Origin of the sequence: Aliiglaciecola lipolytica, assembly GCF_018860635.1 — a bacterium.
In the GTDB taxonomy this organism is placed as follows: Bacteria; Pseudomonadota; Gammaproteobacteria; order Enterobacterales; family Alteromonadaceae; genus Aliiglaciecola; species Aliiglaciecola lipolytica_A.
In genome coordinates this window covers 57,672-105,672 of sequence record NZ_JAHKPT010000025.1, presented here as the reverse complement: position 1 = coordinate 105,672, position 48,001 = coordinate 57,672, and the positions used below count along the sequence as shown (strand labels likewise).

38 protein-coding genes (1 of these 38 running past the window's edge) are annotated in these 48,001 nt (G+C 41.5%); 13 read left to right on the top strand and 25 right to left on the bottom strand.

Going from position 1 to position 48,001, the window contains the following annotated elements:
- Nucleotides 1-123: 123 nt before the first annotated feature.
- The 5 genes from KO530_RS12855 to KO530_RS12835 all read right to left on the bottom strand — a co-directional run bounded on the left by KO530_RS12855 (nt 124) and on the right by KO530_RS12835 (nt 6,771).
- Nucleotides 124-1,224 (bottom strand): adenylate/guanylate cyclase domain-containing protein, encoded by a 1,101-nt coding sequence (locus KO530_RS12855; RefSeq protein ID WP_216048847.1) that lies wholly within the window; start codon nt 1,222-1,224, stop codon nt 124-126.
- A 67-nt stretch (nt 1,225-1,291) separates the two neighbouring features.
- Complete coding sequence (gene hemL, locus KO530_RS12850) at nt 1,292-2,578, bottom strand: glutamate-1-semialdehyde 2,1-aminomutase (protein WP_216048846.1); 1,287 nt, start codon at nt 2,576-2,578, stop codon at nt 1,292-1,294.
- 8 nt (nt 2,579-2,586) lie between these two features.
- On the bottom strand, nt 2,587-3,594 hold the full coding sequence (locus KO530_RS12845) for an aspartate carbamoyltransferase (protein WP_216048845.1): 1,008 nt from the start codon (nt 3,592-3,594) through the stop codon (nt 2,587-2,589).
- 103 nt (nt 3,595-3,697) lie between these two features.
- On the bottom strand, nt 3,698-4,123 hold the full coding sequence (locus KO530_RS12840) for a hypothetical protein (protein ID WP_216048844.1): 426 nt from the start codon (nt 4,121-4,123) through the stop codon (nt 3,698-3,700).
- Nucleotides 4,120-6,771, bottom strand: coding sequence for a reprolysin-like metallopeptidase (locus tag KO530_RS12835; protein ID WP_216048843.1), 2,652 nt, complete (start codon nt 6,769-6,771; stop codon nt 4,120-4,122). The genes KO530_RS12840 and KO530_RS12835 overlap by 4 nt, the downstream gene beginning before the upstream one ends.
- Nucleotides 6,772-7,177: 406 nt before the next feature.
- Here KO530_RS12835 and KO530_RS12830 point away from each other — a divergent pair, with 406 nt between their 5' ends.
- Entirely contained in the window at nt 7,178-7,615 is a 438-nt protein-coding gene (locus KO530_RS12830; RefSeq protein WP_216048842.1) for a RidA family protein, read from the top strand.
- On the opposite strand, the gene KO530_RS12825 is transcribed toward KO530_RS12830, so the two are convergent.
- Nucleotides 7,612-8,238 (bottom strand): TetR/AcrR family transcriptional regulator, encoded by a 627-nt coding sequence (locus KO530_RS12825; RefSeq protein ID WP_216048841.1) that lies wholly within the window; start codon nt 8,236-8,238, stop codon nt 7,612-7,614. The two genes, KO530_RS12830 and KO530_RS12825, sit on opposite strands and share 4 nt — an antisense overlap.
- A 160-nt stretch (nt 8,239-8,398) precedes the next feature.
- On the opposite strand from KO530_RS12825, the gene KO530_RS12820 reads away from it, so the two are divergent.
- The 3 genes from KO530_RS12820 (at nt 8,399) to KO530_RS12810 (ending at nt 13,720) form a co-directional block, all read left to right on the top strand.
- Entirely contained in the window at nt 8,399-9,562 is a 1,164-nt protein-coding gene (locus KO530_RS12820) for an efflux RND transporter periplasmic adaptor subunit (protein WP_216048840.1), read from the top strand.
- A 2-nt stretch (nt 9,563-9,564) separates the two neighbouring features.
- Nucleotides 9,565-12,723 (top strand): efflux RND transporter permease subunit, encoded by a 3,159-nt coding sequence (locus KO530_RS12815; RefSeq protein WP_216048839.1) that lies wholly within the window; start codon nt 9,565-9,567, stop codon nt 12,721-12,723.
- A 259-nt stretch (nt 12,724-12,982) separates the two neighbouring features.
- Entirely contained in the window at nt 12,983-13,720 is a 738-nt protein-coding gene (locus tag KO530_RS12810) for a DUF2982 domain-containing protein (protein ID WP_216048838.1), read from the top strand.
- Between the two features lie 8 nt (nt 13,721-13,728).
- On the opposite strand, the gene KO530_RS12805 is transcribed toward KO530_RS12810, so the two are convergent.
- A complete protein-coding gene (locus KO530_RS12805; protein ID WP_216048837.1) occupies nt 13,729-16,836 on the bottom strand; it encodes a hybrid sensor histidine kinase/response regulator in 3,108 nt (1,035 codons plus the stop codon).
- Between the two features lie 273 nt (nt 16,837-17,109).
- On the opposite strand from KO530_RS12805, the gene KO530_RS12800 reads away from it, so the two are divergent.
- The 4 genes from KO530_RS12800 (at nt 17,110) to KO530_RS12785 (ending at nt 23,262) form a co-directional block, all read left to right on the top strand.
- Entirely contained in the window at nt 17,110-18,231 is a 1,122-nt protein-coding gene (locus KO530_RS12800; RefSeq protein WP_216048836.1) for a PQQ-dependent sugar dehydrogenase, read from the top strand.
- Between the two features lie 152 nt (nt 18,232-18,383).
- Nucleotides 18,384-20,690, top strand: coding sequence for a DNA topoisomerase IV subunit A (gene parC, locus KO530_RS12795; RefSeq protein WP_216048835.1), 2,307 nt, complete (start codon nt 18,384-18,386; stop codon nt 20,688-20,690).
- 17 nt (nt 20,691-20,707) lie between these two features.
- A complete protein-coding gene (locus tag KO530_RS12790) occupies nt 20,708-21,145 on the top strand; it encodes a hypothetical protein (protein WP_216048834.1) in 438 nt (145 codons plus the stop codon).
- A 164-nt stretch (nt 21,146-21,309) separates the two neighbouring features.
- Entirely contained in the window at nt 21,310-23,262 is a 1,953-nt protein-coding gene (locus tag KO530_RS12785; protein ID WP_216048833.1) for a RecQ family ATP-dependent DNA helicase, read from the top strand.
- A 35-nt stretch (nt 23,263-23,297) separates the two neighbouring features.
- Here KO530_RS12785 and KO530_RS12780 read toward each other — a convergent pair whose 3' ends face one another.
- The 8 genes from KO530_RS12780 to rpe all read right to left on the bottom strand — a co-directional run bounded on the left by KO530_RS12780 (nt 23,298) and on the right by rpe (nt 32,040).
- Complete coding sequence (locus KO530_RS12780; RefSeq protein ID WP_216048832.1) at nt 23,298-24,110, bottom strand: DUF1338 domain-containing protein; 813 nt, start codon at nt 24,108-24,110, stop codon at nt 23,298-23,300.
- 67 nt (nt 24,111-24,177) lie between these two features.
- Nucleotides 24,178-25,650 (bottom strand): succinylglutamate-semialdehyde dehydrogenase, encoded by a 1,473-nt coding sequence (gene astD, locus KO530_RS12775; RefSeq protein WP_216048831.1) that lies wholly within the window; start codon nt 25,648-25,650, stop codon nt 24,178-24,180.
- Nucleotides 25,651-25,673: 23 nt separating this feature from the next.
- Complete coding sequence (astA, locus tag KO530_RS12770) at nt 25,674-26,705, bottom strand: arginine N-succinyltransferase (RefSeq protein ID WP_216048830.1); 1,032 nt, start codon at nt 26,703-26,705, stop codon at nt 25,674-25,676.
- 34 nt (nt 26,706-26,739) lie between these two features.
- On the bottom strand, nt 26,740-27,945 hold the full coding sequence (locus tag KO530_RS12765; RefSeq protein WP_216048829.1) for an aspartate aminotransferase family protein: 1,206 nt from the start codon (nt 27,943-27,945) through the stop codon (nt 26,740-26,742).
- 457 nt (nt 27,946-28,402) lie between these two features.
- Nucleotides 28,403-29,563 (bottom strand): HDOD domain-containing protein, encoded by a 1,161-nt coding sequence (locus tag KO530_RS12760; RefSeq protein WP_216048828.1) that lies wholly within the window; start codon nt 29,561-29,563, stop codon nt 28,403-28,405.
- A 79-nt stretch (nt 29,564-29,642) separates the two neighbouring features.
- A complete protein-coding gene (locus KO530_RS12755) occupies nt 29,643-30,251 on the bottom strand; it encodes an anthranilate synthase component II (RefSeq protein WP_216048827.1) in 609 nt (202 codons plus the stop codon).
- 70 nt (nt 30,252-30,321) lie between these two features.
- Nucleotides 30,322-31,326 (bottom strand): tryptophan--tRNA ligase, encoded by a 1,005-nt coding sequence (gene trpS, locus KO530_RS12750; RefSeq protein ID WP_216048826.1) that lies wholly within the window; start codon nt 31,324-31,326, stop codon nt 30,322-30,324.
- Nucleotides 31,327-31,362: 36 nt separating this feature from the next.
- On the bottom strand, nt 31,363-32,040 hold the full coding sequence (gene rpe, locus KO530_RS12745) for a ribulose-phosphate 3-epimerase (RefSeq protein ID WP_216048825.1): 678 nt from the start codon (nt 32,038-32,040) through the stop codon (nt 31,363-31,365).
- A 319-nt stretch (nt 32,041-32,359) separates the two neighbouring features.
- Between rpe and KO530_RS12740 the strand changes: the two genes are divergently transcribed.
- The 3 genes from KO530_RS12740 (at nt 32,360) to KO530_RS12730 (ending at nt 33,754) form a co-directional block, all read left to right on the top strand.
- Nucleotides 32,360-33,040, top strand: a complete 681-nt coding sequence (locus KO530_RS12740; protein ID WP_216048824.1) for a TorF family putative porin — start codon at nt 32,360-32,362, stop codon at nt 33,038-33,040.
- 210 nt (nt 33,041-33,250) lie between these two features.
- A complete protein-coding gene (locus tag KO530_RS12735; protein ID WP_216048823.1) occupies nt 33,251-33,553 on the top strand; it encodes a hypothetical protein in 303 nt (100 codons plus the stop codon).
- The gene (locus KO530_RS12730; protein ID WP_216048822.1) at nt 33,554-33,754 is read left to right on the top strand and encodes a DUF2970 domain-containing protein; all 201 of its coding nucleotides are present in this window, start codon (nt 33,554-33,556) and stop codon (nt 33,752-33,754) included.
- A 33-nt stretch (nt 33,755-33,787) separates the two neighbouring features.
- Here KO530_RS12730 and KO530_RS12725 read toward each other — a convergent pair whose 3' ends face one another.
- The 9 genes from KO530_RS12725 to pilM all read right to left on the bottom strand — a co-directional run bounded on the left by KO530_RS12725 (nt 33,788) and on the right by pilM (nt 42,637).
- Nucleotides 33,788-34,606: a Dam family site-specific DNA-(adenine-N6)-methyltransferase gene (locus tag KO530_RS12725; protein ID WP_216048821.1), complete on the bottom strand. Its 819-nt coding sequence runs from the start codon at nt 34,604-34,606 to the stop codon at nt 33,788-33,790.
- Between the two features lie 29 nt (nt 34,607-34,635).
- Nucleotides 34,636-35,994 (bottom strand): SPOR domain-containing protein, encoded by a 1,359-nt coding sequence (locus KO530_RS12720; RefSeq protein WP_216048820.1) that lies wholly within the window; start codon nt 35,992-35,994, stop codon nt 34,636-34,638.
- A gap of 11 nt (nt 35,995-36,005) precedes the next feature.
- Nucleotides 36,006-37,076 (bottom strand): 3-dehydroquinate synthase, encoded by a 1,071-nt coding sequence (gene aroB / locus KO530_RS12715; RefSeq protein ID WP_216048819.1) that lies wholly within the window; start codon nt 37,074-37,076, stop codon nt 36,006-36,008.
- A gap of 32 nt (nt 37,077-37,108) precedes the next feature.
- A complete protein-coding gene (gene aroK / locus KO530_RS12710; protein ID WP_216049198.1) occupies nt 37,109-37,624 on the bottom strand; it encodes a shikimate kinase AroK in 516 nt (171 codons plus the stop codon).
- A gap of 494 nt (nt 37,625-38,118) precedes the next feature.
- The gene (locus KO530_RS12705) at nt 38,119-39,879 is read right to left on the bottom strand and encodes a type IV pilus secretin PilQ (protein WP_216048818.1); all 1,761 of its coding nucleotides are present in this window, start codon (nt 39,877-39,879) and stop codon (nt 38,119-38,121) included.
- A complete protein-coding gene (locus KO530_RS12700; protein ID WP_216048817.1) occupies nt 39,872-40,408 on the bottom strand; it encodes a pilus assembly protein PilP in 537 nt (178 codons plus the stop codon). Before KO530_RS12700 ends, KO530_RS12705 begins: the two co-directional genes overlap by 8 nt.
- Nucleotides 40,405-41,004, bottom strand: coding sequence for a type 4a pilus biogenesis protein PilO (locus KO530_RS12695; protein ID WP_216048816.1), 600 nt, complete (start codon nt 41,002-41,004; stop codon nt 40,405-40,407). Before KO530_RS12695 ends, KO530_RS12700 begins: the two co-directional genes overlap by 4 nt.
- Nucleotides 41,001-41,585, bottom strand: coding sequence for a PilN domain-containing protein (locus KO530_RS12690; RefSeq protein ID WP_216048815.1), 585 nt, complete (start codon nt 41,583-41,585; stop codon nt 41,001-41,003). The genes KO530_RS12695 and KO530_RS12690 overlap by 4 nt, the downstream gene beginning before the upstream one ends.
- The gene (gene pilM / locus KO530_RS12685) at nt 41,573-42,637 is read right to left on the bottom strand and encodes a type IV pilus assembly protein PilM (protein WP_216049197.1); all 1,065 of its coding nucleotides are present in this window, start codon (nt 42,635-42,637) and stop codon (nt 41,573-41,575) included. Before pilM ends, KO530_RS12690 begins: the two co-directional genes overlap by 13 nt.
- Nucleotides 42,638-42,776: 139 nt before the next feature.
- Here pilM and KO530_RS12680 point away from each other — a divergent pair, with 139 nt between their 5' ends.
- Both KO530_RS12680 and KO530_RS12675 read left to right on the top strand, forming a co-directional pair.
- Nucleotides 42,777-45,464 (top strand): penicillin-binding protein 1A, encoded by a 2,688-nt coding sequence (locus KO530_RS12680; protein ID WP_216048814.1) that lies wholly within the window; start codon nt 42,777-42,779, stop codon nt 45,462-45,464.
- Between the two features lie 280 nt (nt 45,465-45,744).
- A complete protein-coding gene (locus tag KO530_RS12675; protein WP_216048813.1) occupies nt 45,745-47,433 on the top strand; it encodes an NAD-dependent malic enzyme in 1,689 nt (562 codons plus the stop codon).
- 101 nt (nt 47,434-47,534) lie between these two features.
- On the opposite strand, the gene argA is transcribed toward KO530_RS12675, so the two are convergent.
- On the bottom strand, nt 47,535-48,001 hold the 3' end of the coding sequence (argA, locus tag KO530_RS12670; RefSeq protein ID WP_216048812.1) for an amino-acid N-acetyltransferase. Its footprint extends 850 nt past the window's final position; the window shows 467 of its 1,317 coding nt (coding positions 851-1,317); its start codon lies beyond the right edge, outside the window; it ends in the stop codon at nt 47,535-47,537.

Below are 48,001 nucleotides of genomic sequence, written 5' to 3'. Positions count from 1 at the left end.
GCTTGGAGTTTCCCATGGCCTCGTGGTTGTTTGGGTTTTCCATGGCCTAACCATGCTACGGCCTCGTAGCTGTTTGGATTTTTCCATGGCCTAAAGGCCATGCTACGGGGAAATTTGTCGGCGTTAGAGTTCTGCTGCACCGTCCCAATTTGCGGGGACTAGGGTGTTTTTTAGGGCGTGACACTGTTCTATGTGATGGGCGACCAAGTGGTCATTCGGATTTAACAAACGTGCTTTTTCGAAACAACTTAATGCTTTGTTCCATTGTTGAGACTTGCGATAATTAACCCCTTTTTCGATCCAGGGCGCGGTTTTCAATTTTAATGTCACACTTTGTTCAGGAAGGTGATTGAGTATTTCATACACTTCTACAGGATTTTTACGTCCCTTGACTCGAACCCAATCAAGCAGCCTGTAGGTAAACTTCGCTTTGGCATCTGCAGTTGCAAGTAACTGTGAGCTGACTATGATATCGGCACCCAATTTCGGTGCCAGTGATTCCAAACGGTAGGCGATATTCACACTGTCACCAATCACAGTCGTATCCATTCGATCGTCTGAGCCGACTGTGCCAATAATCACGGGCCCGAAATGAATACCTACACCTATGTTGATAGGTGGATAACCACTGTTGCTTCGGTGCTGGTTATACACGTTTAACGCATAACGCAAATCTAAAGCTGCATTAAGCGCATCTATTGCTTTATCTTGATTACTACCATTGGGATGGTCAAATAATGCCATGATCGCATCGCCAATAAATTTATCAATAAAGCCACCATTTTGATGAATAGGATCATTCATCCGCAAGAAATAGGAATTAAGAAATTTCATCAATTCTTGTGGGGTCATCTTTTCTGATAGACCGGTAAAACCGCGAATATCTGAAAACAAAATGGCTACTTCATCTTCATCTGCTCGACCAAGCTCTAAGGTATCCGAACCATGTTTAGCAAAATGTTCAACAAATTGTCGAGGTACAAACTTTTGAAAGGTTTGAGTTAGGCGAAGTGCTTCATCAGCTTTTGATAAAAACCGCTGATCCGCTTCATTGGCGCGCAAGGTACTTTGCACCTGCGTTTCCATTTGCGCGTCGGTTTGATTCGAAAGGTTAACGAGGTTTCGTTGTTTTAAGATTCGATTTAGACGCAACAATGCCACTGCCATGATGACAATAATAACCAGTAAAACTAGCGGCACAGGTTGTAAAATTTGTTCCAACATTTTTGCGTCTTTTTCTTATTTTTATGAATAACGTAATCAACCTAACACAGCATCACTTTTAAACCTATTAGGCTGTTAACTCAGCGAATACTTCTTTGGTAATTTGTAAGGTTTTTTCTACGATATCCATATCATGCATTGCCGAAACGAAACCTGCCTCATAAGATGCCGGAGCCAAATAAACCCCTCTTGATAGCATGCCATGAAAAAAGCGATTGAACATCTCAGTATCACAATTAATTGCTTGTTTATAATTGGTTACCTTATCTATGTCGGTAAAGAAAATACCAAACATGCTGCCAGCATAATTAACGGTCATCGGAACCCCATGCTCTAAAGCTATAGATTTTATGCCTTCCGCTAAGGTTTTGGTTGCTAGGCTCAGTCGGTCGTATAGACCAGCCTCTTGAATTTGTGTTAGTGATGCTAACCCGGCTGCCATGGCAATAGGATTGCCGGATAAAGTACCTGCCTGATAGACAGGGCCTGTCGGTGCGATTTGTTGCATAATTTCAGCTTTACCACCAAATGCCCCTACAGGCATGCCACCACCGATAACCTTGCCTAAACAGGTCAAGTCAGGAACAATAGAATATAGCTCTTGTGCACCACCACGGCTGACTCTGAAACCGGTCATAACTTCATCAAAAATCAAAACACTTTGATATTGGTCACAAATGTCTCTCAGACCCTGTAAAAATCCATCAACGGGCGGGATACAGTTCATATTGCCCGCAACTGGTTCAACAATAATACAAGCAATATCATCACCAAATTCAGCAAACGCCTGTTTCACACTATCAATATTGTTAAATTCCATGGTCAAGGTATGTTTTGCCACATCCGCAGGTACACCTGGAGAGCTTGGAACACCCATTGTCAGTGCACCAGAGCCGGCTTTCACTAACAGCGAGTCTGCGTGTCCGTGATAACAACCTTCAAATTTAAGAATTTTATTTTTGCCAGTTACGCCTCGGGCTAAACGAATAGCACTCATGGTTGCTTCTGTGCCTGAGTTGACCATTCGTAGCATTTCCATTGACGGAACTAGTTTATTAACCAATTCAGCCATGGTCACTTCAGATTCTGTGGGCGCTCCAAAACTAAGGCCATTTTCAGCTGCATTAATAACTGCTTGACGAATTTTAGGGTTGTTGTGACCTAGCACCATTGGACCCCAAGATTGCACATAATCGATATATTGCTTGCCATCAGCATCGTAAATATAAGGACCATCGGCTTTAACGATGAATGGTGGAGTGCCACCAACGGCTTTAAATGCTCTGACTGGGGAATTGACGCCACCAGGGATATGTTTTTGTGCTTGCTCGAACAATTGTTGTGATTTTTGCATGTAATTTATTATCTCTTTGAACTATACCAATGAACGTCACGATCGTATTTTGAAACTAACTTTTCTACCCCAAGGGTCAGTGCAAAAAGCGCCATTCTAACTAATACGCCGTTATCTGCTTGTCTGAAAATGGCCAAATTGGGGTGTAAATTAAGGTCATTGTCCAACTCATTCGCGTCGGCTCGTGAGTCTCTTGGGAGTGGGTGCATTATGACTGTTTTAGATTGGAAGTGTTTAGTATAAATGGTTTGGTTTAAACGAAATTTTCCGCGATATTTATTTGCTTCTGCTTGTGTTTCAAAACGCTCTTCTTGAATGCGAGTTTGATAACAAATGTCGGCATCCACACTGCCTTCGAGTTGATCGGTTATTTTAACCTTGTGGCCTGCGCTGCGAATCACATCCAATATTGACTCTGGCATCGCCAACTCTTTAGGTGAAATAAGTGTGAAACGTACGTTATTAAATAAACTCAATAGCTTAGATAACGAATGCACAGTTCGACCATATTTTAAATCACCAATCATAGCGATATGAATACCGTCAATTTGCCCACCATGATATTGCTGTTCTTTGCTAATAGTATATAAATCTAACAGTGCTTGAGTGGGATGTTCATTCGCGCCATCACCGCCATTAATCACCGGCACGCGGCTGCCTTCAGCAAATTCAGATACTGAACCTGATTGCGGGTGACGCATGGTAATAATATCGGAATACCCGCTTAATACTCTGGCTGTGTCGAACAACGATTCACCTTTGGCTAGCGCCGAACTGCTCATACCGGTGGTTTCACGCACCTCACCACCGAGTAGATTGAATGCCGTACCAAAGCTAACACGGGTTCGCGTGCTCGCTTCAAAAAATAAGTTTCCCAAAATAGCTCCGTCCAACACTTTTGTGCGTTTTTGGCGAAGCGCGTAGGGTGTCATCTTATCAGCTACATCGAATATCGCCTGAATAGAATCACGGTCGAATTGATTGACTGAAAGAATGTGCTGACCTTCAAAATTCATCGCATACCCTTATGTTTAATGACAGGAAAAATGATTAGGTTGAGAATAGCGCTTATCCTGTTGCTGGCTCGAGAGTCTATCAAAAAATTGCTGTCGGATAATCTTATTTCTGATTATTTTTATGAAATGATTGGCAGCCTTTCAAGACAATCAAATTGTAGGTTGTGGCATAGTTTTTAAGGGCTTTCCTAGTTTCGGTACTTTCACCTATTGCTAAAGTGTCACCGCTACCAGAGAGGTACTTAATTCCACACTGCTGTTGCAAAACCTCCAGAGGATAGAGGTTCATATCTACCCCTGGGAAGCTAATAACTTTGTTAGTAAAGGCCAATAATTTGAAGTTTTGCTGAGCAACTGCTGCGTCGCCATCAATTACTGCTTGTTGTGTTGAAGTTAACGTAGCGAGTGACTCCGTTTGGGTGTCAGATTCGATAATTGGCGACTTTGTCACACTACTGACCTTTTCAGTTATGCAGCCAGATGTGCTAATCATTAGCAATGCCGCAGCGCTCATTTTTAGATTACTCATTTGGCACAACACGCGCAGCGGCGCCCTCTCAACCTTGCAGCCGCTAGTAACATTAGCAACCAACCGAAACTACCACCGCCAGAGCTATCATCCGGTGTTGGCAGTGGCGTGGGTGTAAGCACTTCTTGGTTAACGGTAATACTAATGGTTGCAGAATCAGTGGCAAAGCTAGGATCTTCAATTCGATAAATAATACTGTCACTACCAAAATAACCATTGGCAGGAGTATAACTGACTTGCCCATTATTGATACTGACCCGTCCTGAGCCTACATAAGTGACTTCAGAAATAATTAACGAATCTTGATCCGCATCTGTGTCGTTACTTAATACATCAATGTTAATCGTCCCTGAATCTTGGTCAATTGTGATACTGTCATTCACCGCTACAGGGGCGTCATTGACGGCTTCTATTTGCACCGTAAATGGGAAAACATTGCTATCACTAACACCATCATTAACCGAAATATTGACGATTAAACTTCCTGAAAAGTCAGGGTTTGGTGAGACGCTAGTTTCGTTTGCTACGTAGTTTGCCCCTGGTGACACATCCAAACTGAAGTTGGATGGATAGCTTGAATCCGGATCATCAACTAACAAGTCAGCAAAGCTAATCACAAAACTTGTATCTTCTAATTCGGTTCGCTCGATTTGTCCTGTAATCAAAGGAGCGACAGGATCACTGCCGGGCACTATTTCAAAACTGCCAGGATTCACCGCGTAAAACACATTATCAGAACACCTTACTTTTATGCGGGCGCTGCTTGTACTGGTGCTAGGAGAGGTGACATTTTGTTGACCATCGTTTGCTGTATTGGCCAATAAAGTCGACTCGAAAACGTTATCGCCATCAGCATCAAGCAATATATCCACTGCGGAACATGAAATTGGAGCGCTATTTGTGCCGGCAACCTGCCAATCAACTAGGTGGCTTTGCCCGCCAATCCAACGGGCGTCGGCAATAGGTGTTGTCACCGAAAAAGGAGTATCAGTAGGCTCTACATTGATATTCGCAAATTGCGTAATCACGCCGCCATTTCCATCTCGAACTAAAAGCTCAAATGTGAGTGCGCGCTCGGTGGTGGGGTAGGCTTCGCCAAAGCCAATTGAGTCATTCAGCACTTGACTAATTTGTGGAAAATAGCGACTCGATGCGTCAGAAGGTGGGTAGGAACGAAATAATGGGTTAAATCCATTGTCTTCAGACATTTCTTGCACTGATTCAGTGGCACCGTCAAAACCGCCTGGATTCACTTGATCCCAACTATATGTCAACAAATCATTATCGCTGTCGGTGGCTTGAGCGGTCAAAACGAAAGGGGTATTTGCTGGTATGCTGTGATTGATTTCAGAGCTACTGATAATCGGAATCACATTGCCATTGGTTTCTGTCGAACCACAATTTCTACGACTTAACAGTGATTGAATTTGTTCCACCGAAAAACTGTGAAAATAATCGTCAGAATCGTTTTGTATATTTTGGCTAGAGCATAGACCTGCATATGACATTATAGTCGAACCGCTGCCAGGTTCGACGGCAGCATTTCTGGAGCGTTGGTCTTCACTGCAGCCAGCGGCGTTGGATGCGTTAAACGTATGTTCTGCACCTAACTGGTGGCCAAATTCATGAATGACTAATTGAGTATAAAAGCTCTCGCCAAAGGGTCTGTTGCTACCAGTTTGTCCTCGGGCTTTAAAGTCCTCAATACAAATACTTTGGATAGTTGCCAAGCCACCTGAGTCGGTATTCAATACATGACCAATATCGTAGTTGTCTGGGCCAATCAGATCATCGATAACGATTTGATTGGCTTCTAAATCATCACTTGCATCATTTACGAAGGGGTCGGTACTGCTATCGGTATAGATAATTCTGTCATTGTTCGCCACAAGCTCAAATTGGATTGCCAAGTCAGTTAATAGAATTTGATTAATCCGATTGATGAGTTTTGCTAATTCGGCAATGGTGCCAGCTTCGCCTCCATTTGCCGCGGTATATTCTCCGCTGGTACTAATCGCTATTCGATAAGTTGTGATAGCGTTTCCATTCGCCCGAGCAGCATCTGGGTCTAAAGATGTCGCTTTTTTTGACACAGTTTTGATGGTTGCTGGTAGGGTTAAGTAATCTTGTTGCTGAGCCAGTTGCGACTTTTGCTGTTCAGGGGTGATTTCATCTTTCACCCAGTAACTAACATAATCTAGAGTGTTACCTAGTTTATCAAACGTCAGAATTGCCCATTGTGTATCGATTTTAAACATTGCCGATAATCCGTCCGGAGAAAGATCAAATCGGCCCTTATCTTGTGGATTATTGACGTTGTAGCCAGTAAACGAGCGGACCAATGGGAATTTCTCTGCCAGAGGTTCGGCCATTACTCGAACTTGCTGTAATTTGAAGATAAGGTAATCACCCTCGGGAGTGGGGACCGAGAGTTCAAATTCAGATGTTTGATTGTTTATCAGCGAAGTGAATTCAATAGGATTGATCGTCAGCTCGTTTCCAGTTGCGACGGTTTGCCTGTATCGGGCATCAATTTTAGTTGTAGTCTTTGACTGTTGCCACAATGGGAATTCTTGAGCTTGTGCCAAAGGCAGTAAACAAATACTGGCGAAAAAGAACGCAATGTAGATACGGATATTAATTGTCATTAAAGTACCACTTTTAACCTAAATGTTAACTTAGTTAAGTGTGGCATAGCACAGTGCCACCAAACTATTTTAGTCTCAAATACTGATTAACCCTGAAAATAACTTACTTTTACATTCAGCAAAACGCCCACCCAAGGCAATCAGACGGAAAGGCAGCTTAGCCAGTTAATCTAATTAAATACGTAATCTAGCGTATTTAGATTTATCTTTCTTGAACCGATTTTTGGGTTGTGGGAGACTCGATGGTGAGCTTCGTTAAAACCAACAAAAAAGCAGCTCTTAGGCAAACGGATATATGCAAATATCAGGCTGTTTGTATCTATCACAGCTTAGCATGTCAAAGTTTCGGATTGCTTAATAATCCTCAACAATACAACTAAAAAATCGTGAAAAGGAAAACTTAGATATGTTTAAAGTGACTAAAATCGGGATATTAAGTTTACTATCGTGCACTCTTTTTAATAGTTTTGCTGAGGTTAAGTATTACCCTTCAGCAAATGAAAATATGCCTTTTTCTCAAGCTACCCAAGTTGATAATATCGTATATTTGTCCGGTCAAATTGCGAATGACGAAAATGGTAAACTGGCTGACAATATCACTGACCAATCTCACCAAGTAATGAAAAACATTGATGCCACATTGAAGGGGATCGGTTTGACTATGGATGATGTGTTTAAATGTACAGTAATGATTGAAGATATCGAAAAATGGAGTGACTTCAACAAAGTTTATGTGACTTATTTTAATCCTAAAAAATTGCCATCCCGCAGCGCTTTTGGAGCTGATGGGTTAGCCATGGGATCGATGTTAGAGTTAGAGTGCTGGGCTTATGCGAATAATTAGTTTTCAGCTCTGATCATCTGAATGATATGGGTAACCGTTCGCGTCACTAATTCAGTTTGCTTAGCTTCTGACTTAGTAAAGGGTAAACCCAACAAGCTGGATAAGTAAAAATCACCTTTTAGCATATTAAAAAATGTGTAGGCCCAATATTCAGCGTTAGCTTTGTCTAATTTTAGGTGTACATTTTGTTGAAAAAATTCGCGTAAAATTTCGATTCCGTGCTGTGGACCTGCGATATAAAACAGTTCTGCTACACGAGGATTGGTAGTGATCTCACCGATTACTACTCTATGCATGGCGATAGACTGCTCATCTTGTAACAAGTTAATTATCTGGTTGCCATAGGTTAGTAACGCTTCAGTGGGATCCTGCTCAACATCCCGCATATGTTCTTCGCCCAATTGATATTGGGCGCATTTGTATGCAATAACCGATGTGAACAATGCATCTTTATTGCTGAAATGAGAGTAGACCGTTTGCTTAGACACTTCCGCTTTTTTAGCCACTTGGTCCATTGACGTAGAAGAAAATCCCTGACTTAGAAATAAATCGCTTGCCGCCAAGAGAATATTAACGCGCTTCTCTTCGCTTTTAGGTCTGCCAACTTTTGTCTGTACTTTCATACAATTAGACTTTACTTCGGATTTCGATTGCGACACTTTTTTACTCTTGTTTAAATTAAAAGTTAATTACTAAACTGGACGGTCTAGTATTTATATATTAATCTCTATAGTAATACAAAACCGTGTTAGACAAAATAACAATCTTAAGTAGGCTTGATCAGTGAATAAACCATCGTTTAAATCATTACTAATTCCCATCGCAATTATATTGCCACTCATGGCTGTGGTGGGATTAATGATCGCTGCAGGTTCTGGGCAGGTTACTGCACCGCCCTCAGAAGCAAAAATACATCAGGTGGAAGTGGTTAAACTTTCACCCCAAGATAACTATCAACAACAGCAATTAGCTTATGGCCGGTTGGAATCTGCAAACCTATCAAATTTAGGGTTTGAACTAGCCGGAAAAGTGCAGCAAATTTGGGTGGATGAAGGTGATCACATTGTTGCTGGGCAACTGATTGCTAAGCTCGATACCAAGCGACTTGATGCGTCTATGAAAGAGCTAGAAGCGGCGTTGCAATCTGCTAAGTCAGATTTGCGCTTAGCCAAACAGTCACAACAACGGGTGACTGAACTGGTGAGTAGGAATTTAGAGTCTACCCAACGGTTGAATGAAGTTGATGAAAGCACGCAAGTGGCCAAGGCGCTGGTTGAACAAACTCAAGCACGGATTAATACGTTGTTGGTGGAACTTGAAAAGTCCGAATTAAAGGCATCTTTTGAGGGCACTATCGTATCCAGACCCATTGACCCTTCAACAGTGGTCAGTGCCGGTCAGCCAGTGGTGGTGGTACAACAATCTTCAGCTTATGATGCGCGAATCGCGTTATCCAGTGATCAAGCATTCGGATTAACGGTCGGCCAAAAACACAGGTTAATTGCTAATGGCATCAATTTGTCTGGGGTCATTAAATCTATCGCTAAAACCAGACAAATGGATACCCGCACGATAGATGTTATTTTTTCCATCGAACCTAATCAACATCCTTTGTTGCCGGGGGATTTAATTGCATTGACCTATAGTAAGCAAGTTGATGAATCTGGAGTCTGGGTGCCTAAACAAGCGCTCAGTAGCGGTATTCGCGGCTTATGGACATTGTTTACTGTACAAGGTAAAGGGCAACAAACGGTTACTTCTCGTTCTGTTGAAGTGTTATTTGCTGGTCAGACACACAGCTATGTGCGTGGCCCCCTGAGTGCGAATGATTGGATGGTTGTAAGTGGTGCGCATCGGCTCGTTCCCGGGCAAATTGTGAATGCTGTTGAAGCGCAAACATCTGCCAGTGAAGAGCGCGAATTGGCTTCTCATCAAGGTAAGCTGTAATTATGGGACATAATTCGCCTAACAATATTATTAGACCTTGGTACACCCAGTTTTTTAGTAATGGTCACTTATTAGCACTCACTATCATTATTTTATTAGTGGCTGGAATTTCCGCTATTACCTCGTTGCCACGACTTGAAGATCCTCGTATTGATACACGAAACGTGTTGGTTATTACCCCTTATCCTGGCGCATCTGCCGAGCGGGTAGAAGCCTTAGTGAGTGATGTGCTTGAAGATGAGCTGCGTCAGCTATTCGAAATTAAAGAAATTAATTCCACCTCTCGAGCCGGTATTTCAGTTATCAGTATTGAACTTCAGGCATGGGTAGATAACAGTAATAATGAACAGATATTTTCAAAAATTCGCGACAGTATAGCCGATGCCAGTCAGCTATTTCCTGCTGGAGCGGGGGAACCGGAGCTAGATGAAAAGCGCGGCGCAACATCCTTTACGTTGCTAGTTGCGTTGGGGTCGCCTGAAGGTTATCAAACGCCGATGTCAATCTTGAGTCGTATGAGCGATGAAGTTGCCGACCGACTCAGAAACGTGCCTGGAACCGAGCTTGTTAGGATATACGGTGAGTTAGACGAAGAAATTGTCGTTGAAGTTGATCCTCATAAATTGTCTGGTGTGGGATTAACGGTTCCACAAGTCAGTCAACTCATTGCAAACGCAGATCCGAAGTTGCCTGCTGGGGTTGTGCGAACCAATAGTCAAAATATTCGTATTCAAGTTGCGCAAGAATTGGCAAGCTTAGATGTGATTCGTAATATTCCATTGTCAGTATCAGCGAATGGACAGTTTTTGCGGGTGCAGGATGTCGCCAAAGTATACCGAGGATGGCAAGATCCTCCCAATGATATTGCCTTGGTTAACGGCCAGCAAAAAGTCTTTGTTGCGGCGCGAATGCAATCTACTGTGCGCGTAGATAACTGGACAAAAAGCAGTAAAGAAGCCCTCGAAGATTTTAATTCACTGTATCAAGGTAGCGTTGCAGCGGATATTATTTATGAACAGAATCAATATACTGAATCTAGGCTGTTAGATCTCACTCAAAACCTGTTGATGGGGTGTTTGGTAGTGATGGTTGTGGTGTTTCTGTTCATGGGCTTTCGCTCTGCTTGGATTGTCGGCATCTCCTTACCTCTTAGTGCCGCTTTTACACTTTTTTCGCTAAACTTTTTCAATGAACAAATTCATCAAATGTCGATATTTGGCATTATTATCGCTATTGGTTTATTGATAGATAACGCCATTGTAATTACCGACGAAATTCGGGCAAATTTATTAGATCGGCAGAATTCCCGATTAGATGCATTGGTGAAAAGTGTTCAGCACCTGTTTAGTCCGCTTTTAGCCTCCACATTGACCACAATTTTAGGCTTTATGCCAATCTTTTTGCTACCCGGCAATATTGGTGATTTCATAAGCTCTATTGCGATTAGCGTCGTGATGGCATTAATCGGTTCGTTGATTATCTCACTCACTGTTATTGCGTCATTGGCAGCTCGTTTTTTACCTAGACCAGATTCCGAAATGCGGCCGCAGGCTTGGTATCAAGGCGGGATTCAATTCAAAGAGCTTACTGATTGGTATAAAAATACTATTAGTAAAGCGATTAAACGCCCTATTCTTTGGCTATTGTTAACCACTGCATTACCTATTTCAGGATTTATTTTAGCTGGGCAGTTAGGGAATGTCTTTTTCCCCAGTGCAGATCGAGATCAATTTGAAATCCAAATGTGGTTACCTGAAGGTAGCTCGTTAAACACTACAGAAACTGTCGCTAAACAGATGGATGAGCATATTCGTTCACACCAAGGTGTGAATCAAGTTACTTGGTTAGTAGGCGCATCTACACCTTCAATTTATTACAATCAGGTGATGAAACGAGATAATACAGCTCACTTTGCGCAAGCGGTCGTGACTACTGATTCGGTTTCATCAGCAGCCGCGCTGATTTCTGAATTGCAACTGAGTTTAGATGAGGAGTTTCCTCAGGCAAGGGTTGTAGTCAAAGCGTTTGGCCAAGGACCGCCCATTTCCGCGCCTATTGGAGTTGAAATATACGGTCCAGATTTAGCTGTTATCGAAGAATTGGGCCAGCAGGTGCGATTGGTTATGTCACAAATACCGGGGATCACCAATAGTATTGCCACTATCACCCTTGGCGAACCTGAGTTTATCTTAGATGTAACCCGCAATGAGTCGGCTTTAGCCGGATTATCGTTAAATGATATTGCCAGCCAGCTTCAAGCTTCATTGGATGGCCAAGTTGGAGGTTCGATTTTAGAAGGTACCGAAGAAATACCGATTCGAATTAGACTGCCAGAATCGCAACGCAATAATATTGATAGTTTAAATGCTATTCCGTTATTAACTAACACATTAACAAATCAACAACGGTGGGTACCCGTGTCAGCGCTAGGGGAATTCAAGTTCACCTCTACGATTGCTGGAATTACCAGAAAAAATGGCGAAAGAGTTAATATCATCGAAGGGTATTTGATGCCTAATGCCACTGCTGTTGACGCGAGTAAGTTGTTACAAGTCAAACTGGCTGAGTCAGGATTTGAATTACCCAAGGGCTATCGAATCAAATTGGCTGGGGATGCTGATGAGCAGCAAGAAGCTTTAGGACTCTTAGCCGCTTATGCGCCAGTATTGTTGGTGCTGATGATAACCACCCTTATTTTAACCTTTAGAAGTGTCAAACTTGCAGCCTTAATCGCCTCTGTGGCAGTTCTATCCGTGGGGTTAGGAATGTTCAGTTTATGGTTATCAGGTTTACCCATTGGCTTTAACCCGTTGCTCGGCAGTGCTGGGCTAATTGGGGTGGCAATAAATGGTTCAATTGTAGTTATAGCCTCTATCAATGCTAATCCTGCAGCGAAACTCGGCGATATTGACGCTATTGTAAAAGAGACCATGAGCTGTAGTCGCCATATCCTTTCCACCACCTTTACAACAGTGGGTGGCTTTATCCCATTATTAATTTTTAGTGAAGGGAGCTTTTGGCCGCCGCTTGCTGTTGTGTTGGCCGGAGGTGTCGGTTTTTCGGTAATACTCTCATTAATTTATACTCCCATAGTAGCCGCTCGTTTAGCTATTCGCAGAGGAAGAAAATTTGCGCTAGAAACTGCCGCTATGGCTACCTAGTACAACCAGTGGATTCAACTGCTCGTTTTAGATGCAGGACTTACAGTTAAGGCTGAGTATCTTAAAGCGCATAGCTATAACTTGTTTATTGCTGCTTTTAATTCGTCTAAACTGCGGTATTGGTGCTGAAGTTACCGGATGTGATGGCAATGAACTATGCTTAAAACAATTAAACGATTGTTTCATACAGATTGTGTTTTCTGCCAACGGTTAAGGCTGATTATCCTATGGGGTGTAATTATGATGGTAGTGTATTTTTATGTCTGGCAGTGAAAAAACTAAACGAGATATTACTGACATCGAGGCACCTTTCGAGAGTGAGCTGCACAGTATTAAAATAAAAGGAGTGGCAAAACGAAATGGTTTAACCACTTTTTTAATTGGTTTAGTCGCCTTGTTTGTGGCGATTATGTTATTGGCTTTTCTGCCGCATTCGCTTTATTTAGTCGGCGTTTTTGCGCTAAGTGCCTCCATCGTCACTATGCTCATCGGTTGGTTTAAAGTTCGTGAGCCAGTGCACAGTATTGAGCTCACTAAAACCCATATTTTGTACCATCATCGACATGGTAAATGGTCATTAGAATGGTCAAACATTCAGCGTATCGATGTACCAAAAGTTAGCCATGGTTTAGAACAAATAAACTTAGGAATGGTGGGGATTAAGATTAAACAATATGAGCCACTTCTGAGCTCCATTTCCCCTCGTTTAGCAACTAATTTACTGCTAGAACAACGGCCTTTGCTACTGCAAAATAACCAGTGCGTTGGAGGCGGTTGTTATAGTAATACATTAATTGAAAACGATACGTTCAAAACTCCCGAAGGTAAAATCATTAAAGGCATACCAGCAATGTTAGCCAATCGAATGACCAAATTGAGAGCTGGCTTAGGTTTTGATGTGTTTATTTCAGTGGGAGAACTGGACCGCAGCAGTGAAGACTTTGTTGTTTTATTAAGAGATTGCCTGTCTAGTGTCAATAGCACTTTTCCTGACTAACACTTCTTTTATGCGAACGCTTCACTGTCGGTTATGACATTCTTTGCCTCTTGGATTAACGACGGAAGTCGCAATTTCACAATACTAAATTCATCTAGTTTTATGGCCGTTTCTAATTCATCACACAAATCCAACAGCATCGGGACACCGGTATATAAACATGCACCATGTAGTTTGTGAACAAGCTGCTTTAGGGTTTGTTTATCGGTTATCTTCCAAGCATCTTCTATTTGTGTAATTAAGTCAGGTAACTCTGCAACAAATGCACTTAGCATATCTTTTGCGGCAGCCTCGTCTTGGTTTGCAATTTTTAGTGCCATAGACCAATCGACGGAAGAACATTCAGTTGCTGAACTAGAGGTATTACACCAGCGTTTTATCAATACAATCAAATCTTCTAAATCAAGGGGCTTAGGCAGGTAATCGTCCATACCTGAGGCCAGTAATCTGTCTTGTTCTTCTTTGAGAGCATGTGCGGTAACCGCTATGATCGGAGTGCCTAAATTCAACTGGCTTTTACGAATTAAGCGAGACGCCTGCAATCCATCCATAATTGGCATTTGCACATCCATTAAAATAATATCGAAATCTTCCTGATTACATAAATTAACGGCCTCTTCACCACTGTAGGCAAGGCTTAATTCTAGGTGTGAGGGGTTTAACCAGGTGCTTAATAAACGCAGATTCATTTCCATATCATCAACCGCAAGTATTTTGACTTTTGGTAATTCAAGTAAGTTTTGCTGTATCTGATTATGGTGTGACTCGATCGGCGTTTGCGTCAAACTGGCCAGTTTATTCAGGGTTAAAGGGAGACGAAGTTGTGTGGGTTTGGTTACCTGATGAGACTCATCGAAAGAAATACCGTCGCCCGAATAGAGAATTATAAGATTGGAAATTCTAACATTCGTCAATTGAGTCAAAATGTCTACATGCGTGGTTAAGTAGCTTTCTGGAAGGCAGACGAACAGACTGTCATAATCTTGTTTTGTAGTGACAAACTCTTTGATACTGTGGGCTAGCGTGACTTTTGCTCCGGTATTTTCTAACATCTTAGACGCTGAGTTTGTAGTGAGCGCATCGGTATCTAAAAGCAATACTTTTTTCTCCGCCCAGCCAATGTTGCGAGCAAACTGCTCTGATTTGTCCAATATTTTGGTACTAATAGTGACGCGAAAACAACTGCCTTTTCCGGGATCACTGGTTAGCGTGATTTTGCCGCCCATCAAATGCACTAACTGTTGACAGATCACCAATCCTAAACCTGTGCCTTGATACGTTCGGCTGGTGGAGTCTTCAATTTGCGAAAATGCGTTAAATAGCTTTTTGCGATCGTCTTGGCTAATACCTATGCCGGTGTCTTCGACATTAAAATTTAGCTCGTACATGTTGTTAGGTAATAACTTACCGGTCACTAGAAGGCTAATATGACCACTGGGAGTAAACTTTAATGCATTGCCTAACAAGTTGGTTAAAATCTGTTTGATTCGCTGTGCATCTCCCTCGAGTTGCTCAGGCAAGGGGGTTAACTCATAAATGAATTCCAACTTCTTATTATGTGCAGATCTGGCCATTACGCTAACCATCTCTTCTAAGACATCATTTGGACAGAAGGGTTGATTATGTAATTGCAATTTACCCGCTTCTATTTTCGATACATCTAATACGTCGTTGACAATATTCAACAAGGTATCGGCAGCAGAATTAATAATCCTCACATGCTCTTGTTTATCAACGGGTAACGGTGTGTGAATCAGTTCTTTGCTGAACCCTAGAATCGCATTCAATGGGGTGCGAATTTCATGGCTCATATTAGCGAGAAACTGAGATTTTATGGTGCTGGCGTTAATCGCATCTTTTCTGGCGATATCTAGACGGGCATTTTGTTCTTCTATGAACTCCATGTTATTGCGTAAATCATTAGTAGCTTGTTGAATCTCGCGTTCCAATTGATTATGACTTTTATCCATCATCGCAATTGAAAATAACCCAGCTTGGATAAACAAACCAACATGCAGACAGTAAGTGGTGAACATATTGGTAGGCAAAAAGCCGGTTAAGCTGGTCATACTGACCAGTGCGCTTACAATGAGTACTAACCAAGCTGCTATGAAGTATCGCGCTGGATTAAATTTATTCGAATAACTTTCTATCCCCGCGACTAAAAAACTGGCGATAGCAAAAAACGTTACCAGATATACAATGGCATTTTGCCAAGCAGCAGGGAACAAACTAATTAAGGAGCAGAACCCCATGGTGACCAGCACGCCAATATTGGTTTTGATAAAAGGAGCTGTTTTGAATGCCGTTCGTTTGGCCTCTAAAAACATGTAAGTGAAGATGCCTGATGCTATCCCGACCAGCACGAATATTAAATCCATATGGCTGGTTAGCCACAATGTTGCTTCATAAGGAAACAATAAAATTGAGTGCCCACCCCAAACAAACTGCCAAGTAATCACAGCCAGAATATAACCAACAAAGGCTAATAAGCTTAGCTCTCTATTGATTAAATATAAGATTAAGTTGTATAAGGCTAAAATTAATAAACCGCCATAAAATAGGCCCCAAATCAAGTTATCCCAAAACACCATTCGCATATATTTTTCGTATGGTTGAATGTCCAATGGGGCAATAACTTGCATGCTTTTGGATTCGATTCGGACATAGAGATCGACTGGAGTCGCTAGTGGCAGATTGACTTTAAAAGCAGGAAAGCGACTAAATTGGGCGCTGGATAATTTCCCCTGTTTATTTGAAGCAATGAGTTCGTCACCTGCAAATAAATAGAAATCCGCTCGGTCCATGTGCGCAAAACCAATATCAATCACCCACTCTTGTATGTCACTAACACGATTTAAGCTGGTGCGTAACCATAGACCGCCAGTATGAATGCCGTAATTAGGATTAGATGAAGAGTGCCATATAAATTCGTTTCTGCGCTGACGTACGTCATCTATGCTTAGTTGGATATCTGTTTCTGCTAGTACTTTAACTTTATCTGATAGATGGGTGGTTTCTTCATTGTTTATTAACTGCAAAGTTGACTGCGCAAAGGCTGGTAGTCCAATGGTAATTAGAAATAGTCCCAAAACTAAGCTTTTTAGCAGATGCATGATGAGTCATTTCTTCCAAGTGATTGAAAAGCGTAAATATCATTAAACCCTTTGGCATCAGGTTTTTCAATTCTAAAATGTTCAGTTTGGCAACTAACTGACGAATTGGCGTAATAGTTTAGTAACCAGATTAAACAATTTCACTCCAGTGGATGCAGAATGCCTAGTTTATCTTCTATTTCATCGCAACACTCAGAAAATATGGACTAAAGACGGACAAAAACGCGTATAGTTAAAATGATTAATTGCATTACACCATTTAAGGATTTTCAGATGAAAAATATAAACCGCGGATTGACATTATTTTGTGCAGTTTTGTATTCAACGTGGGGATACTCTTTGCCGTTGGAAAAACTTACTCTGCCTGATGGTTTCAAAATTGAAGTGTATGCAGAAGACGTGAGTAATGCTCGCCAAATGGCATTAGGCAAAACTGGCATCGTTTATGTTGGGAGTCGCGCAGAAGGTAAAGTGCATGCTGTAGTGGATACCGATAAAGATGGTACTGCAGATAAAGTTGTCGTGGTTGCAGAAAATTTAACTATGCCTAGCGGTATTGCCTATAAAGATGGCGATTTGTACGTTGCGGCTGTTAGCGAAGTACTCAAGTTCGAAAATATCGATGAAGTCTATGCCAATTCACCAAAAGGGGAAGTGGTAATTAGTGGCTTGCCTACAGAAACCCATCACGGTTGGAAGTATATTGATTTTGGCCCTGATGGTTGGTTGTATGTGCCTGTCGGAGCGCCATGCAATATATGTCAAACGGAAGGGGACGGTAAGTTCGACGACCCTAGATTCGCTAGTATTCTCAAGTTTGATTTAGCCAGCGGTGAAATGAAATGGGTTGCTAAGGGCGTCAGAAACACAGTGGGCTTCGATTGGCAACCTGACAGCAAGGAATTGTGGTTTAGTGACAATGGACGAGATTGGATGGGCGATGATCTTCCACCATGTGAAATCAACCGAGTAAGCGCAGATGATCAGCACTTTGGTTATCCTTACATTCATGCTGGAGATATCAATGACCCAGAGTTTGGAGCCGGCAAAAACCCAGACGATTACACAAAGCCAGAACTTAAACTCGGCGCTCATGTAGCTCCTTTGGGTGTGCATTTTTATCAAGGTGGGCAATTTCCAGCGGAATACAATAAGTCACTATTTGTCGCTGAACACGGTTCTTGGAATAGAACTAAAAAGTCCGGTTATAAAGTAATGAGAGCCAATTTTAATGGTAATGAAATTGGTACCTATGAGACCTTTATTGAAGGGTTTTTAAACCCAGATGATACGGTTTGGGGTCGTCCTGTTGCTTTCTTGGTTTTGCCAGATGGTAGCATGTTAATATCGGATGATTTCGCTAACGCGATTTATAAGGTAACCTATCAGAAGTAAACAGTTTGGCGAATCTTGTGAAAACGATAACAGCTAAAGTGTTATTCATTGACAGCGTTGCCCGAAAAGGGCGCTAAAAAAACAATAATAATAACGACGAAGAATAGCCAGTTTATTCTTGTCGCATTGAAAATGGCCTGCACAAATATACTATGAGTGAAGATACAATTATCAACAAAGATGGTTCAGAGCAGCTCGCACTGAGTCGTTTTACCGAAGATGCATATTTAAATTATTCGATGTACGTGATCATGGATCGTGCTTTGCCTCACATTGGTGATGGTCTCAAGCCGGTGCAACGACGAATTGTTTACGCGATGTCTGAATTGGGGTTGAGTGCCTCAGCTAAATATAAAAAATCTGCCAGAACCGTAGGTGACGTGTTAGGTAAGTTTCATCCCCATGGTGATTCCGCATGTTACGAAGCCATGGTGTTAATGGCTCAGCCTTTTTCTTATCGTTATCCCTTGGTTGATGGGCAAGGAAATTGGGGGGCACCAGATGACCCAAAATCTTTTGCTGCGATGCGTTATACCGAGTCGCGTTTATCTAAATTCAGTGAAGTATTGCTCAGTGAGCTTGGTCAAGGCACAGTTGATTGGCAACCGAATTTTGATGGCACTATGGATGAGCCTAAGGTATTGCCCGCTCGTCTTCCTCATATTTTACTGAATGGCGTTACCGGTATCGCTGTGGGCATGGCCACTGACATCCCACCGCATAATGTGCGAGAAGTGGCCAATGCCTGTGCGCTGTTACTTGATAATAGTAAAGCCGAACTGCAAGATATAATGGAACATATTCAAGGTCCTGATTATCCAACCGAAGCGGAAATCATTACGCCTAGAGAAGATATTTCTAAGCTTTATGAAACAGGACGAGGCTCAATAAAAATGCGCGCTGTTTACCATGATGAAAGTGGTGATATCGTAATTACAGCATTGCCTCATCAAGCATCTGGCGGAAAAATTCTCGAACAAATAGCGCATCAAATGCAAGCGAAAAAGTTGCCAATGGTGAGTGATTTAAGGGATGAGTCAGATCACGAAAATCCTACTCGATTGGTGATTACACCCCGTTCTAATCGCGTAGATGTTGAACAGTTAATGCAGCACTTGTTTGCCACTACGGATCTTGAAAAGAACTATCGAGTCAATATCAATATGATTGGCTTGGATGGACGCCCAAAAGTTAAAGACCTACGTACCATTTTAAGTGAATGGCTGGTTTTCCGAAAAGACACTGTGGTCAGACGATTACAGTATCGTTTGGATAAAGTGCTCGCTAGGCTACATATTTTAGAAGGTTTGCTGATAGCATTTTTGAATATTGATGAAGTAATTCGCATTATTCGTTATGAAGAAGAGCCAAAACAGCAGCTTATCAAAACCTTCAATCTATCTGACAAACAAGCTGAAGCAATTTTAGAACTTAAGTTGCGCCATTTGGCCAAACTTGAAGAGTTTAAAATTAAATCTGAGCAAGAAGAGCTTGCAAAAGAACGAGATGAACTACAATTATTGTTAGGTTCAGATCGACGTCTAAAAACGTTAATCAAGAAAGAAATTCTATCGGATGCAGAAAAGTATGGTGACGATAGACGTTCCCCACTGGTTTTGCGCGAAGAAGCTAAAGCCTTATCCGACAAAGAATTAGTTCCTTCTGAAGCCGTAACCGTAGTGTTATCCGACAAAGGATGGGCACGTTGTGCAAAAGGCCATGATGTGGACGTCGAAGGATTAAGTTATAAAGCCGGAGACGTATATCTTGCCAGTGCCAAAGGTCGAAGTAATCAACAGGCCGTTTTCCTCGATAGTTCCGGGCGAACCTTTGCTTGTGATGCACATACATTACCTTCTGCGCGAAGTCAGGGAGAGCCGTTAACTGGGCGCTTCAGTGTCGTCGGTGGTGAGACGTTTCAGCATGTAATTATGGCCTCAGATGATCAACGATATCTAATTTCGTCCGATGCCGGTTATGGTTTTGTAGGTAAGTTCGCCGACATGGTTAGCAAGAACAAAGCAGGTAAAGCCTATATCTCGTTACCGGTTGGAGCAAAAGTGATTAAGCCGCAAACGGTTTCTAATATTGAAACTGATTGGTGTATGGCGATATCGAATGAAGGTCGAATGTTAATGTTTCCATTGCGTGATTTACCAAGTCTTGGTAAAGGTAAGGGCAATAAAATAATCAATATTCCGTCCGCAAAAGCAAAAACCAGAGAGGAATATGTCACTGTTCTGACAGTAGTGCCAGACGGTGCTAGTGTGAAAATTATCGCAGGTAAACGTGGTATGACGCTTAGCGCCGCTGACCTCGTTCACTATCAAGGCGAAAGAGGTCGAAGGGGCAACAAACTCCCTCGCGGTTTACAGAGGGTCGATAGCGTTGAGGTAGAATTTGAAGGAACTTCAGCTGACCTTGCATCAGACGAGCAAGACACAGAAGGTAACTCATAGCGTGAAAGGAGAAAGCAGTGCAAGCACCACAAATGAATCCACCACCAAAATGGTTTTGGATTGTTGTAGGGGTTTTGTTAGCTTGGAATCTGTTAGGTGTGATGGCCTTTATTCAACAGGTAACATTAAGCCCTGAGCAAATAAATTTAATGCCGCCAGCAGAGCAAAGGTTGCATTTGGAACAGCCATTTTGGGTATTGTTAGCGTTTGCCTTTGCGGTGTTTGGTGGAACGTTAGGCTGTGTAACCTTATTACTTAAAAAGTCGTTTGCGCGAGTTATTTTCTGGATGTCATTTGTGGGTGTATTGGCACAAATGGGACACTCGTTTTTTATCTCGAATGCATTAGACGTTTACGGGCCTGGCGCTGCAGTTATGCCAATTATGATACTCATAGTTTCAATCTTTTTAATTTGGTTTTCGGGTAAAGCCATTGTCAAAGGCTGGATCGTTTAATCAAGCTTTGACTGCGCTTAATTATTCGGCTTAGGTACAGATTTTTGGCCACAAATTGCATATTCTCATACCAGATCCTACTATCAATTTAGACGATATTCAGTCGCTAGAGGTTTATACCATCGGGCAATGAAAAGAATATTTAATCAACTAGGAAGTCTCAATTGAAACAGGAATTAGTCTCGTCTCTTAAACAACACTTTGGTTTTGATGATTTTAGGAACGGACAACTTCCGGTAATCGAGACCATTTTAAATAACCACTCTTGCTTGGCCATATTCCCCACCGGATCAGGTAAGTCCTTGTGCTATCAGTTTAGTGCATTACAACTACCGAATTTAACTTTGGTGGTGTCTCCTTTACTTGCCCTAATGCAAGACCAGCTAGACTTTTTATTGGCGCGAAATATTGCAGCCGCCAAAGTCGACTCAACCTTAAGTTATGCGCAAAACCAACAAGTGATGCAAGATGCTCGCAGTGGTGCTTTGAAAATATTAATGGTGTCGGTAGAGCGTTTCAAAAACGAACGATTTAGACAATTTATTGAGTCGGTGGATGTGTCATTACTTGTTGTAGATGAAGCGCATTGTATTTCCGAATGGGGACACAATTTTCGTCCGGATTATTTAAAGTTGCCGGATTACCAAAAAGCCTTGAATATTCCTCAGGTTTTACTGCTTACCGCCACGGCCACCGCAAATGTTAAACATGACATGGCAAACAAGTTTGCTATTCAGGCGCAACATATTGTACAAACTGGATTCTATCGTGCAAACCTGAACCTCAAGGTTCTGCACGCTCCTGAAGAGCAAAAAACAGCCATGTTAATGGAGCAACTAGCTAAGCTCAGCGGAGCCGGTATCGTCTATGTTACTTTGCAAAAAGAGGCTGAAGAGTTAGCTTTAGTTTTACGTCAGCAAGGACACAATGCAGTGCCATATCATGCTGGCTTAAAAGACCAGCAACGACAATCTACTCAGCAGCAATTTATGGCTGATCAAATTGATATAGTGGTCGCAACTATTGCATTCGGTATGGGAGTCGACAAATCTAATATACGATTTGTAATTCATTATGAGTTACCCAAATCGATAGAAGCATATAGTCAAGAAATTGGGCGAGCTGGTAGGGACGGCCTAACATCAGAATGTATTACGTTAGCTAATTTGAATAACCTGACTCGCCTTGAAAACTTCGTTTATGCAGATACTCCTGAACTCAACAGTATTGCTAAGGTTATTCAAAATATAAAAGATCTCTGTGCGCTTTCTTCCGCTGGCGATATTAGGTGGGAAACCCAATTAATTCCTTTATCCAACGACACCAATGTTCGCCAACTACCATTAAAGACCTTGTTAGTGCAATTGGAGTTGAGGAAAGTGATTACTCCTCTGTTTGGCTATTTTTCGGAGATCCGTTTTCGGTTTATTGAAGATATTTCGAAAATACTTGCCCGCTTTGATGGCGAACGACGTCAATTTTTAGAGGCTGTATTTGCTGCCAGTCCGATGAAAAAAGTATGGGCAACGCTAGATCAAGCGGAACTGAAAAGCGCCTATCCGCATCCCCGTAACCGTTTGGTTAGCGCGTTGGATTATTTACATGGGCAAGACCTCATTGAATTACAAAGTCAGCGACATACCGATGTTTTCAAAGTCGATGAGACTAAGCTAGCGGACCCTGATTTAACCGAGTCATTATTTGTCTATTTTAAACAAAGAGAATCGGCGGAAATTCAACGGATTGATGATTTGGTGGGGTTTTTCCAAAATAAGCAGTGTTTAAGTCAGACATTAGCCCGTTATTTTGACGACAATAGTTTAACCCAAGCATGTGGACATTGTAGTGTGTGTTTATCGGGTGGAATTAACTTACCCGAAATTATTGATTCTGCTGCGCCTGATCAAGGGCGACTCGAAAAGATATTCGCAGAATTATCCGCTAGTTATACGGCGAAATTTGATGAATCCGTCTCAAGGGTTTTATTTACACGATTTTTGGCGGGCCTTAGCAACCCATATTTGACAAAAATAAAGGCCAGAAACCTAAACGGTTTTGGCCTTTGTCAATCTATGCGTTATCAACAGTTGTTTGCTTTGGTTGAAAAGGTTTGTTAACGCTTACTTACCACCTATCCTAATAAAGATTTGGTTTAAGATTTTTTGGCGTTAGTACTTTCGAAGATCTTATCAGCCGAAGCTGCCACAAAACCTTGATAAAGTTCACCGTTAGGCAATTCGTATCGTTGGGCAAATTCATAAAAACAGCTTGGAATGACCTTGCTGGTATCTGAAAAATTCACCTCAATATGATCAGCCATTGTGGAAGACTGCGCTAGGTAAACCTCTGGGCCACCTTTGATTTCGCCACCTGATGTATTGAGTATAAAACCCGCTTGTTTTAATAGGTCATTTACATCGGTCAATAAGTCTAAATCTTGAAGATGATTGACTGAAACGGTGAAATGGTTGGCGCGATATCCCCACGCAGCCATCCAAGCTGCATATTCAGAAACCTCCAAAAGGGTTTCATATTCGTCACTGGATATTTGCCAATGGGGACCTGAATACAAAAAGTTTTCTTGGCTAGTCGCTTCTTCTGCTACTTGGCTCACCATCTTATGAATGATGTCTTGTATGGGCTTTTCGAACTCGTTCACCAATAATTCGCTAATAAATACTTTGGGTTTGGTGCTTTGTGGATGTTCAAAATGTTTTGCTTTGAGTTTCTTTTGCACAAAGTCATATTGGCCTTTTTCCACATAACCTAAGGCCAAAAAATGCGCCGCAAGTTTATCTAAATTGACAGAGTCTATATCAAAGGTGCGAAACGCGACATGGTCGTTTACTAGCTCAGATTGTCCATTGTATTGCCCTAGCAATTTATGAACTTTTTGTGCAGAAGGGGTAATGTTTATGTAATCCTGCCAAAGATTTGCAAACAAAGTGTCAATATCAGTGTGCATAGCTGCAGCCTATCTCGATTTGGTAAAAGGGCCTGCAACGCATAATGATTACAGGCGGTTAAATAACTTATATGCTTAAGCCAGGACTTAAGGTTCCAGGCAGAGTTACCTGCTCCAATTCCACAGAAGCCACAGGGAAGGCACAATAGTCAGCGGCATAATATGCGCTAGCACGGTGATTACCGCTTTCCCCAATTCCGCCAAATGGCGCGGCACTGCTTGCACCGGTAATCGGTCTATTCCAATTTACAATACCTGCACGTATGCGTTTGAAAAAGTGCTGATAGTCCGCTTCACTGTCGCCGATAAAACCTGCACTTAATCCGAATTTGGTGTTATTTGCTGACGCAATTGCTTGGTCAAAATCGTCATATCGAATTACTTTCAAAAGAGGTCCGAAATGTTCTTCATCAGGCATCTCATCAAACATAGAAGTAACATCGAGAATCCCCGGTGTGACGAAGCCTGTTGCTGTATCCATATGCTTTAGTTTGACTAATTCAGTTGCACCTAAATCAACTAATTGTTGCTGTGCTTTAACCATTCCAGCGGCCGCATTAGCAGAAATCATTGCGCCCATAAATGGCTGTATTTCGGCATCATAATGGTCAACTTTGATGTTTTTGGTAACCTCAATTAGCTTGGCTAGAATTGCGTCGCCCTGTTCACCGTTTTGAATAAACAACCGACGGGCGCAGGTACAACGTTGTCCAGACGTGACAAATGCCGATTGAACAATGTCGTGGACTACAGCGTTAATGTCTTTTGCATCTTTTACGATAAGGGGGTTATTACCACCCATCTCCAAGGCTAATATTTTACCCGGATGACCTGCAAATTGTTCATGTAAAATTTTGCCAGTACGCGAACTTCCTGTGAAAAACAGGCCATCAATATCAGCATGGCTTGCTAAAGCTTTACCGGTTTCTACTTCGCCTTGTACTAAATTCAAAACCCCTGCAGGTAAACCCGCTTGCTGCCAGAGTTTCACCATTTTCTGAGCCACCAAAGGGGTCAGATCACTAGGTTTGAATACTATGCTATTACCGGCAATGAGCGCAGGAACTATATGTCCATTAGGAAGGTGGCCTGGGAAATTATACGGACCAAAAACTGCTACTACACCATGGGGTTTGTGGCGAATAAACGCCTTGCCCACAGGCATTGGATTTTCAACTGTACCCGTGCGATCTTGATACGCTCGTTCTGATATCGCAATTTTGCCAACCATCGCACCTACCTCAGTCGCCGTTTCCCATAACGGTTTTCCCGTTTCTTGAGCAATGGTTAATGCTAAGTCTTGTTTGTTTTCAGTAAGTAGTTCTGCATACCGTTTAACAATTTCCAGACGGCCCTCAAGGGGTAAATCACTCCAGCTTAAAAACGCGTTTCGGGCAGCTTTTACTGCCGCATCTATTTGTTGCGGCGAAGCAGATTTTGCTTGCCAAATAATGGTGTTTTTAGCGGGATCAATTGATTCAATATCGTGACCTTCACCTAGGTGCCACTCACCTGCAATATAGTGGGCTTGTGTCGTCATACATAATTCCTATGGCTGGGTTATTAAATTATTTTGGTTGGCGCATATCGTATATGGTCATTTTCAACGACCATTAACGCTGCAGCGCTTTCGGGAGAGATATACGCAAAGTTGTTGTCGTTATCTACATAGACTTCCGTGGTAATTGCTCTGAAGTCTTTTACCTTAGTATTAATTACGTAGCATAAAGCGCCATCAGCGGCTTTTTGCTGGTCAATTTTAATCGGCAGCTTACGACTAGCTTGGGCGGTTCTAATGTGTTGGATATTGGCTTCTACTGTTGGGCCACCATCAAAAATGTCCACATAGCCACGGCTAATAAACCCTTCTTGTTGCAAAAGCTGTAAAGCAGGACGAGTTTTTTCATGAACTTGACCGATAACCGCTTGCGCCGCTTTGCTCAACAAACTGACATAAATTGGGTATTTGGGCATTAATTCGGCAATGAAGACTTTGTCTCCAATGCCGGTTAAATAATCCGCAGTGGGGAAGTCCATTGAAAAGAAATGTTCTTCCAGCCATTGCCAAAATGGAGAGGTGCCGTTTTCGTCACTTACTCCACGCATTTCAGCAATTACTGTTTCTGAAAACCGAGTTTGATGCTCTAACATAAATAAAAATCGAAATTTTGACAGCAATCGACCATTACTGCCTTTACGAGCATTTTCTTTGAGAAACAAAGTGCATATTTCAGACACACCTGTGTAGTCGTTACAAAGCGTTAAAATATCCACAGTGTTGTGGATTTTAAGCTCACGAGAAGCATGCACTACTTTGCCACAATGATAGTGGTAAAAAGAGTCTTCTAGGCCGACTGTCGCAGCAATGCCACTGGTACCGACTACTTCATTTGTATCGGTATCTTCCATGACGAATAAATAGCTTTGATTAGCGGGTTTATCGACTTTCTCTCGAAAAGCAATTTCAGATTGTTCTATTTTGCGTCGTAACAAAGCCTCGTTTACAGGCAGTGATGTAAAACCAATACCTGACTCAACAGCAATATCATACAAGGCATCATAATCATTTAACGCAATAGGACGGATCACTTTCATAATAGCGTGCTCACTTTACTGGTTGCGTTTTAGCTTAGCTATTTACAACATGCTCAATGGCACGTTCAAAACGCGCTAAACCTTCGGCGATATCTTCATCAGGGATGACTAATGAAGGTGCAAATCGCACAACATTTGCGCCAGCAACTAGGCACATCATATTGTTAGCAGCAGAAGCCACTAAAAAGTCTCTTGCTTTACCGTGATATTGTTCATTCAGGGCACAACCAATTAATAAACCTTGGCCGCGAATTTCACTGAATACATTGAACTTTTGATTAATTTTTTCTAAACCATCGCGGAATAGTTTTTCTTTACGCTTAACGTCTTGCAGAACCGCTGGCGTGTTAACAATGTCTAAAACTTTTTCTGCAACTGCACAAGCTAATGGGTTACCACCGTAAGTACTTCCGTGCGTGCCGACTTTCAAGCTAGCCGCTATTTCAGAGGTGGTTAGCATTGCACCGATTGGGAAACCGCCGCCTAATGATTTTGCCGTTGTGAGGATGTCAGGGACGACGTTTAAGCCCATATATGCGTATAAATGTCCTGTACGGCCAACGCCCGATTGCACTTCATCAAAAATAAGTAATGCGTTGTGTTCAGAACATAAAGCCCGCACGCCTTCTACAAATTCTTGGCTAGAACTGATTACTCCACCTTCACCTTGCAAAGGTTCCATAATCACGGCGCAGGTTTTATCCGAGATAATGTCTTTAAGTGCATCAAGGTTGTTGAAATCCACATGCTCAACAGCACCTGGTTTAGGACCAAAACCATCAGAATAAGCTGATTGACCGCCAACAGTTACGGTGAAAAATGTACGTCCGTGAAAACCCTGATTAAAAGCGATGATTTGATTTTTGTCTTCACCAAAATGCTCTAGTGCGTAGCGTCTAGCTAGTTTCAGTGCAGCCTCGTTTGCTTCTGCACCTGAATTTGCAAAGTAAACTTTATCAGCGAAGGTAGCGTGAGTTAATTTTTTACCTAAGCGAAGAGCCGGTTCATTGGTGAATACGTTACTGACATGCCACAATTTTTCGCCTTGTTCTTTCAAGGTGGCGACTAAATCAGGATGGCAATGGCCTAATACGTTCACAGCGATACCACCGGCAAAGTCTATGTATTCTTTTCCTTCCTGATCCCAAACTCGAGATCCTTGACCTTTTACAGGAACAATTGCCGCTGGGTTGTAATTGGGAACCATAACTTCGTCAAACGTTGCGCGTGTTACTTGCATTCTTTACCTCACTTAAAATTCTGGACGTCTATTTTCACTTGTGATTAATACTGGGTTGGTCACCAAAAAATACTTGCCGAACGACCAATTTGGACTGCGCATTGTGTCAGATTTTATTCAATCTGTCTCTAGGGTAAACGCCGAAAACCCTTAAATTTAAAGGGATGCGGCTAATTTTGCAGGAATAGTGAATAACTATTTAAACTAAGCAATCTGCTGTTTATGCATAAAATTGTGCTACGCCATACAATTTTATGCATCTCTAAAATTGTCTATGGATAGCCGCTTTTGAGGCTGAACTGTTTTGATTAAATTTACTTACAGCGAAATTAGATTCTAACTAGAATTGAGAGTTTATCTAATTCACAAGATCATAAAGCAATCATGATAGTTGCATGAATATGTAAAAAAAATTTTAAAAATTATGGGGATAAACGAATTTACTGAGACGTTTTGATTATTTTTCATCCAAAATTATATCAAAATCTCGCAAATTAGTTTTCTTCAATTCGCCCAAAGCACCTTTAGGAAAGCAAAATTGACGTAGATATATTTTTGCTTCGTCTAAGGAAATCAACTTATTCGATTTAAGAGTTCGATATCGATTGTAGGCTTCACCTTGGGCTAGTACTTTACCAAATGGAGACATTTCGCCTATTTCTTTGTAGTTAGCAAATTCGTTCATGGCTTCAACAAAAACCAGTCGTTTGAATGGCATCCGCGAAATGAGCTCTGTGCTTAGTGAATAACCATAGGTAGTTAACGCATTGAGTAAAAACGTTTCTGAAGGTACAACTTCCCCCAACGCAAAATGTTCATCTCTCTTGCGCTCATTTTGCGCTTCGAGTACCGCTTCTCTGTGCACCTGCTCAAATAATTTAAAAAATAGGCGCACTATTACTATTTTACCGAAGTCATGGAATAACCCCAGTAGAAAGGCATTATAACTATCTAGTTTATTCAATTGCGCTAACTTTTTACATGACATCGCTGTACCAATAGACGCATCCATCATTTGCACTTTGATTTTTGGAAAAGGATCGGTAATTTGCGGTAAACAACGTCGAAATGCTATGGAAGGGATCAGCATCTTAATATTCTCAACGCCTAGATAGCTTAACGCGGTTTTTAAACTTTCAACTACAACTACTTTGCCATTTGAGTCTACTCTACGATATTTAGGGGTATTGATAAGCCTAATCAATTCATCATAAAGCCAAGGCATTCCAGCCGCTATAGGTTCAATTTTGCTGATGGAAGTTGATTTGGCCGCCAGCGAATCAAGTAGTGCGGGCAGGTTGTGGTCAAAGCCTAACACTTCGTTGAATAGTTTATCAGTATCTTCGAGTTGAGCTTCTAAGCGCTTGATAACCTCATTATGAACCATGTTTTGGATATCTTGCACATAGTTAGTGTGAGAACGTCGATTGAGCTCTTTATCATGTCTAGCTTGTTTCTCAACTTGCAGCAGTGTGCGCTGAGCTTCACTATTCGCGGGCAATTCAACATCCTTTGTTTCTGTACCTGCTCCCATATGCTGCTGGGCTAATTTTAGGCTAATAGTCAGGTAATCAAAGCGTAGGTTGATTTCGTTTTTTAATGCCAAAAGTTCGCTCATTGATTCTTCTTATTGCCGTTGAATTAGGTTTGGGATGTACTATTGTAAATTAGCAGACTTGTAGAGTTGAAAAAACACTTTAAATAGTTTCGTTTGTAGCTAACCACCATCTATCGGCAATCTTAACAAAATTACTTAATAATTTATGCCCTACTTTAGTTAAAAGTGACTCAGGGTGGAACTGCATGCCCATTAATGGCCAAATTTTGTGCTCTATCGCCATAGGTTCGAACTGGCTAAATTCTTCACACCAAGCGGTAATATCAAACTCTTTCGGTAATGAATCGCAATTCAGTATCAAAGAATGATAACGAGTGGCAATAAATGGGTCTTCAATATTTTCGAAAAGGGGGGTTGAGTTATGGCGAATACTGGAGGTTTTACCGTGCATTATGTGTTCGGCCACTTCCACTTTTGCACCGAATATTTGTCCGATTGCTTGATGTCCTAAACAAACCCCAAGAATAGGGATCTTGCCTGCAAAAGTGCGAATAGCTTCTAGTGTGACTCCCGCTTCATTGGGCGTGCAAGGCCCAGGGGAGAAAACCAAATATTGCGGTGCAAGTTGGGCAATTTGCTCACAGGTTATCTGGTCATTTCTCACTACCTGCACTTCGACATTCAATTCTCGGAAATAACGAGCAAGGTTATGAGTAAAAGAATCATAGTTATCGATCAACAATAGCATGACAATTTACTTTCCAAAAAAGGATTACCCGCAGAACCGTAACTTTCCAAAAATGTTTTCCTAATCAGCGCTAAGGCTTTGGTATAAATCCAACTGCTTGGTAAACTTTTTGAATCATTACAGAGGCACGAGCACTGGCTTTTTCAGCTCCATCTCGCATAACCGTATTCAAATAGTCTTGGTCTGAACGTATTTCGTGGAACTTAGCTTGAATAGGTTCTAGCAACGCAACAACCGCATCGGCCACATCACCTTTTAAATGACCATACATTTTGTCTTCGTATTCAGGTACTAAGCTATCAATGCTTTTACCTGTTGCACAGGACAATAACGATAATAAATTGGAAACCCCAGGTTTTTCCTGTTTGTCGAAATAAATGCGCGCCTGCTCATCTGAATCCGTTACTGCACGCTTAATTTTCTTACTAATCTTTTTAGTATCTTCTAATAAGCCAACAAAGTTATTAGGATTCGAATCAGATTTCGACATCTTACTGCTTGGATCCTGAAGACTCATTATGCGGGCACCAAACTCAGGGATAAATGGGTCTGGGATCGTAAACACGTCGCCATATAAGTTGTTGAAACGTGTGGCCACATCGCGGGTAAGTTCTAAATGTTGCTTTTGATCATCACCTACAGGTACTTTATTTGGCTGGTACAATAAAATATCAGCAGCCATAAGAGCAGGGTAGGTCAATAAGCCAGCGTTAACGTTAGCCACATTTTTAGCTGATTTATCTTTGAATTGAGTCATCCTGTTCAATTCACCCATTTGCGTATAGCAATTAAGCACCCAAGCCAATTGGGCGTGCTCTGGCACATGGGACTGCATGAAAATGGTACTCTGACTTGGATCTATTCCACAAGCTAAGTATAAAGATAAACCGTCTAAACAAGCGTTGTAGAGGGCTTTAGGATCTTGACGCACTGTAATTGCATGCATATCGACAATCATATACAAACAATCATTATCTTGTTGCATATCGACCCATTGGCGCAATGCGCCCATATAGTTTCCTATAGTCAGTTGTCCAGACGGCTGACAACCACTTAATACAATTGGTTTACTCATATTATAAAATTATCTTCTTAAAGGTTAGAAACACGCTTAAGCCATATTCACTTTGCTTAATTCTGCGCGCATTTGGTCTATGACGTGTTTGTAATCTGGCTGATTAAATATGGCTGAGCCAGCAACAAAAGTATCGGCCCCTGCTTCAGCGATGCTGCGAATATTATCGACTTTTACGCCGCCGTCAATTTGAATTCGAATTTGTTTACCCGATGCTTGTACCCTTTGTTTAACAGATCTGATTTTATCCAGTGTTTGCGGTATGAACTGTTGTCCGCCAAATCCAGGGTTAACTGACATCATTAGAATGAAGTCTAGTTTATCTATTATATGGTCAAGACAATTTAACGGCGTCGCCGGGTTCAGCACTAATCCAACCTCACAGCCACTTTCGATAACTAATTGCACACTTCTATCTAAATGCTTTGTTGCTTCAGGGTGGAAACTGATTCGATTTGCGCCAGCTTTGGCGAAGTCTTCAATCATCTGATCAACAGGCTCTACCATTAAATGCACATCAATCGGCTTTGTTACGCCGTGTTTCACCAATGACTCACACACTAACGGACCTACCGTTAAGTTTGGAACGTAATGGTTATCCATCACATCGAAGTGGACTAGATCTGCACCAGCTTCTATCACACTATCCACTTCGTTTCCTAAACAAGCAAAATTAGCGGAAAGGATAGAAGGAGCAATTAAAAAAGGACTCATGAACTTCTCCAAAAAAATTTGACGATAGTGTAAAGAAAAATGGTTTATGAAAAAAGCGCTAGCGCTCTCAAAGTGGTGCACCAGATTGGTGCTGAAGAACTAATCTGGTGCTTCAATATCACCATAGGTTGCTTTTCAATATAAACTTTATTTATTGATAATTAAATTTTATTAATAAGAAACAATAAGTTACGTTCTTGTAAAGATTGTATAAATAAGCGGCATCAGAATTGCCTTATTGATGCCAGCGACAAAAATAAAATAATAATAATAATAAAAATTAAAACATTGAAAACAATATAAATTTCGGAGAACACATATGAAAACGTTGAAATTGGCCGCATTGGCTGTTGCTGTACTTTCTGCAACCAGTTTTAGTTCCTTAGTTCAGGCTGAGGTTTCAGCTAACTTTGGTGCAACAAGTAACTACATTTGGCGTGGTATGAGTCAAAGCTCTAACGATGTATCCGTTTCTGGCGGTATCGACTACTCAGATGAAAGTGGTTTTTATGCGGGTACTTGGGTTGGTTCAATTGACTGGGGTAACGGTGATGGCACTGAAAACGACTTCTACTTAGGTTACGGCGGTGAGTCTGGTGACTTCGGTTATGATGTTGGTTACATTTATTACATGTATCCTGCAACGGGTTTTGAAGATTCTGATTTCGGCGAAATTTATTTCAACGGTACATACAAAGCGTTTTCTTTTGGCGTAGCTTACACAGTAAACAGTCAATATGACGACGATGCACCTTATGGAACAGGTGACCTTTACTACAGCGTAGGCTATGGTATTGATCTTCCGAATGAATTTGGTCTTGGTTTAACATACGGTTATTATGACTTTGACAGTGATGACGAAGTATACGGCGATGTTGATTTTGGTCACTTCCAAATTGATCTATCTAAAGGTGATTTTACATTGAGCCTTTCAAAAGCAGATGATGAATCAGGTGATGACGATACTAAATTCGTTGTTAGCTGGGGTACATCGTTCTAATTTATTAGTTAAATTGAAACGCCTTAAGAGCCAACTTTCGAGTTGGCTTTTTTGCGTTTATGGTTAAATAAAGCTGCTTTGAAATGAATGTAGGTTGTCGTAAATTCTAAATACTTAGGACAAGCGACATAAAATTGGGATAAAAGATAGTTGTTCATTTTATCAACACACGTATAATAGGGCGTAATGGCTTTAATCTAAGGTGGTTACATGAACAGGAAGTTGAAAGCAGTTTTTTCAATTGGTACGGTTATGTTTGGCATGGTTTTTATGCTCAAAACTCAGCTTTCAAACACCGATGATTTCTGCCAAAACATTGATGTAATTGAATTTAATCAAAACCTACCTATCTCACATCCAATTAATCGATGCGCCTCAGCTAATCAGAAAAACGTGAGTTGGACGAGTTGGTTTTCTGGACGATCTGGCTATAAATTCCATTATCTAGACTTGCTAGAGCTACTTTCTAGAGCCGCAGATAACAAGTCTACTGTTCCATCGGGTGCACAGTAATTGTCAAAGCCTAAGCAAAACAACAGCCTTTGGGGCGTTTTTAAAAGCGTCGCTGCCAGTGTTTTTGGTGTGCAATCACACCAAAATTATGAGCATGACTTTCAGCAAAAGTCCTTCGTTCCATTTCTCTTGGTTGGTGTGGTCTTCGTGATTGCGTTAATTCTCGGCTTAGTTGCCGTGGTCAATATCGCGCTCAATTAACCTAACCACTAAACCTACTTGTCATCAGCAGAACTAGGTATAAAGGGCCAGTAGCTCACCCACTTTTACTCTTTTATCGCCTTTTTGACTGATAGTTCGCTTTACCATCAAACTTGTTATATCTGCTTGAGAATAAATTTCTCGGGTAAAAGGTGTATCGTGATTACTTATTAAAACACTGACCGACTTTTTCTTTGCATTATGCTTTGCTAATTTGGCTAACAATAACTGCTCATCTAACGAAAACCCATTCTTGGAATATTGGGTGAAGTTAGCGGTTAAACTAATTGGTGCGTACGGCGGATCGCTATAGATGACATTTCCCGATCTAGCGCGCGCAAAAGTATGTTGAAATGGCTCACAGGTAAAGGTGGCCTTTTGCGATTTTTCAGCAAAATAATATAGTTCTTTTTTCGGGAAATAAGGTGCTTTGTATCGACCAAAAGGCACATTAAATCCGCCAGACAAATTATATCTGCAAAGCCCGTTATAGCCGTGTCGATTTAGATATAAAAACAGAATCGATTTAAAAAATAGATCATCAGAGTGATTAAACTCTTTACGCAATTCGTAGAATCTTTTTTCCTGATTATTCGAGGGGCTAAAAAGCTTTTCAGACTCTTTAATAAAATATTCTGCCTGCGTTTTGATAATAGAGTAAAGGTTTATGAGATCAGGATTGATATCATTCAAAACGTATTGAGGGTATTCGGTGTTTAAGAAAACAGAACCGGCACCAACAAAAGGTTCGATCAACTTGTTACCTTGGGGTAAACGTTGGCAAATTTCGTCAATCAGTCCGTATTTTCCGCCTGCCCATTTCAGAAATGCCCGATTTTTGTTTTTCTTCATGTCCGCTTTTTGGTGTAACTACAACGAGGTTATTGCTGAGGTACTGCCAATTCTACCTTAATTTGTTTAACTGATTTAGCAAAAGGAACTGTTTTGTCAATGCTATCGGGTAAGGAGGCCGTATACTGCCGCGCTTGTTGAACATTGGCAAAGGTTTTTTTGAAAATTACCACATGCCAATCACCACCAAAACGTTGAGTGGTGTATATCCAGCTGGTTTCTTGTAAACCATGCTGAGTTATGAATCTCTCGGCCACGGCTGGGTCGCTCATTGAAGCCAATTGTAAAACGAAAAGGTTATCATCCAATTCAAGAATAGGGTGTTTAGCTGGTGGCAATACTAACTTAGCTTGTTCCGCTTTTGTTGCTCGCTCTTGTTGTTCTGCCTGTTTAGATTGTTTTTCTTGTTTGACCTGTAATTGCTGCTTTTCAACTTCTTGTTGCCAGCTAGTAACAAGCTCTTGAGAATGGTCAACGGGTAACTGTTGTTCGCTGTTTTCTAGCTGCAACGATTGGCTAACTTCATCCTGTTGTTGCTCTATTTGCTCGGTTTTTTCTACGTTAGGTAAGTCACTCTCTAACGGCATATTGTCGTCTAATTGAATAGATTCCAGGGACTGCATAACGTCGATTACTTGCTCTTCTGCAAGCTCGTCAACAGGCTCATCGACAACCGTGTAATGTGGGTCGACAAACTGTTTTATTTCGTTTGGATACTGCCAAAATACCAACATCGAAAAAATACCTAAAAAGACCATTCCTGCTAAAATTTTGAACAGTGGTTTAGTGATTATTGACTCGGATTCAGCGTCGACTGTCGTCTTGAATCGTTGATCAATCTCCGCTCTTTTTTGGCTGATACTTTGACTATAGCTTTGCGTAAATTGATTCGTCGTGACAATTTCAGAGCTCAGTAATATCGGCAAATGTTGATTATCTTTGGCCAAGTTTGACTTCGCCGATTCCGTCCACTCTGGACTACCGAATAACAATACATTTAGATGATGACCTTTTTGCAGGTCCTTATTTTTTAGAACTAAACTCCAAAGTTCGTTTAACAACTTTGTTGATATGTGTTGTGCCGCACAGATACAAAGCAATATTGGACCGGCGTCTTTGGATATGTGCTGAATTAGTTGCTCATCAAGTGGTACGTTGGGCGAAAGAGGGTGGCTGACCAATTGACGGTATATTTCGTTTCTATAATCTGAATCACGAAGTGTGCTCTCACCATTGATAAAAGCAACTTCAGTGTTTTCGTGCTGTTTGGCTATAAATTGCTGTAATGAGGATTGCTGTTGCGACAAACTTTCACAGCTAATAAATATGAGCTGAGACGAGTATGAAACTAAATATTCCAGTCGACTATGCAACTCGTTTATGGCCACAATCCCTTCTCTTAGCTATTCAATATATTTTGTAATATGTCGGGTTCTATATCTTTAGTAACGACGGCTTTGCCAATGGCTGTAGGAATTATGAACCTAATCGCGCCAGATAGCACTTTTTTGTCGTGTTGCATGTGTTGCATGAAAATATCGTAATTCATGTGCTCAGGGGCGTTTATGGGCAGATCAAATAACGCAATAAGCTTAATCATTCGTTCTAAATCTGATTTTGATATCCAATTCTTGTTGTAGGCGACTTCAGCCGCTAGCACCATGCCGCAACCAACGGCCTCACCGTGCAACCAATTGCCATAACCTTGCTCGGCTTCTATAGCATGACCGAAAGTATGACCTAGGTTCAACAGTGCGCGAATACCGTGCTCTTTTTCGTCGTTAGAAACGATCTCAGCTTTTATTTCGCAACAACGGTGTACTACGTATTTCAAATGCTCAGATGAGAGGTCTTTCAAGGCTTGGGCGTTTTCTTCTAACCAACTGAAAAATTCGGCATCGTAAATGATTCCATATTTGATCACTTCGGCCATTCCTGCTGCAAACTCTCTTGCTGGCAGGGTTTTTAAGGTATCGATATCAATGACAACAGATTTCGGCTGATAGAAAGCACCGATCATGTTTTTACCCAAAGGGTGATTAACGGCTGTTTTGCCGCCCACCGATGAGTCCACTTGAGATAGTAGCGTAGTAGGAACTTGAATAAAGGGGATGCCCCGTTGAAAACAGGCCGCAACAAATCCAGTTAAGTCGCCAATTACGCCGCCGCCCAATGCAATCAGCGTTGTGTCTCTTGCCGCATGCTGTTCTAAAAGTTGGGTTGTTACGGCTTCGAATTGAGTAAGGTTTTTGTGTTGTTCACCATCTGGCAAACAAACAACCTTCACGTCTACACCATCTAACGCGCTTAATAACGAATTCAAATAAAGAGGTTCGACGATCTCGTTAGTAACGACTATCGCCTTGCCACTTTGAATTTGGTCTTTAAACGAATCTTTGGAAGTCAGTAAACCTGAATCTATATTGATTGGGTAACTACGCTCACCCAACTCTACTCTAATTGTTGACATGAGCGCACAACCTCTTGTGTGAAACGGTCTTATTAAAGTCCGATTTTATCTATGATTTGGCTAGCGACTGCTCTTGCGCTTTGATCATCAGTATCGACAATATAATCTGCCACTTCCTCATAAAGAGGATTGCGAGATTCTGCAAGTTCGCGTAAAACCATTTCCGGATCATCTTTTTGCAATAAAGGACGGCGCTTGTCTCGTTGAGTACGAGCAACCTGTTTGTCTATGGTTGTTTGCAAATAAACCACAATGCCTCTGGCGGACAAACGATTACGTACATTTTTACTGACAATAGAGCCACCACCGGTCGCTAAAACAATACCTTGTTTGTCAGTCAAATCGTTAATCACGGTCTCTTCTCTAAGCCTAAAACCATCTTCGCCTTCTAAATCAAATATCCACGCGATATCCGCGCCAGTGCGGCGTTCAATTTCCTGATCGGAATCAAAAAACTCAAGATGAAGTTCGTCGGCAAGATGCCTTCCTATCGTGCTTTTGCCAGCCCCCATAGGACCAACAAGAAAAATATTACGCTTTTCTGCCATTTTTGCTTTTATCACAACTTTAGTTAACTGGGGTTTTGCAGCCCAATTTGAATTATTCCAATTACGTAAAAGTCCCATTTAATCAATTAGATAATTAAATAAAATTGACTCGATTCGTTTAAGTAATTGGTCTGAACATGACCTCGTCGAAATTTCGAGAGCGCGATTATCTCAGTTATATGCTGAAATTTGCAAGTTTTGTTGCTTTTAATTTGTTCCAAGATTAAATCTATTGCTGTAAAGATGCCTTATCTGCTTCCATTGTCGCGGTTAACAAACCCTAAAATATGTCAAAAATGGATAAATAAAACAGTAAGCAGGGACAATCTAGCGATTCATACAGAGTCTAATGTTGATTGCGTTAAACTTGAACCTAAATTTGCCAGACACAATCAAAAAATCTCAAAATATTCAATTGACTGGTACATGACTTAGCAGTAAAAAAGGGCAATAACATTGCCCTTAAGTCGTCAAAAATAAAATCGGTGAATTGGTTATAGGGAATCAACCAAAATTTTAGGTGTAACGAAAATCAATAGTTCACGTTTTTCATTTACCTTTTGAGAATTACGGAACAGGCTACCAACAACTGGCAAGTCTCCCAACAGCGGTATCTTAGACACGTCATCAGTTGATGTCTGTTGGAAAATCCCCCCTAGTACAATGGTCTCACCATTTTCTACCAATACCTGAGTGCTGATCTCTTGGGTATCGATTGCTACCGCCGGTCCAGTCGAAGTGGAGACAGTTTCACCGCGAGTATCTTGAGTTACGACCAAATCCAAAATGACACGATTGTCAGGAGTGATATGCGGTGTAACTTTTAAACTTAATACCGCTTTTTTGAATTCTACAGAAGTCGCGCCACTTGATGTTGCTTGTACATAAGGAATTTCAGTACCTTGTTCAATATAGGCTTCCTGCTGATTGGCCACTGTAATTCGTGGGCTAGCAATAATTTCACCTTTATTTTCGGTCTCCAGCGCGCTTAGTTCTAAATCAATGATGGTACCATCGACCAGTCTAGCGATTTGAATTCCAATGCTGCCCGCAGGATTAGAGACTGGGAGATTAACGTTTAACCTATCAGTCAAATCAGGGAATATGCCAGCTGCGATGTCGTTCGCGCCTTCTAACGAGCCAGAAATACCGCCATCGGAAGTGCTGTCACTGATGCCCCATCTAACGCCAAGTTGCTCATCGACATTATCTCGTACGGTAACCATTCTTGACTCGATTAACACCTGTTTGATGGGAATATCCAGAGCTTTTATCAATGCACGAGCTTCCTCAACAGAGGCCGCGGTATCACGTAGCAATACTGTATTGGTGCGCTCATCAATGGTTACTGAGCCTCTTGCACTGAGAATACTGGCATCAGCAGATTTTAGAATCGCTGCCATTTCAGCTGCCTTGGCATAGTTTATTTGAATATTTACCGCGCTCAGAGGTGCTAAATCAGCCACTTGTTGTTTAGATTGTAATTGCTGTGTTTCTCGCGCTGTGAGTTCTTCAGAAGGGGCGATAAGAAGAATATTACCTTCAAGACGTTTGTCTAGGCCTTTAATTTTTAGAATCATCTCAAGAGCTTGATCCCATGGCACCCCAGATAAACTAATGGTTACATTGCCATTTACCGTGTCTGTGGTAACTAAATTGAACCCGTTCACCTGTGCAATAATTTGCAATACTTGTCGAACAGGGACGTCTTGGAAGTCTAATGAAATCGGCTCACCGGTAAAGGCTGATTCGGCTTTACTAGCTTCTGGTTGATCGTCTTTTTCAATTTCAATTACTAACTGATTGCCATTCTTTTTATGGGTAAAGTTAGCTTTGCTGAGTAATTTAAATTCAATTTTACTGCCTTTCGTTTCCTGAAAGGTTTCTATATCGGATACTTGTGTGGCGAAGTCTATGACATCAAGGGTGAATAACTGGTCATCAGCAAGTTTGACCGCAGGCAGGGTTAAAATCAGCTTTTGATTTCCTTGCGATAACTGCATTTGGAAATCAGCATTATTAAAATCTAAAGTGACACGTGCACCGCCGGTTGAATTGCGTTTGAAATTGAGATCGGTCAACTCGGAACGAAAAACACTCGCCACCTTCTTTTCTGGGTCAACTAATACTGGCTGAACTTGTTGGGCCGCTGAATTAAACGAAACGCAAGATATTCCGGCAAGTACTAAACTCAGCCAAATCCAATTATGCTTAGCTTTATTTAGTTTATGATTAAAGATAAAACGTTCAGACATTATTATTTTCTCCTGCCTGTGAAGACATACTCAGTGTTGCTTTATTTTTTTGCCAGCATCCGGCGCCATCAGGCAGCATTTCTTCGATTGAAATATTACCATTGTTGATCGATGTAATTTTTCCGAAGAACAAACCTATGTAGTCTCCTGTCGTGACTTTATGTAACGAACCATCATTGGCTGTTACTAAGGCCCACTGTCGTCCTTGACTGGTAAAAGTACCAGAGATCGTTAGTGCATCTAATCCAAATGCCTCCAATGGACTTTTGGTTCTGTTGAAGTCAGGCTGCAAACAGTTTTCGCGTTTCGCTTCAACCGTTTGTACCGCTACATTTCGAGGTCGCTTAAATGGACTGCGGAGTCCGCCCGCTTTGTATTCAAAAGCAGGTTGGGTTTTAAATTCGGGGTAGGGTTCTATGCTAATAGAGGTGCTTTGCTTAACTTCGACCACATAGGTTACCAAGTCATCCGTTTGCGCCTCACAACCTGCCAGCATGACAACAGCCATTATCAAAACGATTATTTTCATTGGCCTTGCTCCGAAACCGCTGTGCGATATGTCTTGGCTTGAAGTTGTAAACGTAATTCAGAACCCTGTTGAGTGATATCAAAGTTATGTAAAGTCACAATCCGCGGTAATGCTGCAATGTTAGATACAAATTGGCCAAATTCATGGTAATTACCGGTGACTTCCATTTGAATCGGTAATTCAGTATAAAACTCTTTAGGAATTTCTTGTTGCCAGTTAATCAGTTTGAAATTCAATCCTGCAGTCGTGCCCACAAAGGTAATGTCATCAATGAGGCCAGGTGTCTCGTTACTGGTAGGCAGTGATTTTAACATTGACGAAAAGTCAGCTTCTATTCTGGCTAGCTGTTCTTCATAGGCTTTTAGATTAACCGCAATTCTGTATTTAGCGGCAAATGTCTGTTTTAACTCTACTTCTTCGGCTTGGGTTCTATCTAACACAGGTAATTTAGAGGAGATTAATCCGTAATAACCACCGACCGCGACTAAAATCGCTACAAAAAGCGCAACTACGGTTTTCACTTCGAATGGCCAATTCGCGACCTGTTCGAAATCCAGTTCGTTCATCTCTTTGAGTTTATTTACATCAAATTTCATTTTTGACCCTCTGCTGGTGTTTCAGAGAAGTCCGGTGCCACTGAGGAGTTTATGGTAAATGTTAATTTAAACTCGCTGACTGCATCGGGCGCTGAGGTATCAGCCACAATGGATGATAATTCACCCTGACCAAATATCTTTGAATCTTCAATCTTGCGCATAAATGAAGATAGGCGGTTATTCGATTCGCTCACCCCGGATAACTCCACGGTATTGCCTTGACGGGAGAAGGAGCGAAACGAAACACCTGGGGGAACCAAGCGAGCCAGTTCATCAAATACGATAGGCGCAACGTTGCGACTGGTTTGTAATTGTTCAATCAAGGCCATGCGTTGTTCAATGGCTTTCTTGCTGTCTTTAATATCTTTTATTTTGGCTATTTCTGCATCTAAAACCGCGATTTGACCTTGTAGAAAAGCGTTACGTTGGTTTTGGCTGGCAATCTTGCTATCGATTAACATGCCCACCAGATACACAATAATCATCACAAACAGAGCGACTGCAAATAATAGTGTTAAAAAATCTTTTTTCTGTCTCTGTCTAAGCTCTTCTCGCCATGGTAATAGATTTACATGTGACATGGTTTGAAACTCCTAGATGCTAAACCAGCTGCAATCACTAGTTGTGGCGCAACTTTTTGAAAACCTTGCTGTTCAGCTTTTTCAGAGATTTGCATTTGTTCAAATGGGTTGAAAAGGGTGACTTCCACTGCCAATTCACCTTCAAGTGCCGCGGCAATTTCTTCTATATTTGCCCCGCCACCACAAACCATCAAAGATTCTGGCCTCTCAGCGCCAGTTGAACTGATATACATTTGTACTGCTTTGCTGATGTGTTGATTTAAGTTCGCTAAAAATATTGGGAAGGTATCTTCGCGCCATGTTGCAGGTAACTCACCGTTTACTAATTGCTGTTCAGTTTCTGATTTATCTAAGGTATGGATTATGCTGAGATCTTGAATAAGGCTGTTCATACCAAAACTGTGTTCTTTACTATAAATAACTCTGTCATTTTCTACGACACAGAGTTGTAATTGAGAGGCACCAATATTAAAACACAATATTGGTTTATCTGCGGGATATTCAGCGAACTCGATAATTGCATTACCCAAAGCATAATTTTCGATATCGACGATTTTAGGAACAAATTCCACTTCTCTTAATAATGTGATGCGACTATCGACCACATCTTTATGGGCTGCGCTGAGCAACACATCTACTTTACCGATGTGAGTTTTACTCTCACCTAACTCTTCAAAATCCAGATATACTTCCTCTAACGGATAAGGAATTAGACTATCAGATTCGATTTCTATTTGGGTTTCTAACTCGAAGTCCTGTTGATCTGGATCCATATAAACTATTTTACTCAATACCGAACTTCCAGATATCGCGACTACTACATTTTTATTTTTGCTTTTCAGTGACAACTTCACTTTTTTGAGCACATTGCTTATGGCGTCAAAATCTTTTATTTCTCTGTCAGCAAAGGCATTGCCGTTTATCTGCTCACATGCGAAACTCTGCACCTTAGTCTGGTTGCCATCTTGTTCAAACAAAACAGCCTTAACGTACCGTGTACCGATATCGAGACCTATCATTTGTGAAGCTTTTTTCTTGAAAAGTTCTTTCAACACAGTTAGTTCCGAATCATTTTAGTTGCTTTAGTTTTACCATTATTACTCATTTTTTTGTTTTTAATGGTTCTAATAACGGTACATAGGTATAAAATATAAGTCATTTAGTCAATTTTGCTCTGGTAGTTTTATTTTTGTGAAGTACATCAAACTGTTATTAATAATGAGTATAGCCGCATTTCTGCTAGGTACGATAGCGATTGTAGGTATGTACTTTTATATCAAACCCGATCTTCCAAGTGTTGAAGTGCTAAAAGATGTGCGCTTACAAACCCCCATGAAGATTTATACACAAGACGGCAAACTAATTTCACAGTTTGGGGTCAAGCGTCGTATTCCGTTAGAGTTAGATGAAGTCCCGCAATCATTAATAAATGCCGTACTTTCTATAGAGGATAGTCGCTTTTACGAACACCCTGGTATAGATCCTATCGGCATAGCGCGGGCTTTTGTGAATTTAGTCTTAACCGGCGAACGTGGGCAAGGTGGTAGTACCCTCACGATGCAGCTAGCCAGAGGCTTTTTCTTAACCCGTGATAAAACCTATATACGTAAAATAAAAGAGATCTTTATTGCTTGGCACATGGAAGGTTTGCTCAGTAAAGATGAAATCTTAGAGCTGTATTTAAACAAAATTGAATTGGGGCATCGTGCCTTTGGGTTTGGTGCTGCTGCTCAAGTATATTTCGGAAAATCCGTTAATGAGCTCAGTTTAGCTGAAGTAGCGACTATTGCTGGACTGCCTAAAGCGCCTTCTACTTTGAATCCAATTTCCAGCCCAGAAAGAGCGAAAGCGCGTCGTCGAGTCGTATTGTTAAGAATGCTCGATGAGGAATATATTACCCGTGAAGAGTTTGATCAGGCCAGCAATGAAACTGTCATTTCTAAACGCCACGGTGCTGAGATTCAGTTAGATGCGCCTTATTTGGCCGATCTTATTTATAATGAAATGGTTGAATTGTATGGCAAAGAAGAAGCTGAAACTGGCGGATATCAAGTTTTCGCTACCGCACCTTCGGATTTGCAGTTTGCCGCACAAACAGCAGTAATACGTAATTTACATGATTATGATGAAAGACATGGTTATCGTGGTCCTATTCGCGTGTTATGGGGAGAGCCAGATGACAATCAAAGCCTAAACAACAGTGAAGATCAAAATACTGAATTGGTAGCCTTGGATTCTGAACCTTGGGACGAATCACAAATGCTAGAGGTTTTGGACGCTTACACGCCAATTGGAGTGCTTAACCCAGCAGTTGTTACCCAGGTTGATGAAACCAGTTTTGTGGTTTTTAATGGCCAAGGAAATTATCAAACTATCGAATGGCAGGGTATGCATTGGGCAAGATCCTACATTGACGACAATCGCCAAGGACCGGATCCTAAAAGTGCTGCTGACATAGTGGCTGCAGGTCAATTGATCTGGATTAGACAAAACGAGGAAGGGATCTGGAAATTGTCGCAATTGCCAACGGTGAGTGGTGCTTTTGTGGCACTGGATCCTAAAAACGGTGCGGTGCAGGCAATCGTCGGTGGATATAGTTTTTATCAGAGTCAATTCAATCGCGCGACTCAAGCTAAAAGACAAGTAGGCTCGAATATTAAACCTTTCATATATTCCGCAGCAATAGAACAGGGTTACACCTTAGCAAGTATTATTAATGACGCTCCTATCAATCAGTGGGATGCAAGTACTGGCACAGCATGGCGGCCACAAAACTCGCCAGCTGTGTATGACGGACCAATTCGAATGCGGGTCGCCTTGGGCAAATCGAAAAACGTAGTGTCAGTGCGTTTATTACGGGCAATTGGTATTAATGCCGCGGCAGACCATCTGAGTAAATTTGGTTTTGACCGCGCTGAAATTCCGAAAGATGAAACCTTATCACTAGGTTCAGGTTCACAAACTCCCCTAGAGGTTGCTACTGCAATGTCGGTTATTGCCAATGGCGGTTATTATGTGCGCCCTCATTTTATTCAACGTATTGAAGATGAGCACGGCAAAATATTGTGGCAAGCTAATCCTCCGCAAGTGTGTGAAGAATGTGAAACTCACAATGCTGAGCAAACATCTGTAACCAATGCATCAGAGCTTAATTCAGAGGAGCTCACAGAGCAGCAAATCGAGGCTTTGTTGGCGGCTGAATTAAACGGTTTCCCAGAAGATGAAGCCGATTCTCAGCCTGAAATAATCCAAGCCCAAAGAGTGGTGTCTGCGCAAAATACCTTTTTAGTGCGCGAAATGATGCGTACAGCTGTTCGAGGAAATGGTCGATGGAGCAATGATCCCCAGCGCAATACCTATTGGCTTGGCACTGGCTGGCGGGCGAGAAACATTCTTGGTCGCACCGATCTGGCGGGTAAAACCGGTACAACCAATGACTCTCGGGATACTTGGTTTAGTGGTTTTGCGCCAGGGTTAGTGGCTACTTCTTGGGTTGGTTTTGATGATATGAGTCGTATGCTCGGCCGTACATCTCGTAACCAGAATTTGATAAACGAAAATCCTGAAAAATTTAACTGGATTGGCAACGCCATGATCGGCGCGGAAGATGGCGCGAAAGCAGCTCAACCTGCATGGATTCGCTTTATGGAAAAAGCGCTTGATGGTGTGCCTCAAGAAATTAAACCTATGCCTGAAAATATCATCACGGTTCGAATTGATAGAGCAACGGGTAAACTCACAACACGTACAGATTATACGTCTATGTTTGAATATTTCATAAAGGGTACCGAGCCAACCTCTTCAGTTCAGTCTGACTCTGTTGTTGATCCCTTTGAAAGCGATCAATCAGAAAGTGTGGAACCTGAAGATATTTTTTAGATCCGATAGGGAAGTTTCACTTTTCAAACGTATATATAAGAACAAATGTTCCTTACTCCTAAGTTCGCTAATGTAAATTGGTAGCTAACTTAGGAGCCGGAGGCGCATTTAAATTGAGCGAAAATGGATGAGTTATTAGATAAATAATTCTGATGCACATCTGACCAGACAAATTGATACTGAGTTTAGCTGAATATTCGTTAAACTTGCTATTACTTGACACCTAATCACTTTAAATCCTCTTGATAACAAAGAGAAAACTGGAAAAAAAATACCTCTAATGAGCAATACTTCTAAATACTTGTATATTCCCCATTCTGGCCCTTCACTACTTGAGACGCCGCTGTTAAATAAAGGTAGTGCGTTTACCGCCAAAGAACGTGAAAACTTCAATTTGACCGGTTTGTTGCCGCCACGCTATGAAAGCATTGAAGAGCAGGTCGAACGGGCTTATATGCAATATTCCAGTTTTTCCTCACCCATTAACAAGCATATTTATTTGCGCGCGATACAAGACAATAATGAAACCTTGTTTTATCGATTAGTGCAGTCTCATATCGATGAAATGATGCCGATTATTTACACCCCGACGGTTGGGGATGCTTGCGAACAGTTTTCGGATATTTATCGCAGTTCTCGTGGTTTATTTATTTCATATTCTGAACGAACGCAAATAGACGATATTCTGCGTAATGCCACTAAACGTAAAGTAAAAGTCATTGTGGTAACTGATGGTGAGCGGATCTTGGGCTTAGGTGACCAAGGAATTGGTGGAATGGGTATACCCATTGGTAAATTGTCACTGTATACCGCATGTGGCGGAATTAGTCCTGCGTATACTTTACCGGTGATGTTGGATGTAGGGACAAATAATCAAAAATTGCTCGACGATCCTATGTACATGGGCGCGCGTCATAAACGTATTACTGGCGATGAATATAATGAATTTGTCGATATGTTTATTCAAGCAGCCCACAAACGTTGGCCTGACGTTTTGATTCAGTTTGAAGACTTTGCACAGCCTAATGCCATGCCATTATTGGAACGTTACCGTGAGCAGGTCTGCTGTTTTAACGATGATATTCAAGGTACAGCAGCGGTTACTCTAGGTTCAATCCTCGCAGCTTGTTTGAGCAAAGGTGTTAAATTAAGTGCGCAAAAAGTGGTATTTGTGGGTTCAGGTTCTGCAGGATGTGGTATTGCAGAAATGATCATCAGTCGTATGTGCCAGGAGGGAATTAGCGACGCTCAAGCTAGACAGCAAGTGTTCATGATTGACCGCTTTGGCTTGTTAACTGATGGTATGCAGGGCCTTCGCGACTTCCAGCAAAAGTTAGTACAAAATCCTGAGGTGATTAAGCAGTGGAATACTGAAAATGAATGGGCGAGCTTGTTAGACGTAGTTACGCATGCAAAACCAGACATTCTAATTGGGGTTTCCGGACAGCCAGGTCTATTTACTGAAGAAGTTATTCGCGGAATGAAAGCGAATTGTGATTTGCCGATTATTTTCCCATTAAGTAATCCATCCCGTCAGGTTGAAGCAAGACCCGAGCAAGTTATTGAATGGACCAACGGCCAAGTTATTATCGCTACCGGAAGTCCCTTTGCTCCTGTTGCATATAACGGCAGTATTTTCCCCATTGCCCAATGTAATAATAGTTATATCTTTCCAGGAATTGGTTTGGGTGTGGTGGCCACAAAAGCTCGATTGGTCAGTGAAGAAATGTTAATGGCAACCAGTGAAGCCTTAGCACTTGCTTCGCCACTAGCAAGTGAAGGTGAGGGATCTTTGTTACCGCCTTTAACCGACATTGCTAGTCTGAGTAAAAAGATTGCATTTGCAGTAGGCAAGGTTGCGCAACAACAAGGTTTGGCTTTAGAGACCTCTGACGAAGCTTTACGAGCTAGTATTGAAGCTAATTTCTGGAACCCTAAATATCGTCAATACAAACGTACTAGTATTTAATCGATTTACTGCCAACTATTTATGTTAAATAGTTGGCAGTGTTGTCGCAGTCAAATAGTTTCGCAATTTGAGCTCAGCCCACATCAAGATAAGAAGGCTGTTTATTTATCAAGGGCCATTACAAATACTTTCGAATTTCTTTGAAAGTTATATAACAACTTTTTCGATTCAGGCAGCGCATCAATGCTGGCCAAAACGAATCCTTGTTCTTGAAACCAATGTGCAGTCACTGTCGTCAGCACAAAAATACTCTCTAAACCCTGCTCAATGGCATCTTGTCGAATTGCTTCGAGCAGACGTTCAGCACGACTTTTGCCGCGATAATCACCATGGGTAGCAACACAGGCAAGCTCACCAGTACCATCCTGCGGGTAAGGATAAAAGGCAGCACAGGCGATAATCATACCGTCTCGCTCTATGACCGTGAACTGTTCAATTTCCGCTTCAAGGAGTTCTCGAGAACGTTTAACCAGAATACCTTTTTCTTCGAGAGGATTGATCAGTTGTAGGATCCCGCCCACATCTTCAATTCGTGCTTTTCTAAGTTGCTCGTAATGGCGTTTAGAAA

What these genes read in the sequence shown, in the direction of transcription:
- KO530_RS12780 (WP_216048832.1), bottom strand. Translation starts at nt 24,110, where the DNA reads ATGCACACTGATATTGACACTTTGTTTGCAAATCTTTGGCAGGATTAC.
- KO530_RS12690 (WP_216048815.1), bottom strand. Translation starts at nt 41,585, where the DNA reads ATGTCACATGTAAATCTATTACCATGGCGAGAAGAGCTTAGACAGAGA.
- astA (WP_216048830.1), bottom strand. Translation starts at nt 26,705, where the DNA reads ATGAAAGTGATCCGTCCTATTGCGTTAAATGATTATGATGCCTTGTAT.
- rpe (WP_216048825.1), bottom strand. Translation starts at nt 32,040, where the DNA reads ATGAGTCCTTTTTTAATTGCTCCTTCTATCCTTTCCGCTAATTTTGCT.
- astD (WP_216048831.1), bottom strand. Translation starts at nt 25,650, where the DNA reads ATGACGACACAAGCCCACTATATTGCAGGTGAGTGGCACCTAGGTGAA.
- hemL (WP_216048846.1), bottom strand. Translation starts at nt 2,578, where the DNA reads ATGCAAAAATCACAACAATTGTTCGAGCAAGCACAAAAACATATCCCT.
- KO530_RS12760 (WP_216048828.1), bottom strand. Translation starts at nt 29,563, where the DNA reads ATGAGCGAACTTTTGGCATTAAAAAACGAAATCAACCTACGCTTTGAT.
- KO530_RS12705 (WP_216048818.1), bottom strand. Translation starts at nt 39,879, where the DNA reads ATGTCTGAACGTTTTATCTTTAATCATAAACTAAATAAAGCTAAGCAT.
- KO530_RS12805 (WP_216048837.1), bottom strand. Translation starts at nt 16,836, where the DNA reads ATGCATCTGCTAAAAAGCTTAGTTTTGGGACTATTTCTAATTACCATT.
- trpS (WP_216048826.1), bottom strand. Translation starts at nt 31,326, where the DNA reads ATGAGTAAACCAATTGTATTAAGTGGTTGTCAGCCGTCTGGACAACTG.
- KO530_RS12800 (WP_216048836.1), top strand. Translation starts at nt 17,110, where the DNA reads ATGAAAAATATAAACCGCGGATTGACATTATTTTGTGCAGTTTTGTAT.
- KO530_RS12840 (WP_216048844.1), bottom strand. Translation starts at nt 4,123, where the DNA reads ATGAGTAATCTAAAAATGAGCGCTGCGGCATTGCTAATGATTAGCACA.
- KO530_RS12700 (WP_216048817.1), bottom strand. Translation starts at nt 40,408, where the DNA reads ATGAAAATAATCGTTTTGATAATGGCTGTTGTCATGCTGGCAGGTTGT.
- aroB (WP_216048819.1), bottom strand. Translation starts at nt 37,076, where the DNA reads ATGTCAACAATTAGAGTAGAGTTGGGTGAGCGTAGTTACCCAATCAAT.
- KO530_RS12810 (WP_216048838.1), top strand. Translation starts at nt 12,983, where the DNA reads ATGTCTGGCAGTGAAAAAACTAAACGAGATATTACTGACATCGAGGCA.
- KO530_RS12830 (WP_216048842.1), top strand. Translation starts at nt 7,178, where the DNA reads ATGTTTAAAGTGACTAAAATCGGGATATTAAGTTTACTATCGTGCACT.
- KO530_RS12740 (WP_216048824.1), top strand. Translation starts at nt 32,360, where the DNA reads ATGAAAACGTTGAAATTGGCCGCATTGGCTGTTGCTGTACTTTCTGCA.
- KO530_RS12735 (WP_216048823.1), top strand. Translation starts at nt 33,251, where the DNA reads ATGAACAGGAAGTTGAAAGCAGTTTTTTCAATTGGTACGGTTATGTTT.
- KO530_RS12695 (WP_216048816.1), bottom strand. Translation starts at nt 41,004, where the DNA reads ATGAAATTTGATGTAAATAAACTCAAAGAGATGAACGAACTGGATTTC.
- parC (WP_216048835.1), top strand. Translation starts at nt 18,384, where the DNA reads ATGAGTGAAGATACAATTATCAACAAAGATGGTTCAGAGCAGCTCGCA.
- KO530_RS12725 (WP_216048821.1), bottom strand. Translation starts at nt 34,606, where the DNA reads ATGAAGAAAAACAAAAATCGGGCATTTCTGAAATGGGCAGGCGGAAAA.
- aroK (WP_216049198.1), bottom strand. Translation starts at nt 37,624, where the DNA reads ATGGCAGAAAAGCGTAATATTTTTCTTGTTGGTCCTATGGGGGCTGGC.
- KO530_RS12855 (WP_216048847.1), bottom strand. Translation starts at nt 1,224, where the DNA reads ATGTTGGAACAAATTTTACAACCTGTGCCGCTAGTTTTACTGGTTATT.
- KO530_RS12825 (WP_216048841.1), bottom strand. Translation starts at nt 8,238, where the DNA reads ATGAAAGTACAGACAAAAGTTGGCAGACCTAAAAGCGAAGAGAAGCGC.
- KO530_RS12675 (WP_216048813.1), top strand. Translation starts at nt 45,745, where the DNA reads ATGAGCAATACTTCTAAATACTTGTATATTCCCCATTCTGGCCCTTCA.
- KO530_RS12765 (WP_216048829.1), bottom strand. Translation starts at nt 27,945, where the DNA reads ATGCAAGTAACACGCGCAACGTTTGACGAAGTTATGGTTCCCAATTAC.
- KO530_RS12815 (WP_216048839.1), top strand. Translation starts at nt 9,565, where the DNA reads ATGGGACATAATTCGCCTAACAATATTATTAGACCTTGGTACACCCAG.
- KO530_RS12755 (WP_216048827.1), bottom strand. Translation starts at nt 30,251, where the DNA reads ATGCTATTGTTGATCGATAACTATGATTCTTTTACTCATAACCTTGCT.
- KO530_RS12835 (WP_216048843.1), bottom strand. Translation starts at nt 6,771, where the DNA reads ATGACAATTAATATCCGTATCTACATTGCGTTCTTTTTCGCCAGTATT.
- KO530_RS12845 (WP_216048845.1), bottom strand. Translation starts at nt 3,594, where the DNA reads ATGAATTTTGAAGGTCAGCACATTCTTTCAGTCAATCAATTCGACCGT.